Source organism: Halococcus qingdaonensis (assembly GCF_024508235.1).
Taxonomy (GTDB): domain Archaea; phylum Halobacteriota; class Halobacteria; order Halobacteriales; family Halococcaceae; genus Halococcus; species Halococcus qingdaonensis.
In genome coordinates this window covers 1,738,582-1,793,171 of sequence record NZ_CP101943.1, presented here as the reverse complement: position 1 = coordinate 1,793,171, position 54,590 = coordinate 1,738,582, and the positions used below count along the sequence as shown (strand labels likewise).

Annotated in this window: 60 protein-coding genes and 1 tRNA gene (2 of these 61 only partly in view); 22 read left to right on the top strand and 39 right to left on the bottom strand. The window is 65.7% G+C overall.

Annotation, left to right across the window (positions count from 1 at the left end; all coding sequences use genetic code 11):
* The 5 genes from NO363_RS09175 to NO363_RS09155 all read right to left on the bottom strand — a co-directional run.
* Positions 1-221 carry the beginning of a DUF58 domain-containing protein gene (locus tag NO363_RS09175; protein ID WP_256684584.1) on the bottom strand. The gene continues 1,075 nt to the left of window position 1, outside the view, so the window shows 221 of its 1,296 coding nt (coding positions 1-221); the start codon lies at positions 219-221; its stop codon lies beyond the left edge, outside the window.
* Positions 218-793: a DUF7269 family protein gene (locus NO363_RS09170; protein ID WP_256684583.1), complete on the bottom strand. Its 576-nt coding sequence runs from the start codon at positions 791-793 to the stop codon at positions 218-220. Before NO363_RS09170 ends, NO363_RS09175 begins: the two co-directional genes overlap by 4 nt.
* Positions 790-1,722 carry a DUF4129 domain-containing protein gene (locus tag NO363_RS09165; RefSeq protein ID WP_256684582.1) on the bottom strand — a complete coding sequence of 311 codons (933 nt, stop codon included), beginning with the start codon at positions 1,720-1,722 and terminating at the stop codon, positions 790-792. The genes NO363_RS09170 and NO363_RS09165 overlap by 4 nt, the downstream gene beginning before the upstream one ends.
* 96 nt (positions 1,723-1,818) lie before the next feature.
* A complete protein-coding gene (locus NO363_RS09160; protein WP_256684581.1) occupies positions 1,819-2,169 on the bottom strand; it encodes a DUF5789 family protein in 351 nt (116 codons plus the stop codon).
* A 99-nt stretch (positions 2,170-2,268) separates the two neighbouring features.
* Positions 2,269-2,342 (bottom strand) — tRNA-Tyr (locus NO363_RS09155).
* 195 nt (positions 2,343-2,537) lie between these two features.
* Here NO363_RS09155 and NO363_RS09150 point away from each other — a divergent pair.
* The 3 genes from NO363_RS09150 to ftsZ all read left to right on the top strand — a co-directional run bounded on the left by NO363_RS09150 (position 2,538) and on the right by ftsZ (position 4,554).
* Positions 2,538-3,041: a zinc ribbon domain-containing protein gene (locus NO363_RS09150; RefSeq protein WP_256684580.1), complete on the top strand. Its 504-nt coding sequence runs from the start codon at positions 2,538-2,540 to the stop codon at positions 3,039-3,041.
* A 198-nt stretch (positions 3,042-3,239) separates the two neighbouring features.
* On the top strand, positions 3,240-3,413 hold the full coding sequence (gene cdrS / locus NO363_RS09145) for a transcriptional regulator CdrS (protein ID WP_007739102.1): 174 nt from the start codon (positions 3,240-3,242) through the stop codon (positions 3,411-3,413).
* Between the two features lies 1 nt (position 3,414).
* Positions 3,415-4,554, top strand: coding sequence for a cell division protein FtsZ (ftsZ, locus tag NO363_RS09140; RefSeq protein ID WP_256684578.1), 1,140 nt, complete (start codon positions 3,415-3,417; stop codon positions 4,552-4,554).
* Positions 4,555-4,684: 130 nt separating this feature from the next.
* Here the strand turns inward: ftsZ and ncsA are convergent, their stop codons facing one another.
* The gene (gene ncsA, locus NO363_RS09135) at positions 4,685-5,647 is read right to left on the bottom strand and encodes a tRNA 2-thiolation protein NcsA (RefSeq protein WP_256684577.1); all 963 of its coding nucleotides are present in this window, start codon (positions 5,645-5,647) and stop codon (positions 4,685-4,687) included.
* Positions 5,648-6,064: 417 nt separating this feature from the next.
* On the bottom strand, positions 6,065-6,649 hold the full coding sequence (locus NO363_RS09130; RefSeq protein ID WP_256684576.1) for a riboflavin synthase: 585 nt from the start codon (positions 6,647-6,649) through the stop codon (positions 6,065-6,067).
* A gap of 82 nt (positions 6,650-6,731) precedes the next feature.
* On the opposite strand from NO363_RS09130, the gene NO363_RS09125 reads away from it, so the two are divergent.
* Complete coding sequence (locus tag NO363_RS09125; protein ID WP_256684574.1) at positions 6,732-8,558, top strand: UvrD-helicase domain-containing protein; 1,827 nt, start codon at positions 6,732-6,734, stop codon at positions 8,556-8,558.
* On the opposite strand, the gene NO363_RS09120 is transcribed toward NO363_RS09125, so the two are convergent.
* The 4 genes from NO363_RS09120 to NO363_RS09105 all read right to left on the bottom strand — a co-directional run bounded on the left by NO363_RS09120 (position 8,555) and on the right by NO363_RS09105 (position 11,756).
* Complete coding sequence (locus tag NO363_RS09120) at positions 8,555-8,785, bottom strand: DUF7533 family protein (RefSeq protein ID WP_256684573.1); 231 nt, start codon at positions 8,783-8,785, stop codon at positions 8,555-8,557. The two genes, NO363_RS09125 and NO363_RS09120, sit on opposite strands and share 4 nt — an antisense overlap.
* A 49-nt stretch (positions 8,786-8,834) precedes the next feature.
* A complete protein-coding gene (locus NO363_RS09115) occupies positions 8,835-9,014 on the bottom strand; it encodes an HVO_0416 family zinc finger protein (RefSeq protein ID WP_256684571.1) in 180 nt (59 codons plus the stop codon).
* Between the two features lie 92 nt (positions 9,015-9,106).
* Positions 9,107-10,612 (bottom strand): carboxypeptidase M32, encoded by a 1,506-nt coding sequence (locus tag NO363_RS09110; RefSeq protein WP_256684569.1) that lies wholly within the window; start codon positions 10,610-10,612, stop codon positions 9,107-9,109.
* Positions 10,613-10,637: 25 nt separating this feature from the next.
* Positions 10,638-11,756: a M20 family metallopeptidase gene (locus tag NO363_RS09105; RefSeq protein WP_256684567.1), complete on the bottom strand. Its 1,119-nt coding sequence runs from the start codon at positions 11,754-11,756 to the stop codon at positions 10,638-10,640.
* A gap of 81 nt (positions 11,757-11,837) precedes the next feature.
* Between NO363_RS09105 and NO363_RS09100 the strand changes: the two genes are divergently transcribed.
* The gene (locus NO363_RS09100) at positions 11,838-13,712 is read left to right on the top strand and encodes a PINc/VapC family ATPase (RefSeq protein ID WP_256684565.1); all 1,875 of its coding nucleotides are present in this window, start codon (positions 11,838-11,840) and stop codon (positions 13,710-13,712) included.
* Positions 13,713-14,003: 291 nt separating this feature from the next.
* On the opposite strand, the gene NO363_RS09095 is transcribed toward NO363_RS09100, so the two are convergent.
* The 8 genes from NO363_RS09095 to NO363_RS09060 form a co-directional block, all read right to left on the bottom strand.
* On the bottom strand, positions 14,004-15,566 hold the full coding sequence (locus NO363_RS09095) for a TrkH family potassium uptake protein (protein WP_256684563.1): 1,563 nt from the start codon (positions 15,564-15,566) through the stop codon (positions 14,004-14,006).
* 39 nt (positions 15,567-15,605) lie between these two features.
* Positions 15,606-17,096: a TrkH family potassium uptake protein gene (locus NO363_RS09090; RefSeq protein ID WP_256684561.1), complete on the bottom strand. Its 1,491-nt coding sequence runs from the start codon at positions 17,094-17,096 to the stop codon at positions 15,606-15,608.
* Complete coding sequence (gene trkA, locus NO363_RS09085) at positions 17,096-18,430, bottom strand: Trk system potassium transporter TrkA (RefSeq protein ID WP_256684559.1); 1,335 nt, start codon at positions 18,428-18,430, stop codon at positions 17,096-17,098. Before trkA ends, NO363_RS09090 begins: the two co-directional genes overlap by 1 nt.
* A 79-nt stretch (positions 18,431-18,509) precedes the next feature.
* A complete protein-coding gene (locus tag NO363_RS09080; protein WP_256684557.1) occupies positions 18,510-19,079 on the bottom strand; it encodes a plastocyanin/azurin family copper-binding protein in 570 nt (189 codons plus the stop codon).
* Positions 19,080-19,209: 130 nt separating this feature from the next.
* The gene (locus NO363_RS09075; RefSeq protein WP_256684555.1) at positions 19,210-20,079 is read right to left on the bottom strand and encodes a sulfurtransferase; all 870 of its coding nucleotides are present in this window, start codon (positions 20,077-20,079) and stop codon (positions 19,210-19,212) included.
* An 89-nt stretch (positions 20,080-20,168) separates the two neighbouring features.
* Entirely contained in the window at positions 20,169-20,906 is a 738-nt protein-coding gene (locus NO363_RS09070; RefSeq protein WP_256684553.1) for a helix-turn-helix domain-containing protein, read from the bottom strand.
* Positions 20,907-20,956: 50 nt separating this feature from the next.
* Positions 20,957-21,961 (bottom strand): YeiH family protein, encoded by a 1,005-nt coding sequence (locus tag NO363_RS09065; RefSeq protein WP_256684551.1) that lies wholly within the window; start codon positions 21,959-21,961, stop codon positions 20,957-20,959.
* The gene (locus NO363_RS09060; RefSeq protein WP_256684549.1) at positions 21,955-22,116 is read right to left on the bottom strand and encodes a hypothetical protein; all 162 of its coding nucleotides are present in this window, start codon (positions 22,114-22,116) and stop codon (positions 21,955-21,957) included. Before NO363_RS09060 ends, NO363_RS09065 begins: the two co-directional genes overlap by 7 nt.
* Positions 22,117-22,325: 209 nt before the next feature.
* Here NO363_RS09060 and NO363_RS09055 point away from each other — a divergent pair, with 209 nt between their 5' ends.
* The 4 genes from NO363_RS09055 to NO363_RS09040 all read left to right on the top strand — a co-directional run bounded on the left by NO363_RS09055 (position 22,326) and on the right by NO363_RS09040 (position 25,774).
* Positions 22,326-23,138 carry a helix-turn-helix transcriptional regulator gene (locus NO363_RS09055; protein WP_256684546.1) on the top strand — a complete coding sequence of 271 codons (813 nt, stop codon included), beginning with the start codon at positions 22,326-22,328 and terminating at the stop codon, positions 23,136-23,138.
* A gap of 135 nt (positions 23,139-23,273) precedes the next feature.
* Positions 23,274-23,414, top strand: coding sequence for a rubrerythrin-like domain-containing protein (locus NO363_RS09050; protein ID WP_256684545.1), 141 nt, complete (start codon positions 23,274-23,276; stop codon positions 23,412-23,414).
* Positions 23,415-23,464: 50 nt separating this feature from the next.
* Positions 23,465-23,635 (top strand): DUF7838 family putative zinc beta-ribbon protein, encoded by a 171-nt coding sequence (locus tag NO363_RS09045; protein ID WP_256684543.1) that lies wholly within the window; start codon positions 23,465-23,467, stop codon positions 23,633-23,635.
* 66 nt (positions 23,636-23,701) lie between these two features.
* Complete coding sequence (locus NO363_RS09040) at positions 23,702-25,774, top strand: hypothetical protein (protein ID WP_256684541.1); 2,073 nt, start codon at positions 23,702-23,704, stop codon at positions 25,772-25,774.
* A 1-nt stretch (position 25,775) separates the two neighbouring features.
* Here the strand turns inward: NO363_RS09040 and NO363_RS14200 are convergent, their stop codons facing one another.
* The 7 genes from NO363_RS14200 to gcvT all read right to left on the bottom strand — a co-directional run bounded on the left by NO363_RS14200 (position 25,776) and on the right by gcvT (position 31,334).
* The gene (locus NO363_RS14200; RefSeq protein WP_440939884.1) at positions 25,776-25,907 is read right to left on the bottom strand and encodes a DUF7503 family protein; all 132 of its coding nucleotides are present in this window, start codon (positions 25,905-25,907) and stop codon (positions 25,776-25,778) included.
* A 274-nt stretch (positions 25,908-26,181) separates the two neighbouring features.
* The gene (locus tag NO363_RS09035) at positions 26,182-26,373 is read right to left on the bottom strand and encodes a hypothetical protein (RefSeq protein ID WP_007739069.1); all 192 of its coding nucleotides are present in this window, start codon (positions 26,371-26,373) and stop codon (positions 26,182-26,184) included.
* Positions 26,374-26,458: 85 nt separating this feature from the next.
* Positions 26,459-26,890: a CopG family ribbon-helix-helix protein gene (locus NO363_RS09030; protein WP_007739071.1), complete on the bottom strand. Its 432-nt coding sequence runs from the start codon at positions 26,888-26,890 to the stop codon at positions 26,459-26,461.
* A 70-nt stretch (positions 26,891-26,960) separates the two neighbouring features.
* On the bottom strand, positions 26,961-28,388 hold the full coding sequence (gene gcvPB, locus NO363_RS09025) for an aminomethyl-transferring glycine dehydrogenase subunit GcvPB (RefSeq protein ID WP_256684536.1): 1,428 nt from the start codon (positions 28,386-28,388) through the stop codon (positions 26,961-26,963).
* A gap of 58 nt (positions 28,389-28,446) precedes the next feature.
* Positions 28,447-29,775 carry an aminomethyl-transferring glycine dehydrogenase subunit GcvPA gene (gene gcvPA / locus NO363_RS09020; protein ID WP_256684534.1) on the bottom strand — a complete coding sequence of 443 codons (1,329 nt, stop codon included), beginning with the start codon at positions 29,773-29,775 and terminating at the stop codon, positions 28,447-28,449.
* 84 nt (positions 29,776-29,859) lie between these two features.
* Positions 29,860-30,243 carry a glycine cleavage system protein GcvH gene (gene gcvH, locus NO363_RS09015; protein WP_256684533.1) on the bottom strand — a complete coding sequence of 128 codons (384 nt, stop codon included), beginning with the start codon at positions 30,241-30,243 and terminating at the stop codon, positions 29,860-29,862.
* Positions 30,240-31,334 carry a glycine cleavage system aminomethyltransferase GcvT gene (gene gcvT / locus NO363_RS09010; RefSeq protein ID WP_256684532.1) on the bottom strand — a complete coding sequence of 365 codons (1,095 nt, stop codon included), beginning with the start codon at positions 31,332-31,334 and terminating at the stop codon, positions 30,240-30,242. Before gcvT ends, gcvH begins: the two co-directional genes overlap by 4 nt.
* Positions 31,335-31,412: 78 nt before the next feature.
* Here gcvT and NO363_RS09005 point away from each other — a divergent pair, with 78 nt between their 5' ends.
* The gene (locus tag NO363_RS09005) at positions 31,413-32,192 is read left to right on the top strand and encodes an inositol monophosphatase family protein (RefSeq protein WP_256684530.1); all 780 of its coding nucleotides are present in this window, start codon (positions 31,413-31,415) and stop codon (positions 32,190-32,192) included.
* Between the two features lie 25 nt (positions 32,193-32,217).
* On the opposite strand, the gene NO363_RS09000 is transcribed toward NO363_RS09005, so the two are convergent.
* Positions 32,218-32,448, bottom strand: coding sequence for a hypothetical protein (locus NO363_RS09000; protein WP_256684528.1), 231 nt, complete (start codon positions 32,446-32,448; stop codon positions 32,218-32,220).
* 79 nt (positions 32,449-32,527) lie between these two features.
* Positions 32,528-34,093: a S8 family serine peptidase gene (locus tag NO363_RS08995; protein WP_256684526.1), complete on the bottom strand. Its 1,566-nt coding sequence runs from the start codon at positions 34,091-34,093 to the stop codon at positions 32,528-32,530.
* A 147-nt stretch (positions 34,094-34,240) separates the two neighbouring features.
* Between NO363_RS08995 and NO363_RS08990 the strand changes: the two genes are divergently transcribed.
* The 5 genes from NO363_RS08990 to NO363_RS08970 all read left to right on the top strand — a co-directional run bounded on the left by NO363_RS08990 (position 34,241) and on the right by NO363_RS08970 (position 40,154).
* A complete protein-coding gene (locus NO363_RS08990; RefSeq protein ID WP_256684524.1) occupies positions 34,241-34,687 on the top strand; it encodes an NYN domain-containing protein in 447 nt (148 codons plus the stop codon).
* 36 nt (positions 34,688-34,723) lie between these two features.
* The gene (locus NO363_RS08985) at positions 34,724-35,551 is read left to right on the top strand and encodes a TatD family hydrolase (protein ID WP_256684522.1); all 828 of its coding nucleotides are present in this window, start codon (positions 34,724-34,726) and stop codon (positions 35,549-35,551) included.
* Positions 35,552-35,589: 38 nt separating this feature from the next.
* Entirely contained in the window at positions 35,590-36,180 is a 591-nt protein-coding gene (locus NO363_RS08980; RefSeq protein WP_244704717.1) for a DUF2150 family protein, read from the top strand.
* A gap of 2 nt (positions 36,181-36,182) precedes the next feature.
* Positions 36,183-37,622, top strand: coding sequence for a galactose oxidase (locus NO363_RS08975; protein ID WP_256684517.1), 1,440 nt, complete (start codon positions 36,183-36,185; stop codon positions 37,620-37,622).
* 138 nt (positions 37,623-37,760) lie between these two features.
* Positions 37,761-40,154, top strand: coding sequence for an amino acid permease (locus NO363_RS08970; protein WP_256684515.1), 2,394 nt, complete (start codon positions 37,761-37,763; stop codon positions 40,152-40,154).
* 112 nt (positions 40,155-40,266) lie between these two features.
* Here NO363_RS08970 and gdhB read toward each other — a convergent pair whose 3' ends face one another.
* Entirely contained in the window at positions 40,267-41,565 is a 1,299-nt protein-coding gene (gene gdhB / locus NO363_RS08965; RefSeq protein WP_256684513.1) for a glutamate dehydrogenase GdhB, read from the bottom strand.
* Positions 41,566-41,966: 401 nt separating this feature from the next.
* Here gdhB and NO363_RS08960 point away from each other — a divergent pair, with 401 nt between their 5' ends.
* On the top strand, positions 41,967-42,995 hold the full coding sequence (locus tag NO363_RS08960) for an LLM class flavin-dependent oxidoreductase (protein WP_256684511.1): 1,029 nt from the start codon (positions 41,967-41,969) through the stop codon (positions 42,993-42,995).
* A 68-nt stretch (positions 42,996-43,063) separates the two neighbouring features.
* On the opposite strand, the gene NO363_RS08955 is transcribed toward NO363_RS08960, so the two are convergent.
* Positions 43,064-43,714, bottom strand: a complete 651-nt coding sequence (locus NO363_RS08955; RefSeq protein WP_256684509.1) for a helix-turn-helix domain-containing protein — start codon at positions 43,712-43,714, stop codon at positions 43,064-43,066.
* Between the two features lie 123 nt (positions 43,715-43,837).
* Between NO363_RS08955 and NO363_RS08950 the strand changes: the two genes are divergently transcribed.
* Positions 43,838-44,374, top strand: a complete 537-nt coding sequence (locus NO363_RS08950; RefSeq protein ID WP_256684507.1) for an SCP2 sterol-binding domain-containing protein — start codon at positions 43,838-43,840, stop codon at positions 44,372-44,374.
* Positions 44,375-44,384: 10 nt separating this feature from the next.
* On the opposite strand, the gene NO363_RS08945 is transcribed toward NO363_RS08950, so the two are convergent.
* A complete protein-coding gene (locus NO363_RS08945; protein ID WP_256684505.1) occupies positions 44,385-45,161 on the bottom strand; it encodes an SDR family NAD(P)-dependent oxidoreductase in 777 nt (258 codons plus the stop codon).
* A 112-nt stretch (positions 45,162-45,273) separates the two neighbouring features.
* On the opposite strand from NO363_RS08945, the gene NO363_RS08940 reads away from it, so the two are divergent.
* From NO363_RS08940 to NO363_RS08925, 4 genes are all read left to right on the top strand, one after another.
* The gene (locus tag NO363_RS08940) at positions 45,274-45,456 is read left to right on the top strand and encodes a DUF7576 family protein (RefSeq protein WP_256684503.1); all 183 of its coding nucleotides are present in this window, start codon (positions 45,274-45,276) and stop codon (positions 45,454-45,456) included.
* Positions 45,457-45,874: 418 nt separating this feature from the next.
* A complete protein-coding gene (locus NO363_RS08935) occupies positions 45,875-46,387 on the top strand; it encodes a helix-turn-helix domain-containing protein (protein ID WP_256684501.1) in 513 nt (170 codons plus the stop codon).
* A 55-nt stretch (positions 46,388-46,442) separates the two neighbouring features.
* Positions 46,443-47,570: an acyl-CoA dehydrogenase family protein gene (locus NO363_RS08930; protein WP_256684499.1), complete on the top strand. Its 1,128-nt coding sequence runs from the start codon at positions 46,443-46,445 to the stop codon at positions 47,568-47,570.
* Between the two features lie 37 nt (positions 47,571-47,607).
* Positions 47,608-48,159 carry an HAD family hydrolase gene (locus NO363_RS08925; RefSeq protein WP_256684497.1) on the top strand — a complete coding sequence of 184 codons (552 nt, stop codon included), beginning with the start codon at positions 47,608-47,610 and terminating at the stop codon, positions 48,157-48,159.
* Here NO363_RS08925 and NO363_RS08920 read toward each other — a convergent pair.
* The 3 genes from NO363_RS08920 to psmA all read right to left on the bottom strand — a co-directional run bounded on the left by NO363_RS08920 (position 48,153) and on the right by psmA (position 50,045).
* Positions 48,153-48,389 (bottom strand): DUF5822 domain-containing protein, encoded by a 237-nt coding sequence (locus NO363_RS08920; RefSeq protein WP_007741913.1) that lies wholly within the window; start codon positions 48,387-48,389, stop codon positions 48,153-48,155. The genes NO363_RS08925 and NO363_RS08920 overlap by 7 nt on opposite strands.
* 227 nt (positions 48,390-48,616) lie before the next feature.
* Entirely contained in the window at positions 48,617-49,315 is a 699-nt protein-coding gene (locus tag NO363_RS08915) for an Ntn hydrolase family protein (RefSeq protein ID WP_256684495.1), read from the bottom strand.
* Entirely contained in the window at positions 49,308-50,045 is a 738-nt protein-coding gene (gene psmA / locus NO363_RS08910) for an archaeal proteasome endopeptidase complex subunit alpha (protein ID WP_256684494.1), read from the bottom strand. The genes NO363_RS08915 and psmA overlap by 8 nt, the downstream gene beginning before the upstream one ends.
* A 154-nt stretch (positions 50,046-50,199) precedes the next feature.
* Here psmA and panB point away from each other — a divergent pair, with 154 nt between their 5' ends.
* Entirely contained in the window at positions 50,200-51,009 is an 810-nt protein-coding gene (gene panB, locus NO363_RS08905; protein WP_256684492.1) for a 3-methyl-2-oxobutanoate hydroxymethyltransferase, read from the top strand.
* Positions 51,010-51,320: 311 nt separating this feature from the next.
* Here the strand turns inward: panB and NO363_RS08900 are convergent, their stop codons facing one another.
* The 5 genes from NO363_RS08900 to NO363_RS08880 form a co-directional block, all read right to left on the bottom strand.
* Positions 51,321-52,292: a phosphoadenosine phosphosulfate reductase family protein gene (locus NO363_RS08900; RefSeq protein ID WP_256684491.1), complete on the bottom strand. Its 972-nt coding sequence runs from the start codon at positions 52,290-52,292 to the stop codon at positions 51,321-51,323.
* Between the two features lie 93 nt (positions 52,293-52,385).
* A complete protein-coding gene (locus tag NO363_RS08895) occupies positions 52,386-52,571 on the bottom strand; it encodes a DUF7333 family protein (protein WP_004055902.1) in 186 nt (61 codons plus the stop codon).
* Between the two features lie 68 nt (positions 52,572-52,639).
* Positions 52,640-53,470 (bottom strand): aldo/keto reductase, encoded by an 831-nt coding sequence (locus NO363_RS08890; RefSeq protein WP_370525548.1) that lies wholly within the window; start codon positions 53,468-53,470, stop codon positions 52,640-52,642.
* An 80-nt stretch (positions 53,471-53,550) separates the two neighbouring features.
* Entirely contained in the window at positions 53,551-54,195 is a 645-nt protein-coding gene (locus NO363_RS08885; RefSeq protein ID WP_256684489.1) for an SdpI family protein, read from the bottom strand.
* A gap of 88 nt (positions 54,196-54,283) precedes the next feature.
* A protein-coding gene (locus NO363_RS08880) for a PLP-dependent cysteine synthase family protein (RefSeq protein ID WP_256684487.1) crosses the window boundary here: on the bottom strand, positions 54,284-54,590 show its 3' portion. The gene runs 626 nt beyond the window's last position; 307 of the gene's 933 nt are visible here — the last part of the coding sequence; its start codon lies off the right edge, out of view — the gene reads right to left on this strand; the stop codon is at positions 54,284-54,286.

The window sequence follows — 54,590 nt, the reverse complement described above, 5'->3', positions numbered from 1 at the left end:
GATCGCTCGATGGAAAGATCGACGGTTGGCGGGCGCGCGGCCCGTGCGAAGCCCGCGAAAACGACGCCGACGACGCCGACGAGCACGAGGCCGGCGCTGTCGGCGGGGATGCCGACCGCGCCGGCGACCAGCGCGAGCGCGCTCACCCCTCGCCAGCGGCCCGTTCGACGCACCCGGCCATCGTCCGCGCTCGCCGCTCGACCTGCACCGGAACGGCTCACTGCTCGCGCTCCCGGCTCGCGATGGCGGCGAGTGCGTCAGCCGCGTGGCGCGCCCGCCGGCGCTCGCTCGGCTCGCCGCTGAACGCCGCTCGAAGACGCTCTTCGAGGGGCACGTCCGATGCACGTGCCTCGGCGAAAAACGCCGCTGCGTAGGGGTCGTCGGTCCACGTCCCTTCCGCGAGCTGTTCGCGGGCAGCCTGCTCGCTGATCCCCTGCCGAATCAATACCCTCAGAGCGAGTTCGTCCAACCGATCGCGTATCGCGCGGCGCTCGCTGGCTCCTCGCATCCGTCCGTTCGGTGCGAGTGCAGCGAGTTCCTCATCGAACTCCTCGCCCGGCGTCGAGAACTCGTCTGCGGACTCGGGCGTCGCCAGGTTGCGCTCCGCCCTATCTGACTGGAGCCGTGAGCGGACGGCCACAGCACCGCCGGCGAGCGCGACGACCGCGACCGCGCCGAGCAGTTCGGTCGTCAGTGTGACGCCGCCGGCGAACTCCGGCACGCTCGCGACGGCCAGCCCCCAGAGGACGAGCGCGACGCCGACCGCGACGGCCAGCGATCGTCCGCGACTCATCGCTCCTCCGCGTCGTCCTCGATGCGCCGCAATGCGGCCACCGCCCGCGCTTCGCGTTCGTCAGTGGCGTCGGTCCCGCCGTAGCGCACGGCTCTGAAGACGTCGGTGAGTTCGGTGACGTTTTCGCGAGCCATGCCGGCGTCGGTCGCGGCGCGGGCGAACTCCTCCGGCGTCCGCGAGCGCGGGTTTCCCATGTTCAACTGCTCGATCATCTCCCGCCACGCGCGGTAGATCTCGTTGTCAGTGCTCGTGTCGTCGGCGATGCGATCGGCCGCGTTTCCGGCCGCACGTCCGAGTTCGGCCACACTGGGGGACGACGAGTTCGACGCCGCAGGTGTTGGTTCTCCATTATTTTTGTCCTCGTCGGTCGTCCACCCGGAACGAACCAAGAGCCCGATCCCGACGAGGAACACGGTGGCGACGGCGAGCACGAGCAGCGGATCGGTCGAAACGGTCTGGGCCACGCTGTCGGCCGCCCCGTCGCTGCCACCGCCCGGAAACACGGGTGTTCGCCTGCTGGCGACACCACTCCCGTTCGCCGCGTCGTTGTTACCGAGGAGACCGAGGAGGCGGTATAGCCCGAACAGCAGGCCAGCCAGAACGACCGATCCGAGCGCGACGACGCCGAGATCGCGGAGACCGAGTTCGTCGCGCAGGACGTACAGGCCGAGGAGAAATCCACCGACGAGCACGATGACGAGCAGCTGGAGAAGAGCCTCGATCACTCCCGAGCCGCCTGACGAATCGATCTGAGCCTGCTGACCGAGATCGAAAATCTGCCCCTCGCCGAAGAAGCCGCCGCTCCCGCCACCGCTCCCAGTGGCGCTCCCGGCCGTCTGCGTCGGCGCGTCGATGGCGGCGGCCCCGACGGCGATGGCGAGGATCGCCAGTGCGGCGAGCACCACGACGCCGAGCGCGTCGCGATTCACGACCTACCTGCGGGCCGGAGCCGTCATGAGTGTTGCCCCACGGGCGGCGAACCGATGGCTACTGGCTGTTTCGAATCGAGTTTCGGTATCGATCAACTATGCTCGATCCGACTCCGCAGCCTCGTCGAGCGCCTCCAGATCGCGCTCCTCGTTGTACTCGTTCGGCTCGCCCGCTTCGCCAGTGAGTTCGCCGTAGAATGCTTCGCGAACCTCTTCGGGCGTGTCGTACTCGTCGTCGAGCCGATCGAAGACGCTGCCCATCGACTCGGTTTCGTTCGGCATGTCGATCGGCTGATCGGCGTATTCGGTGGCGAGCTCCTCGCTTCTGACGGGGTACTGTCGATCGCTGACGTCGGCTTCGACGTCGTCGAGGATGTTCTCGACGTGATCGGCGCGGTCGCGCTGGCGCTCCCGTGCACGGTCGGTGTTCCGTCCCTCGTCGGGCATACGCGGCGTACGACGCCCAGCGGAAAAAGTATGTCACCGGCAACTGCAACCCACACACGTCGGTCGTCCGACTCGGCTCCGATTCGTTCGGCGAGGAAATCCGCCCTCCCCGAATTGAACGGGGGACAAGCCGATCTACAGTCGGCTGCTCTACCAGGCTGAGCTAAGGGCGGACAGTACGAACAATCGGACTATCGAACTTAACGGTTGCCATTCGATCGCCGACCCTCGACTGGTGTGATGGCTGTCCGATAATGTACCCTGTCGAACAGTCGATCGATCCTGGATCGCCGATTGGACGGCGTTCTCGGCCCGTGAGCGACGACCCGACAGTATGAAGTGTTGTGATCACGTCGCCCCGAGCGAGGATGAGCAAGATCACGTTCCGTGCCGACGACGAGCTCATCGAGGAGCTCGAAACCCTGGAGCTCTCCAAGAGCGAGGCGATGCGGGAAGCGCTCCGATCGTATCTCGCACGGAACGAGTCGGCGACGACCGACAGCCTCGATGCCGTCGTCGCCGACCGCGTCGATGCGCTCATCGACGAGCGACTGGACGCGTTTACGCCGTCAGAGCCACAGGACGTGAACGTAAACATCACGCTCGACGGCGTTTCCGAGCGGACGACCGCGGACGACGCGACCCAGCGTAAGACGAACGACGCGACGGCGCAAACGCCGTCGGACGCGCGTAAAACGTGTGCGCAGTGTGGCGAAGAAATCGACGACGAGAACGTCTACTGCCCGAACTGCGGCGAAAAGGCATCCCATCGCGTGTTCTGCGACTGCGGCGACGAACTCCGTTCGGACTGGGGGTTCTGTCCGAGCTGTGGTCGGCGCACGCCCGCAGCCGACGTCCTGGATCGACCGTAGAAGAACGCTCCCCGTTGCATACGCGGGCATCCGGCGTCTCACGTCGTGTGTCTTACGCGAGCCGGTAGTTTTATTACAAATGCAGTAATTGCATACTTTGCGTAAGACGACCGTCTTACAGACGTCGTGGGCGGGAGCGATATGGCTCCCGTCGTGCGATTTTGGTGTGTAAGACGCGTCGCAAAAGGGAGCAACAACATGGAGCGTGTGACACTGCGAATTCCGAAACAGCAGATCGAGGAGGTCGAACGGATGGTCGAACTCGGCGACTATCCGAACCGGAGCGAGGCGATCCGGGCGGCGGTCAGGGAGATGGTCGCCGAGGAACGGTCGGACGATCGTCCGACGGAACGACCGTTCGCGAGGGCCTGAGATGCAGGACATCGTCGAGTCGGCGCTCGAAAACGCCGAACTCGAGAAACAGCGGCGCGACGAGGCCGAACTGGAGGAGTTCGGCGATCCGCGCATCGTCGTCGTCGGCTGTGGCGGTGCCGGCAACAACACCGTCAACAGGCTCTACAACATCGGCGTCGAGGGTGCCGAGACCATCGCCATCAACACCGACAAACAGCATCTCCAGATGATCGAGGCCGACACGCGCGTGCTCGTCGGCAAGTCCCTCACGCAGGGGCTCGGCGCGGGCGGCGATCCGGAGATGGGTCAGCGTGCGACCGAGATGGCCCAGAGCACCATCAAGGAGGTGCTCACCGGGGCCGATCTCGTGTTCGTCACCGCGGGGATGGGTGGCGGAACGGGCACGGGGGCAGCACCGGTCGTCTCGGAGATCGCCAGCGACGAGGGCGCGATCGTCGTCGGGATGGTCTCCACACCGTTCAACGTCGAGCGCGCCAGAACTGTCAAGGCCGAGGAGGGGCTCGAAGAGCTTCGCAACGCGGCCGACTCGATCATCGTCCTCGACAACAACCGCCTGCTCGACTACGTCCCCAACCTCCCCGTCGGCAAGGCGTTCTCGGTGATGGATCAACTCATCGCCGAGACGGTCAAGGGGATCTCGGAGACGATCACCCAGCCGTCGCTCATCAACCTCGACTACGCCGACATGACCTCCATCATGAACCAGGGCGGCGTCGCGGTGATGCTCGTCGGCGAAACCCAGGACAAGAACAAGACCGAGGAGGTCGTCAAGGACGCGATGACCCACCCCCTGCTCGACGTCGATTACCGGGGTGCCTCGGGCGGACTGGTCCACATCACCGGCGGTCCGGATCTCACGCTGAAGGAGGCCGAGGAGATCGCCGAGCGGATCACCGACCGGCTCGACCCGAGCGCGAACGTCATCTGGGGCTCGCGCATCCGCGAGGAGTACAAGGGGAAGGTCCGCGTGATGGCGATCATGACCGGTGTCCAGAGCGCGCAGGTGCTCGGTCCCGACGCCCAACAGCAGGCCGACCGCTCGCGCGCGGCACTCGACGAGGAGTTCGAAGTCCCGACCCAGAGCGACGGCGGTCACGACGAACCCGACCGACAGAACGATCTCGACGTCATCCGATAGGTCCCGCTTTCGGCCCTCCACATCGCTTCTCGAACGATCCTATCCCTCTCCCATTCGCCTGACGACCGCAGCAATCGTCATATCTCCGATCCGACAGCGCAGGCCATGGATCCCGCCGGGTTTCCCGTTGTCAGACCGCGTGAACCGCCTCGGTGAGCTGGCACGTCCGGCAGACGTCGCGCGTGGTGGCGTTGCCACAGCGCTCGCATTCCCCGAGATCGGCACCGTCCTCGCCGTAGGCACTGGCGGCCAGTTTTGCCAGCTCCTCGTAGCCGGCCATGATCGAGTGGCGCGTACCGGGGTGGCGCTCCTCCATGTCGAGCAGGAGCTCTTGGATTTCACCACGATAGGCCTCCGTCGAGTGCGGACATTCGGCCATGTGAACGGGGAGATCGGCGAGATGGGCGTAGAGTGCGACCTCCTTTTCGGGGACATCTCGCAGCGGCTTCGCACGCGGGACGAACTCGTCGGTCTCCGTGCGCTCGTCGAACGGCCCGAGGCTCGCGTCGAAGTGTTTGGCCATCTGGGCGACGTCACCCTCAAAGAAGTTCATCAGCGCGGTCTGGGCCTCGTCGTCGAGGTTGTGGCCCGTCAGGAGTTTGTCCGCGCCGAACTCGTGGGCATAATCGGCGAGCAGATTGCGCCGGAAGACCCCGCAGTACGCACACGCGGCCATCCCCTCGGGATCCTTCTCGACGACGTCGTCCATCTCCAGATCGAACTCGTCAGTGTAGCTCACGACCTCGTGGTGGATGTCCAGCCCGTCGGCGAGCCCGCTCGCGGCGTCGAGGCTCTCGTCACGATAGCCCTCGATCCCCTCGTGGATGGTGAGCGCGACCAGCTCGATGCGTGGGTCATCGGCGAACGTCTCTTCGAGAATCGAGGTGAGCACGACGCTATCCTTCCCACCCGAGAGCCCGATGAGCCACGTTTCGGGGTTCTCGGGGGTCGCATCGTCGCCGATGAGTCCGTCCTGTCTGATCCGCCGACGAACGCGCTTTTCGACCGATGCTCGGAGATGCTGCTCACAGAGATGCGCCCCGGAGTACGCCGCGTGAACCACCGCGTCGCGGTCGCACTTGGTGCAGTTCATGGGGAGATCTACTCACGGCCCACTTTTTTACTCGTCGGGTAGCCTCCCTGCGGTCGGCTACCACTCTCTGCTCGCGGGCGTGCGAGGCGGCTTCGCCGCCTCGAACTCGCGGCGCGTAGCGCCGCGCATGGCCCGCTCGCATGGTACGAGGGACCGACGGTCCCTCGCTACTCGCAAAAACCTGGACTAAAAAGGACCGCTCGCTCACTGCGTTCGCTCGCGGCGAACCGCGCTCGTTCCACTCGCGCGGATGCCTGACGCTTACCACAACCACCGCACAGCACAACAACAGCCCACACGCCTCCCCAACCGATTCGCTCGTTCGTTTCACTCACTCGCTCATCCCTCGCACGCCGATCCGCGCTCGGTGCTCGCTATTGCTCGCACACGAGCGCGAGCGCGCGCCGTCCGCCATTCTCAGCGGTGGCCGTCGAGCAATCGGTCGACGTATTTCGCGATCACGTCGACTTCGATGTTCACGCCGTCGCCGGGTGCCAGCTCGTTCATCGTCGTCAGTTCGTAAGTCGTCGGGATCACGGCCACCGAGAAGCGGTCCTCGTCGAGTTCCGCCACGGTGAGGCTGATCCCGTCGACGGTGATCGACCCCTTTTCGACGACGTAGTGTGCGATGTCGTCGGGCAGCGAGAACGTGAACTCCCAGTCCTCGCCGACCTGCTCGATGTCGACGAGTTCGGTGGTCGCATCGACGTGGCCCTGGACGAAGTGACCGTCGAGCCGGCCGTCGGCGGCGAGCGGGCGTTCGAGATTGAGCGCGTCGCCCGGCTCGACCGCCGAGAGCGTCGTCCGCGCGAGCGTCTCGGCCGAGCAGAACAGCTCGATGGTTTCGCCCGTCTCCTCGACGGTCAGACAGGTGCCGTCGACGGCGATCGAGTCGCCGTGTTCGAGCCCCGAGAGATCGGTCGCGACCCGGATGCGCCGCCCGCTCTCCTCCTCGCGCACGTCCTGCACCTCGCCCGTCGTCTCGACGATGCCGGTGAACATGACGCTCCTACTGCCCGTCGTGGCATGAGTGTGGCGTTCGGGAGCCACGCCGCTTATAGTGGGCGAGTTCCTGTTGTGGCCAATGTCCACCGATTCGCATGTCACCCGACTGTTCGGCGGGCCGGGCAGCGGGAAGACGACGGCGCTGCTCGATCGCGTCGAGGAGATCCTCGATCAACCCGGCGTGACCGTCGACGACATCCTCGTGGTATCGTACACCCGGGCGGCCGCCACCGAGATCCGCGAGCGCCTCGCCGAGCGCCTCGACGTGAGCCCGCGCTCGCTCAAGGGCAACGTCTCGACGATGCACGCGAAGGCGTACAGTCTTCTCAACCTTTCGAGCGGTGATGTCGTCGGCGAGAACGACAAAAAGGAGTTCTGCGAGTCCTACGGGCTGGAGTTCGAGGACGAGTACGAGGGCTCGCGCCGCCGGAGCGCGCGCTCGACCACCATCGGTAACAAGGTCATCGCCACGAGCCAGTGGCTCCAGCGCACCACGAGGGACGTCGCCGACTGGTACGACGTCCCCTTCCAGTGGAACGACGAGGAAGTGCGTCTCCCGCCCGACATCGACGAGAACGCACAGCAGGGCAACAAGTACACGCCGACCTGGCCGAGCGACGACGACCGCATCGACGTCCCCGAGGCGGTCCGTGCGTGGCGAACGCACAAGGGCGAGGCGGGCAAGGTCGGCTTCGCGGACATGCTCGAACGGGTCGAGCAGCGCTCGCTGCTGCCGAGCGTCGACTACCTCGTCATCGACGAGTTTCAGGACATCACCACGCTCCAGTATTCGGTCTACGAGGAGTGGAAACCACACGTCGAGCGCGCGCTCATCGCCGGCGACGACGATCAGGTCGTCTACGCCTGGCAGGGCGCTGACCCACAGCTCCTGCTCGAAGAGGGTGGCGAGGACGTTATCCTCGACACCTCTTATCGTCTCCCGTCGCGCGTGCTCAACGTGGTCAATCGGGAGATCCGCCACATCGAGAACCGTCAAGAGAAAAACCTCAGACCGCGGATCGAGGGCGGGAGCGTCGAGGCCGTCGAGACACCGTCGATGCTCGATCTCGTCCGCAATGTCCGTTCGACGGTCGAGAACACCGACGAGACGGCGATGATACTCTTCCGTGCGCGCTACCAGCTTTTCCAGTTCATGGACGAATTCATCGGCGAGGGAATCCCCTTCCGCGCGCTCACCGACCAGCGGATGTGGACCGATCGACTGGCCGACTACGTCAACGCCGTCGAGAAATCCGCCGCTGGCGAGTCGATCACGGGCCTCGAAGCCCGCCGACTCGCCGACATGCTCGCCGACACGGCCTTCGGGACGAACAACCGCGACGCGCTCTACGACGCGATCGACGAGCGACAGGAGGAAGCGGGTGTCGAGGACCTCACCGATCTCGTCATCGATCCCGATCTCGTCAAAGAGCACGCGCCGTTCATGCCCGGCCCGGCGTCGGCCGAGGACATGCTCAGAAAGACCTCGCAGTTCCAGAAGAAGTCGGTAAAGGCCTACTTCGCGGGCGATTATCAGGACGTCGAGCGCGATCGCGTTCGCGTCGGAACCATCCACTCGGCGAAGGGCCGCGAGGCCGACCACGTCTTCGTCGCGACGGATCTCACCGAGAAGGTCGTCGAGCAGATGGCCGCCTCGGTCGACGACACGGCGGGCGTGCCGGGCGGGGAGTTCAACAAGGGCACCGACCCGGTGCCGATGCTCACCGACAACGAGCGCCGCGTGTTCTACGTCGGGATGAGCCGCGCGCGCGAGCGACTCGTCCTCCTCGAAGACCTCGTGAGCGGCGCGCCGACGCTCCCGGTCGACGTGCTGCTCGACAACGAACCGAGCGGCGTCACGATCGAGGACGTGCTCGCCGAGACCGAAGCGCCCGCCGCCGACTAGTTCTCCTCGTCCTTCACGACCGCGCTCACGGTCTTTTCGGCCGCGGCTGTCGGCACGTCGTCGGGCGTCGTGACGTACTGTTTCAGCGCGACCATCAGGACGGCGACGACACAGAGCGCGATGCCGGTTACTGTTCGTCCCGAGACGACGAGGTTCACGCCGAGCAGTGCGACCGGGAGCGCGAAGGCGAGCGTCAGGACGAGGCCGACCGTGTTGAGGATGCCCACGTGCGCGCTCGGCAGGGACGACACTTACCGGCTTCGCCCCGGTCGAGCTTTAGTCGGCCCGCGGCGACCAGCCACAGACCGAACACGTGCTCGCGTCCGTCTCGTGAAGGCCGCCGCAGTCGGGACACTGCTTTTTGTTGTAGCTCTCCTCCCACCCCGGCGAGTCGGTCTCGTGACCACGTCCCGAGAGAAAATCGTCGATGTCGTTCTCGTTCGATGCGGTTGCCATGCGTGTTACGTCATGGCACACCACTCATATAGCTCTGGTGGTTGACCCACACCTCTGCCGGGACCGAACCGAGACGATTTGATTGACTCGTCTCAGAGATCGTACAGCGCGCCGTATTTTTCGCTCGCGTAGTCGAGAAAGTAGTCGGCAGTGAACGCTTCGCCGGTGGCTTCTTCGATGAGATCGGGCGTCGTATAGCGTTTACCGTGCTGATGGACGTTCTCGGTGAGCCACTCGTGGAGCGGGCCGAACTCGCCCGCCTCGATCTGTCCGTCGAGATCGTCGATTTCCTCGTCGGCGCTCGCGTACAACTGGGCCGCGAGCACGCTGCCGAGCGAGTACGTCGGGAAATAGCCGAACGAGCCGTGCGACCAGTGGATGTCCTGGAGACAGCCCTCGGCGTCGGTGTCGGGCCGGACCCCGAGATACTCCTCCATCCTGTCGTTCCAGACTTTGGGGACCTCGCTCACGTCGAGATCACCCTCGATGAGCTCGCGCTCGATCTCGAATCGGAGGACGATATGCATGTGGTAGGTCAGTTCGTCGGCCTCGATCCGGATGGGGTTGTCATCGTAGACGCGATTGGCGGCCTCGTAGGCGTCGCGGGGCGTCACGCCGTCGAGTTCCGGGAACTGCTCGCGGACGTGGGGCAGAAACAGCGACCAGAACGACTCCGAGCGACCGACGTGGTTCTCCCAGAATCGCGACTGGGATTCGTGGACCGAGAGGTTCCGGTTCTCGCCGAGCGGACTCCCGTACTCCTCGTCGGGCAGCCCCTGTGTGTAGGTCGCGTGGCCGAACTCGTGGATCGTGCTCGTGAGCGCGCCGAGCATGTCGTCGTCCTCGTAGCGCGTCGTCACGCGCGCGTCGAAGGTGGTGCCCATCGAGAACGGATGCGGAGCGGTGTCGAGGCGACCCCGGTCCCAGTCGTAGCCCAACGTATCGAGCGCGTCGCGCGTGAGTGCTTCCTGCGTGTCGGGATCGAACTGACCCGCGAACGGACTAGCGAGTTCGACATCGCTCTCACCTACAGCGTCGATGAGCGGAACGAGCTCCTCGCGCAGGCGCTCCAGGATCCGCTCGGCGGTGTCGAGCCCGAGGTAGGGTTCGTAGTCCTCGAACAGCACCTCGTAGGCCGGCCGGTCGGGGTCGATCTGCTCGGCGTAGTCGCGCTTGAGATCGATTAGTTCCTCCAGGACGGGCGCGAACTTCGAGAAATCGTCCTCGGCTTTGGCCTCCTTCCAGACCGGCAGCGCCTCGCTCGTGGTTCGCGAGATCTCCTCGACGAGCTCGGTGGGAACGCGCGTCGCGCGCTCGTACTGGCGGCGGATCTCGCGGACGGCGGCGTCCTCCTCGTCCGTGAGCTCCGCGCTCTCGGCCGCATCGAGCGCCTCGCCCATCGCCTCCTCGGTGAGGAGTTCGTGGCTCGTCGCCGACAGCGCCGAGAGCTGCGCTGAGCGCGCGGGCGTGCCGCCCTCGGGCATCATCACCTCCTGATCCCAGTTGAGGATCCCCGCAGCGCCCTCGATGTTCGAGATGCGTTCGTAGCGATCGAGGAGTTCCTCGTGGGCAGCGGTCTGCGTGGCGTCGGTTGCCATACCCGAATCCCGGGGCGGTGGCCTATCAATTCTCGCCTCCCGACGCCACGCCCCGGTAGATGTCGTAACACCGATCCAGCACGTCGAGCGAGACGCTCTCCGCGCTCGTGTGCGCCTCGCCCGGTTCCGCGGGGCCACAGACTACACAGGTGACTCCCGCCTCGGCGAGCCAGCCTGCATCGGTCGCGTGTGGCTTCGTCACCAGTTCGGGGTCACCGCTCTGTGCGCCGTCAGCGGCCGAGAGAACCTGCCGGGCGAACGTCTGGTCGTCGCAGGCCATCGGCGGGAGGTCCTGATCGACGACCCACCCGACGCCTTCGCTCTCGACTCGCGAGAGCGGTGCGCGCTCGCCCGGCACCGTGCGCTCGTCGACCGTCACCGAGCAGGATTCGGGAAGTACGTTCCACGCCGACCCGCCCTCGATTTCGGTGACGACGACACTTCCCTCCACGTCCTCGCCGAACACCTCGGCGCTTGGCCCATCCAACCCTCGGATCGTATCGACCGCCTCGCCCGCCCGGTAGATGGCGTTCTCGCCGGCCTCGGGTTCGCTCGCGTGTGCGGCGGTCCCACGGGCGGTGATGGTGCTGGCGCGACGGCCCTTGTGCGCGATCGCGACGTCCGTCACGCCGGCTGCCGAATACCCCGTCGAGCCTTCGCCGACGATGGCGCAGTCGGGTGCAAATCCTTGATCGATCGCGTGGCGTGCGCCTTCGCCGCCGATCTCCTCGCCGACGAAACTGGCGAAGACGAGTTCGATAGCGGGATTCGCGCCGTCGGGCTGTGCCCGACTCTTCGAGGTGCGTGGCACCTCGCTATCACGAAAGGCGCACATCGCAGCTGCGACAGCACCTTTCATATCCGCCGTCCCGCGGCCGTGGAGTCGTCCGTCGCGCTCCTCGACGACGTACTCGTCTTCGTCGATCTGTTCGTCGTCGGGCGGCACCACGTCGTGATGGCCGACGAACGCGAGCGACTCCCCATCACTCCCACGTCTGGCGATGACGTTGCCGATCTCGTCGCGGGTGACGGCGGCGTCGGTCTCGCTGTGGAGCCAGCGCTCGATGAAACCGCCCGCTTCGGTCTCGTCGTCGTGACTCGGGATCGCAACGAGTTCGCGAGTGAGCTCCGTGACGGCGGACATAGCGGGCGATCGAGCAGCGGCGCATAAGCGCTTTCGCCCGCGCTTGAACATCCTTATGCCGCTCGCCGGCCCAGTGATGGTATGACTATCGTCCCGGACACGAGCGCGGTCATCGACGGTCGCGTGTCCGAACGAGCGGCGAGCGGTGGGCTCTCCGGCGAGACGGTCGCGATCCCCGAGGCGGTCGTCGCCGAACTCGAAGCCCAGGCCAACGACGGCCAAGAGACAGGCTGGGAGGGGCTCGACGAGCTCCAGCGACTCGCCGACCTCGCCGACGACGGCGAGATCGAGATCGAATACATCGGCCGACGACCCGAAGCGAGCGAGCGCCACAGCGCCAACGAGGGGAGCGTCGACGCGCTCATCCGCGACCTCGCGGCCGAGCACGAGGCGACGCTGCTCACGAGCGACGAGGTCCAGGGCGAGGTCGCCCGCGCCACCGGGCTCGCCGTCGAGTACGTCGAACCCGAGATCCGCGAGGTCGAGACGCTGTCGATCGAGGAGTTCTTCGACGACGAGACGATGAGCGTCCATCTCAAGACGGGCGTTCCGCCGATGGCCAAGCGCGGCACGGTCGGCGAGATGCGTTTCGAGGCAATCGGTGACGACGAACTCACCGAGGGCGAACTCCGCGAATGGATCGACGAGATCGAGAGCGCGACACACGCCTCCAGCGAGGGGTTCGTCGAGCTCCAGGGCGAGGGGATGACGATCGTTCAGTTCGGCGAGTACCGGATCGCGCTCGCGCGCCCACCGTTCGCCGACGGACTGGAGATCACGGCAGTCCGCCCGATCGCCGAAACCGAACTGTCGGACTACGACTACGCCGAGGACCTCCGCGAGCGCCTGCTCGACCACCAGCGCGGCGTGCTCGTCGCCGGCGCGCCCGGTGCGGGGAAATCGACGCTTGCGGCTGCGGTCGCCGAGTTCCTCGCCGATTCGGGCTTCTCGGTGAAGACGATGGAGAAGCCGCGCGACCTGCAGGTAAGTCCCGACGTGACCCAGTACACCGAACTCGACGGGCAGATGGAGAACACGGCCGATTCGCTGTTGATGGTCCGACCCGATTACACCATCTACGACGAAGTGAGGAAGACCGAGGACTTCTCGGTGTTTTCGGACATGCGCCTCGCGGGCGTCGGGATGGTCGGCGTCGTCCACGCGACACGGGCGATCGACGCGCTCGGACGACTGGTCGGTCGTGTCGAGCTGGGCATGATTCCCCAAGTCGTCGACACTGTAGTGTTCGTCGAGGCCGGCAACGTTGCCACCGTCTACGACGTCCAGACTGAGGTCAAAGTCCCCGAGGGGCTGATGGAGGAGGACCTCGCGCGACCCGTCATCCAGGTCCGTGACTTCGAGACGGGTCGTCCGGAGTACGAGATCTACAGCTTCAACCGGCAGGTCGTTACTGTCCCTGTGGGCGACGCCGAGAGCGAGGACAGCGGCGTGGACAAGATCGCAAAGCAGGAGATCGAGCGGGAGATCCGATCGGTCGCGCGCGGGAGCTGCGAGGTCGATCTCAAGAACCAGAACACCGCCGTCGTCTACGTCGAGGAAGCCGACATCTCGACGGTGATCGGCAAGGGCGGCGGGCGCATCACCGACATCGAGAACAGGCTCGGCATCGACATCGACGTGCGAACGTTCGACGAGCGTCCGGGCGGCCGATCCGGCGGCGGTGGATCGAGCGGCGGCGCGAGCGGTGCTGGTGGCAGCAATGGCGGCAGCGGTGCGGGCGATATCGTCACGCCCGAGATCACCGCCCGGCACGTCGTCATTCCGATGGAGGGTCACGCGGGCGAGACGGTCGAAGTCCAGGCCGATGGCGAGTATCTGTTCACGGCGACGGTCTCGCGCGGCGGTGAGGTGCAGGTTTCTCGCGGGAGCGCCATCGCTGAGGAGCTGGAGCAGGCGATCGATCGCGGGCGGCAGGTCACGGTCGCGCCGTCGTAGACGACCACGATCGGCTGATTTTCTGCGATTCGCGTTGTGCAGCAGCCGCGGTGCGGCTGGCGGTCCCTGGTGGATGAAGGGCGAGCGCGACCGGAGGAAGCGCGAGGGCTTCGGCGGTGCGGTGCTGTGCGATTGCGGAGCGTCAGTATCCGCGAGAGTGGAACGAGCGCGGTTCGCCGCGAGCGAGGCCGGAGGCCGAGCGAGCGGACGTTTTTAGTCCAGGTTTTTGCGACGAGTGGTGCGTGAGCGAGTGAAACGAGCGATCGCACCCGAGGAGTAAAAAAGTGGGTGTTAGGTACGCCAGTAGGACGGTGTGAGCAGCACGAGCACGGGCAGGATTTCGAGCCGACCGATCCACATCAGGAACGTCATGAGCAGTTTCGAGCTGGCCGGGAAGGCGAGGTAGTTGTTCATCGGGCCGACAGCGCCGAAGCCGGGGCCGACGTTGCCGAGGGTCGAGGCGATGGCGCTCGTGGCTTCGAGTGTGGAGATGGTGTAGCCGACGCGCCAGGAGTCGATGACGATCAAGAGACTGGCGAGGGCGAAGAGGCCGATGTAGAGCAGCGTGAAGGCGTAGATGCCACGGATGGCGCGCTCGTCGATGACGCGGCCGGCGAGTCGGACGGGCGACACCGCTTCGGGGTGCACGGTCGTAAACAGTTCGCGCCGGAGGGATTTGACGATGACCACCCAGCGGATGATCTTGATCGCACTGCCGGTCGAGCCGGCCGAGCCGCCGATGAACATCGCGAAGAGGAGGATCGTCTTCGCTGGTGCGCTCCACGTGGTGAAGTCCATGTTGGCGTAGCCGGTGGTCGTGATGATGGAGACGATGTTGAACAGGGCATGACGCAGCGCGTCCTCGATCTGTCCGATGATGGGTGGGACGGCGTCGGTGACGGTTTCGATGCCGGCACCGGTGAAGAGGAGGCCCGCGATGACGGCCGTCAGCACTCCGATGACGCCGACGTACGACCGGAACTCGGTGTCCTCTGTCAGTTTCTCCGGGTTGCCGGTGAGCGCGTGCCAGAACAGCGCGAAGTTGGCACCGGCGGCGATCATGAACGGGATGATGAGCCACTGGACGGCCGCCGAGAACGCTTCGATCGAGCGGGCTTCCGGCGAGAACCCGCCCGTGGGAAGCGTCGTCAGCGCGTGCGAGACGGCGTTGAACAGCTCCATGTTCGGCGCGAGACCGCCGAGATGGAGCCCGTAGAGCAGCACCATTTCGAGGACGGTGAAGCCGAGATAGACCAGCCAGAGCACGCGTGCGGTCTCGGCGATGCGCGGGGTGAGTTTCTCGATGCCGGGGCCGGGCGCTTCGGCGTCCATCAGCTGTGCGCCACCGACCGAGAGTTCGGGGAGGATCGCGACCGCGAGCACGACGATCCCCATGCCGCCGAGCCACTGGGTGAGCTGTCGCCAGAGCAGGAGGGCGTGTGAGTGCTGAGTAAACGATATCTCGCCCATCATCGTCGCGCCGGTCGTCGTGAACCCGCTCATCGACTCGAAGAGGGCGTTGATCGGGTGGGCGAGCGTCGATCCGGTGCCCATCCCCGCGAGGAGATAGGGGACGGTACCGACGAGCGCGACGACGAGCCACGTGAGCGCGACCATCAGGAACCCCTCGCGCGTGCCGAGATCGGGCTCGGGTTCGACGCGTTCGAGCGCCAGTCCGACGATCACGGTGATGACGAACGCGACGGCGAACGTCAGCACGTCACGGCCGTAGAAAAGCGCCACCGCGAGCGGAATGAGCAGGGTCGCCGAGAGATACTTCACGACCGTGCCGACGAGACCGATGCTCGTTCGCCAATCGACGCGCAGCCGACTCGACGACCACTTCGAAGCCACGTTCGCGTTGGCGGCTGTCGCCGGGATCAATCTATCGCTCTACGATCGCCAGAACGCGCGCGTAAAGAGCACGAGCACGGGGACGATCTCGATGCGCCCGATCCACATCAGTATCGTCATGACGAGCTTCGTCGCGACGGGAAAGCCCGCGTAGCTACCGTAGGGGCCGGCGAAGCCGAAGGCCGGGCCGATATTGAGAAACGTCGAGGCTGCCGCACCCATCGCCTCGAACTCGCTGAGAGCGGCAGCCGACCACGTGGTGTCGACGACGACGAACACCGTCAGCAGCGCGAAGATCACGACGCTCACGAGCGTGTAGGTGTAGATATCGCGGATGGTGCTCTCCTCGACCGGCGATCCGGTCAGGCGTACCGGCCGGATCGCCTCCGGATGGATGGCGGTGAAGAGGTCGCGTCGGAACGCCTTCAGGACGACCAGCCAGCGCACGGTCTTGATCGAGCAGGTCGTCGAGCCGGCCATCCCGCCGACGAACATCCCGACGAAGAGGACGTGGCGCGACAGCGGCGACCACAGGTCGAAATCGACCGTCGCGTAGCCCGTCGTCGTGACGATCGAGACCACCTGAAAGAGCGCGTGGCGCAGCGTCATCTCGACGGTCCCGAAGCGATCGTTGACGAACAGCGAGATCGCCACCAGCGCGGTCGCGCCGAGGACGATCGCGAGATAGAACCGGAACTCCTCGCTCGCTCGCAGGCGACTCGGATCGCCCTGCAGGAGATAGTAGAGCAGGACGAAGTTGGTCGCGCCGACGAACATGAAGGGGATCGTCGCCCACTGGACGGCCGGCGAGAACGCGCCGATGCTCGCGGCCTCCGGCGAGAAGCCGGCCGTCGAGACGGCGGTGAGTGCGTGTGCGACCGCGTCGTACAGCGACAGCGCCGGTGCGAGACCACCGAACGCCAGCACGAGCAGGACGACGACCATCAGCCCGGTGAGTCCGGTGTAGATGCCGCCGAGCAGGCGTGCGGTCTCGGCGATCTTCGGTGCGAGCTTGGTGACGTCCTGTGTCTGGGTTTCGGTCTCCATCAGCTGTGCGCCGCTGACCGACAGCTCCGAGAGCAGCCCGACGGCGAGCACCAGAATGCCGAGACCGCCGAGCCACTGGAGGACGCTGCGCCAGAGCAGGATCGATCGCGAGTGCAGACCGAAATCGGTGATGACGGTTGCACCAGTGGTCGTGATGCCGCTCATCGACTCGAAGAGGGCGTTCACCGGGCTGGCGAACACGCCCGCACCGGTGAGAACGAAGGGAACGGTGCCGACGAGTGCGACCGCGAGCCACGCGAGCGCGACCAGGAGGAACGCCTCGCGCGGGCCGGGAGCCGTGCGCTCGAAGCGTTGCAGACCGGTGCCGACCGTAAGGGTGAGTGCTGTTGGCACGAGAAACGGGAGCAGCGAGTCGCCGTAGAGGGCGGCCACGCCGACGAGCACGGCAAGCGGGACGGCAAGCGCCTGGAGCACGGTGCCGAGAAGGCTCGCGCTCGTGCGGACGTCGACCCGAACCGCCATCAAAGCCGGCTCGCGACCGCGTCGACGGCCTCGGTTTCGACGAAGACGACGACGTGGTCGCCGACTTCGACGACCGTATCGCCCCGGGGTGTAATGAACTCGCCGTCACGCGTGATCGCGCCGATCGTCACGCGGGCGGGGAGATCGTCGGTGGCGTCGGTGATCGGTCGCCCGGCGAGCGTGCTGTCGTCGTCGATCTGGATCTCGAGTACTTCGGCGCGGTCGTGGTCGATGATGGCGACGTTCTCCATGCGGCCGTCGAGCGTGAACCGGATGATCTCCTCGGCGGTCGCATCGCGCGGGTTGATCGCCGCGTCGACGCCGACCGCCTCGAAGAGATCGGTGTATTCGGCGCTCTCGACGACGGCGATCGTCCGATCGACGCCGACGCGGTCGGCGAGCAGCGAGGCCAGTAAGTTCTTCTCGTCGGAACCGAGCGCGGCGATCGCCACGTCCGCGTCGCCGACGTGTTCGCGCGTGAGGAACTCCCGGTCGGTCGCGTCGCTCGACATCACCGTCGTCTCCGGGAGGCGTTCGGCGAGCTCGCGAGCACGCTCGGGGTCGCGTTCGATGAGGCGCGGCTGCAGTCCCCGTTCCCCGAGCAGTTCGGCCGTCTGGACGGCGATCTCGCTGCCGCCGATGATGACGACGTCACGGTTCTCGTCGCGGTCGGTCGCGAGATCGGCGGCGAACGCGCGCGTGCTTTCGGCGCTGCCGATGACGACGATTTCGTCGCCGGTCGCCAGTTTCGTCTCGCCGTCGGGGACGATCAGTCCGTCCTCGTGGAGCACGGCCGCGACGGTGAGCTCGTTGAACTGGTCGTCGGCCTCGGCGACCGTCTGGCCCGCGATCGGGCTGTTCGGGGGGATACAGAACTCCGCCAACAGGACGCTCCCCTCGGCGAAGACGTCGACGTTCTGGGCGGCCGGCAGCCCGATGACGCGGGTGACGGTCTCGGCGGCCAGCAGGTTCGTCGAGACCATGAAATCGACGCCGAACGCGCCGCCGGACTCCTCCCACGTCTGGAGGTAGTTCGTCGATCTGACGCGGGCGATGGTGAACGCGTCGCTGGCGGTTTTGGCCGTCGCGCAGGTGACGATGTTCGTCTCGTCGTCGTCGGTGCTCGCGATGAACAGATCGGCCGCGCCGACGTCAGCCTCCCGCAGCGTCGCGAGCGACGTGCCGTCGCCCTCGATAGCGAGCACGTCGAGCGAGTAGGTGAGCGATTCGACGCGGCTATCGTCGGTGTCGATCACGACGACCTCGTGGTCGTCGTCGAGGCTCTCGGCGATCGAGGAGCCGACCTGTCCGGCCCCGACGATGATCACGCGCACGGGGATCGCCCTCTGACCATACCGACAGTTCGTAGCGGCGAGTAAGTGGATTTCCCTTTCAGCGTCGGTTCACCGAGCCTCACTCCGAGACCGTGACCGTGCCGACCATCCCCGAACTCACGTGTGGGATGCAGACGTAGGTGTACTCGCCGGCCGTCTCGAAGGTGTGTTCGTAAGTTTTGCCCTCCTCGACCACGGCGTAGGGGTCGCCGTCGTACGACGAGAACGGCTCCGCGCCATCGGGAAGACTCACCTCCTCGCTGTCCTTCGGTACGGCACCGACGTTGTGACCGGCGCTCTCGAACTCCCACGATACCGTATCGCCGGCCGACACTTCGACCGCCTCCGGTTCGAAGACGAGCCGTCCGTCCGGGCCGGCTGCGACCGTGGTCGTCTCGCCGCCGCCCGCGCTACTGTTGCCGCTCGCACCGCCCGTTCCGTTTCCGCCGGCCGTCGCGTCGCCACTCGTCGAACCGCCGCTCTCGCTCGTGGCGTTCCCACCGGAGTCGTTGCCACCACCGCTCCCGCCGCTCGTCCCGTTGCTGCCATCGCCGCCGTCACCGGCGGAACCGCTGCTACAGCCCGCCGCGAGCACGGTACCGGTCGTGGCGATGCCGGCGAGGAACCGCCGCCGATTCGTTCGTTGCATTCGCCGAAAGCTTCGGCGAGGACGGACAAAAGCCGTTGGATATCGTCGTGTTCGGCGGTCTGCGCTACCGATGAGCACGATCCTGCAGTACGATTCCATGCGTGGCGTCGTCGTGTCGAGAGAGGGAGAACTACTCGCCGCGGATGCCCGCCCGCCGGCCGCGCTCGATCGGCGCGCCGACGGTGTTGCCCCACTCGACCCACGAGCCGTAGTAGTTGCGCACGCTCTCGTAGCCGAGCAGTTCGTGGAGGACGAACCAGGTCAGCGCCGAGCGCTCGCCGATGCGACAGTAGACGACCACCTCCTCGTCGATGCCCGCCTCGCGGTAGATCTCCCGGATGGTTTCCTCGGACTTGAACCGGCCGTCGGCGTCGACGACCTGGCTCCAGGGAACGTTCACCGCGCCGGGGATGTGGCCGCCGCGCTGGACGCCCTCGTTCCAGCCCGGCGGCGCGAGCACCTCGCCGCGGTACTCCTCGGGAGTTCTGACGTCGACCAGCGACGTGCCGCGTTCCATCGCCGTCTCGACCTCCGCGCGATCGACTCGGATCGATTCGTTCGGGCTCGCGCCGGTGTACGACCGTGGACTGAACTCCGGAACTTCGTCGGTGAGGTCGTAGTCGTCGGCGAGCCAGCCGTCGCGGCCGCCGTCGAGCAGGCGGACGTCGGCGTGGCCGTAGTAGCTGAGCAGCCAGTAGCCGTAGCCGGCGAACCAGTTCATCATGTCGCCGTAGACGACGACGGTCGACTCGGGAGTAACGGCGATATCGCCGAGCAGCGCCTCGAAGTCGGCGACCGACGGGATGTCGAACGCCGTCGAATCCTGGAGATCCTCTTTCCAGTCGAGCTTCGTCGCCCCCGGGATGTGGCCCGTCTCGTAGCTGCTCGGATCGAGGTCGACTTCGAGCAGGCGGGCGGCGGGGTCGTTGGCCACGAACTCGTCGAGGCGCGCCGCGACCCACTCCGGCGGGACGAGCACGTCCGTCGCGTGGTCGGTCATCGCTTACCGTCCGCTAGGTCGCAGTGGGTATTAAACCCGTGCTGTCGGCCATCGATGACGTGCCGCTGCGGCGCTCTGACAAACACGAGCTATCGAAGCCACCGATCGCGCTCGTCGTCGGCGACGTAGCGCCGGGCGAGCTGGCTCTCGGCCTGTCGGAGACGATAGGAAAGCGTCGAGCGAGGGACATCGAGCTCGTCGGCGAGCTCGTCGAGCGTCGTCTCTCGTGGGGTTTCGTAGTAGCCGTCCTCGACGGCCGCCTGAAGCGCCGCGCGCTGTTCGGCCGCTACCGAGACCGACGCCAGCGAGTCGCGCTGCCAGCCGTCGGCGTCGCGGAGATGGCCCATCCGGAAGGAGAGCCCGTCGCGCAGCCGGGCGGCGAGTTCGTCGTAGAGCACGCCCACCTTCGCGTCCGAGCGCATCAGCACGCGCCAGGAGTGGCGGTTCTCGCTTCGGAGGGTTTCGAAGACGAGCCCGGGCGGGAGGTGTTTTCCCGAGAGAGTGTGGACGGACTCGCAGGCGCTGATCCCGTCGAGATAGGTGTAGACGACGAGCCGGTTCTCGCCGCGTTCGAGCACGTCGTGATAGCGCGTCGCCTCGCAGTCGCGTTCGGTGAGCGACTCGCCGCAGGTGTCGTCGTCGAAGCGGATCTCCTCGATGCGGTCGAGCGTCGCCGGCGAGCCGGCGATACGCTCGATGCGCCAGAACCGCTCCTCGGTCACGAAGCCGTCGAGCGAGCGCGCCACCGCGTCGGGATCGTCGATGAAGGCGTCCATGATGGGGTCGGTCCCGCGCTCGTACTCGATGGTGAACGTGAACTCCCGCATCCATCCGTCCGTTCGGCGCGCGCGAAAAGAACATGCCGTTTCCGGAGCCGTCAGAACAGCGTCGTGAGGACGAACAGACAGACCGTGCTCACGCAGATGAGGCTCACGAGCACGACGAGAACGGGCTTGATCCCCGTCGAGCGGAGTTCGTCGAGGCGGATGTCGAGCCCGAGGCCGGCGAAGGCGAACAGGAACAGCCAGTCGGCGGCGTGTTCGAGCGAGGCGAGCTGGGCCCCGCCGAGCACGCCGGTGTTCGCGACCAGCATCAGCCCCAGAAAACCGAGCACGAACTTGGGAAACGAGTGCCAGAGGTAGCCGATGCCACCGGGAACGGCGTCGTTGCGCTCCCCGCCGGAGCGGCGGATGTAGTAGAGCGCGTAGGCGATGGCCGCGAGGCCGATGAGCGCGTTGCGCGTGAGCTTGACCAGCAGTGCCCACTGGCCGGCCGCCTGCGAGAAGGCGAAGCCGGCGGCGGTCACGGGGCCGGTGCTGAACATCGTCAGCCCTGCCCAGATGCCGAAGACCTTGTCCGTGAGCCCGAAGAGATGGCCGAGCGCCGGATAGGCGAGCAGCGTCACGGCATCGAACAACAACACTGTGGCGGCCGCGTAGGCGATCTGGTCCTCGTCGGCCTCGATGCTGCCGGCCGTCGCGACGACCGCCGAGACGCCACAGATGCTCGACCCAGCGGCGAGCAGCGAGCCGATCTTCCCGCGGATGCCGAACGCGCCGCGTGCGAGCGCCTCGACGGTGAGGATCGTCGTCATCACCGTGGCGATCACGAGAATTAGGATCGTCGGGCCGGCGTCGACCACGCGATCGAGAGCGACGCTCGCGCCCATCAGGACGATCCCGCCTTCGAGCCAGAGTTTGTTCGTCCCGATGCCGGCGCTCGCCCAGTCGGGGACGCCGTAGAGGTTGCCGACGATCAGCCCGATGACGATGGCGAGGATCAGGTGGCTCGTCGGAACGACCGTTGCGAGCGCCCGCGCGGCCAGCCCGATGACGACGAGCACGCCGATGCCCGGCAGCACCGACTCGCGGACGTTCACCACGGGATCTGCACACCGCTGGCGACGATCACCAGGACGAGCGCGCCGAGCACCACCGCCTGCCAGTCGTGCGGGAGCTCCGTCCAGTAGCTGGCCAGCGTCCTCGCCGCGCTCGATTCGCCACCCACCGTGCCGCCGCTCTGCTGTTCGTTGCTCATCGGCTTCCCCGTTCGTCGCGGTCGATCCCGTTTCGACGCGTTCGATCGATACGTCGCATCTTGCTTGTCCGTCCGGCGATGGCAATCATAGCCCTTCGTTTGGCGCACGCCAAATCTTCCTTTCGCGTCGGCAGTCTGGGGAGAGCGGTTCGATCGGCCCACTTCCGGAGATACGTTTATTACCCATGTCGAACAATGACATATGAACGATGGACACCGAGCGCCTCGTCGAACTGATCAGGCGTGCGCCGGTGCTCGCGGCGTTGCAGGACGCCGAATCGATGGATCGGCGCGACCTCGAAGCGGAGCTCGAGGTCTCGAAATCGACGGTCCACCGTCTCACGCGCTCGCTCCGCGAGCACGGTCTCATCGAGCGCGAGGCGGGTGCGTTCGTGCTCACGCCGCTGGGACGGGCGTGCGCCCGCGAGGTCGCGTCGTTCACGGCAACCGTCGAGACGGCGTGGGAGCTCGCGCCAGTGCTGGCCGCCGCCGACGCCCACGACGTCGCCTTCGACGCGGCGGCGTTCGCCGACGCGACCGTGACGACCGCCGCGCCCGGCAACCCGTACCGGCCGGTCGAGCGGTTCATGACGCTCGTCGACGCGACCGACGAACTCCGCGGGCTCGATCCGGCGATCATCAACCCGCTGCATATCGACGCTCTCCACGAGCGCATCGTCGGCGGGATGACGACCGAAGTCGTCTTCCCGACGAGCGTCGTCGCGGAGCTGCTCGAAACGAACCCCGAGCGCGCCGAGCGGACGTTCGCCAGCGGCAACTTCTCGATCCTTGTCCACGACGATCTGCCGTTCGGACTGACGCTCTGTGCCGAGCGCGTCGGTGTGGGTAGCTACGACGACGACACCGGGCTGTTGCGAACGTACGCCGATACCGACGCGCCCGCTGCCCGCGAGTGGGCCGAGGCGGTCTACGACGACTACCGCGATGCCGCGATCCCACTGGGCGAACACCCTGATCTCGCCCGGCTCCACCCGGGCATGACCGTCGGTGAGAACGAGTAATCCTCCATCGGCCGCTCACCGGTGGGCGTCCAGTCTGTGGCATACATACGAACCCTTATCGCGTCCGCATGGGGCCTAGTGGTTATATACCATAGTTGCATAAGTATTATTAATACTGACTGTCTACGGCTGTATATGTACGATGTCGTCGAGGAGTCCACACGCGAGTCGACATACGAGTGCCTCCAGTGTGGGAAGATCGTCGAGCGAACGACACATCCGGGCGCGTGTTCCTGTGGCGGCAGTTTCCAGAACCGAGCGATGTCGCTCGAATAGGGCGATCACGAAACCAGTAGATTGAGGGCCGCCGACCGTGATGCGACGGTATGAGCCTCGAACGCGAACAGTACTGTCCGGTGTGTGACGACGAACGGGTGTTCTACCGCGCGGCGAGCACGATGATGCATCTCGGCGAGAAGACGAAATGGCGCTGTCCCGACTGTGACTACGGGTTCGTCACCATCGGCGAGGACGTCGACTCCAGCGCGTCGGCGTAGCCGATCGACGCCCACACGCTTTTGCTGTCGCGACGACTGCCCATAGCCACGGGATGAACCGATAAGATGACGGATCGATCGGGCGCGGCGACGCGGCCCACGTTCGAGCGGACGGAGGACGGATTGGCGGTCGTCGACCCGATAGAACGCCATCGATACGTGCTCTCGACGGGCCCCACACGGCCGACGGCAGTCGAGCCATCGCGATTTCTGTTTCCGGTCGAGAGCGCGGTGTCGATCCGGACCGACGGGATCGGACTGCCGAGCGTCGTCTCGATCCACGTCCGTGACGAGCGGGGCACGGTCGTCGCCCGCGCCGAGCATCACGCGGAGGAGCAACTCCCGAGCGAAGCGTACATTATCGAAGTGAGCGCACCGGTGAAGCTCTATTTCCGCGTGGAAGCCGCGCTCGATATTACCGCCGATACCGAGGGAATGGCGATCGAGTTCGGCGGCGAGCGCGAGGTGCTGGTCGGCGCACGTTCACACCACGAGCAGCCGGCGGCGACGGTGCGGACGCCCGCTGAGCCCGAGGCGATGATGGAGGCGATCTCGACGCTCGGGTCGGCACTGAAGACGACGACGCCCGAGCGGTCGTATCCGACCCTTCGTGGTCATCCGCCAACAATCGAGTTGGCAGACTCCTTGGAGCTGGCGGGGCTGGAACCGCCCGAGACGGGTGTGACCATCGAGGTGCCGCCGGAGTACGAATCGATATACGTGGCCGCGCCGCTTTCGTACTATCTGGGTGCGACGATCGAGCCAGGTATCGAACCGCTGTTACGGACTGATCGCGGGTTCGAGCAGTCGCTCGCCGGCCCGCAGGGGTTCGAGCGAACGGTCGCACGGACGCTCAAACAAGCGTTCTTCATGGACTGTCTCACTCGGACCGAGGGGCTGTATCCGGTCGATCTTCACGAACGACGGGTGCTGGAGGGCAAGCTAGGACTCGATTTCCCGACGCTCTACGAGCAACCGCTGGCGGCCCAGCTCGAAACGTATCTCTCGATCCCCTACCGGACGATCGCCGAGCACGTGCCGACCTGGAAGCTCACCGCGAACGTCGCGGCGACGGCCGACAGCATCGAGCACCTGTCGTTCGTCGTCGCCGACCTCGCCGTCGTTCGGTCGCTGACTCCGGCGACCGGCCCGGGGGAGATGGCGTCCGCTGTCGAGAGAGCGACCGACGAGGGCGGTCAGTTCCTCGACGAGCCGGCCGACATCGATATCGAGGAGCCGTTCGTGCGACCCGAGCCGGCCGATTCGCTGGAGCAGACGTGGATCGGTGAGGGGACGCCACTGGGGGCGAGCAAGGCGTCGCTGGCGGCCTATCACAATCGGTTGGAGCGCACACCCGCCGAGGGTGACATCGAGATCACGGTCGTCTGCAACGATGCGGCGATGGCTGACGAACGCGCCGTCGAGGCGAGCTACGGCGAGCGCGCGGACCTGCCCTTCGACGTGACCGTCGCCCACGATCTCACCACCGACGAGCTGGCGGACGTGCTCGCCGCCCGGACGGATTTCCTGCACTACATCGGCCACGTCGACGACGAGGGGTTCGCGTGTGCGGACGGCCGTCTCGACGCCCGGCAGCTCGACTCGGTCGGTGTGGACGCCTTCCTGCTCAATGCTTGCCAGTCATATCGTCAGGGGATGGCGCTGATCGAGGGCGGGGCCATCGGCGGGATCGTCACCCTCTCGGACATTTTGAACAGCGAGGGTGTTAAGATGGGTACGGCGCTCGCGCGCCTGCTCAACACCGGGTTTCCACTTGGTTCTGCGCTCGAAATCGCACGTAGCGAGAGCATCATGGGTGGCGAATATCTCGTTGTAGGGGATGGCGAGATAGCGATCGCGCAGGCTGCTCATCTACAGCCCAATCTGTGTGAAATCGAGCGAGATGATGACTCATTCGAGGCAACATACAAGACGTTTCTCACATCCTGGGACGGTATTGGAACCGCTGTCCGACCGGAAATCGGTGACAACACGGATCATTATATTTCGTCCGGTGACGTGGGGTCTTTCGACGTTTCCGAAGAAGAACTCGTCGAATTTCTGTCGCTCGAAGACATTCCTGTGATAGTACGAGAGAAACTGAACTGGAGCCGGAGCATTGACGTCGAATCCGTGTAACTTAGGGACCAACTATTCCAGTATGATTGGCGGCCACAGCCCCCATCTGTGACAGCAGCACGGTCAGGCTGAACAGCGCGGCGAGCGTTTTCGGGTGGCGGTACAGGTACGTCCGCAGTGGGTCATCGGACATGACAGTTACACCCACGCATGCCGAGAATATGAATATTTTCAAATATATCCTACAGAAATTATAAAAATCTTATCTCATCGGACAACCCTTAAATCCAATCACATTTTTCGATTCGGTGGTTCATGATGCTTAGCAGTCATGGTACCGGCTTTTAGGGGAAGTCGTATTATCGTTGTTGCCAGTTGCTAGCGCATTCGGTGCCGGACCATCGAGAAACGCGTCTCGGTGCTCGCACGCAGCTGTCGAGGGCGCGGATCGATGTCGAAAAGAACGGCTACGAGAGTTTCGTGCGCAGATCGTCCCAGCAGTCGGGACAGACCTGCCGATCGACGCAGTAGCGTTTGATATCGGCTTCGTCGCCCATGAACTGCTTCGTCGACCGCGTCGTGTCCTCGATTTCGAGGGTGACGCAGTGGCGGGGTCGTTCCTCGGAGACGCCCGCGCCACAGAGTGGACACGCTGCCATACAGTATCCCTTTGTGATACGAGCACATAAATCTATCTAGCTATCACCGAAGATATCGTTCCGCCGGACGAACGCCCGATCGTTCTTATCCGCTATCGGCGAGCGGACCGGCGAAGTCGTCGACCGGCATCACCGAATAGTCGACGGTGAGGGTGTTCTTCGTCGCCCGGATCTGCCCGACGAACGCCGAAATCGACTCCAGCGAGCCGTCGAGGATGAACAGTTCCATGCAGTAGCGGTTGCCGACGTGGCTGTGGAAGTTCGCGGCGACGAGCCCCTCGTGTTCGTGGCGCAACCCCATCAACCGCTCCTCGACGCTCGTGGTCTCGTAGTTGAACAACACCGTGACGACGCCCATGAGTTCGCGATCCTCCAGCCGGGCGTCCTCGAACTCGCCGAGGAGGTCGCGTGCGGCGTCACGAACCACCTCGCTGCGCCCGGTGTAGCCGTGATCGTCGGCGAACTCGTCGATCCGGTTCAGTAACTCCTCGGGCATCGAAACGCTGACGACGGTCATATGTCAACCCACGTCGGCTGCACTACTAAACCTTAGCAACGCGGTGCGATAACGGTGGTCGTGTTGTGAATCAGTCGTCGAGCGTCTGCCAGGACAGCCGCGGGTTCCGTGCGGCATCGGCCTGATCGATGCGCCCCGCTGCGGTCCGTTCGGGCGCGGTTTCGAGTGCTTCGTCGCCATCGTCGGCCGCGTTGTTGAACGCGCGCGCGAGCTGATCGAGCGCCGCTTTGGTCTCGGCCTCGGTCGGTTCGGTCATCAGCGCCTCGTCGACGATCTCGGGCCACTTCGTCGTCGGCGGATGGACGCCGTAATCGAGCATTCGTTTGGCGACGTCAGCCGCGTCGCGGTCGGCGCTCGCGACGAACTCGTGGTGGAACGGCGAGAACGGGATCTCGTACTCGATCTGACTGGCGAGGTAGTTCGCGTTCAGCACCGCTTTCGCGCTCGTATCTTCGAGCCCGCTGTCGCCGAGTCTGGCGATGTAGGCGTAGGTCTTGAGCAGCACGAGCCAGTTGCCCGCGAACCCGTGGACCTTGCCGATCGAGTGCTCCGGCTCGACCTGTTCGTACTCGCCGTCGCGCTCCTCGATCTGCGGTGACGGGAGATAGGGTGCGAGCTCCTCGACGACGCCGACCGGTCCAGCGCCGGGGCCGCCGCCACCGTGAGGCGTCGCGAACGTCTTGTGGACGTTGTAGTGCATCACGTCGAAGCCCATGTCGCCGGGTCGTGCACGACCCAAGAGCGCGTTGAGGTTCGCGCCGTCGTAGTAGAGCAGCCCGCCCGCCCCGTGGACGATCTCGGCGATCTCCTCGATGTCGCGCTCGAACAGGCCGAGCGTGTTGGGGTTGGTGAGCATCAGCGCCGCCGTGTCGTCACTCACTGCCGCTTCGAGCGCGTCGACGTCGACGCGGCCGTCCTCGGCGCTCGGCAGCGAGACGACGTCGTAGCCCGCGAGCGCCGCGCTGGCGAAGTTCGTCCCGTGAGCGCTCTCGGGAACGATGATCTCGTTTCGATCGTTGCCGTGTTCTTCGTGGTAGGTCTTCGCGACCAGGATCCCCGTGAACTCGCCGGCGGCCCCGGCGGGCGGCTGGAGGGTGACACTGTCCATCCCGCCGATGCGCGCGAGATACGTCTGGAGGTGATGACGGAGTTCGAGCGTCCCTTGCGTGCTCGCCGCCGAGCGCGCGGGGTGGGTTCCGGCCCCCGGCAGCGCCGCCACGTCCTCGGTGAACTTCGGGTTGTACTTCATCGTACAGCTGCCGAGCGGGAACGGCCCGCTCTCGACGCCGTAGTTCATCTGCGAGAGGCGCGTGTAGTGGCGGGCGAGCTCCGGCTCCGCGGGGTCCGGCAGCTCGACCGTCTCCCGAGTGAGATCGTCGGGCAACGGCGAGTCGTCGACCGCGACCGCCGTCGAGCGCTTCTCGGCGAGCAGCGGTTCGTAGGTGTCCGGGGTCTCGTCGCCGTCCTCGCGCGTCCACGTGGCCTGATCGTATCTCATGCGAACCTCCTCCGTGGTGAGCATGAGGCAGGGAGGACGCGGAGCGTCCGACCGTGTTTCATGCGACCACCTCGACGGCCGCGACGAGATCCTCGATCTCCCCGGCGTTCGTCTCCGTGACACAGAACTGCAGGAGGTCGTCGTCGATCGCGTGCACGGCGAACCCCTCGTTTTCGAGCGCCTCGCGCGCGTCTTCTGCCGGCCGGTCGGTCCGAACGGCGAACTCACGGAAGTGGTGGCGATCGTGGGCCGGCGCTTCGACGCCGTCGACGTCGTCGAGCCGGTCGGCGAGATCGCGCGCGTTCGTCACGCAGTCCTCGGCGAGCCCGACGAGCCCGTCGGCACCGAGCCACGCGGCGTGCATCGCGGCTCTGAGCGCGACCCACGCCTGGTTCGTACAGATGTTGGACGTCGCGCGCTCGCGGCGGATGTGCTGTTCCCTGGTCTGGAGAGTGAGCGTGTACGCCCGGTTCCCGTCGCTGTCCTCGCCCACGCCGACAAGTCGCCCCGGCACCTGCCGGAGGAAATCCTCGTGTGTCGCGAACAGGCCGAGCCCGAGCCCGCCGCTCGCACCGAGTCCGAGCGCCGCGTCGCCGACCACCACGTCGGCCCCGACGCTCGCGGGCTCTTCGAGTAGCGACAGCGCGATCCCGTCCGTCCCGAGACAGAACAGCGCGCCGTGCTCGTCTGCGAGCTCGCCGATCTCGCTCAGCCCTTCCTCGATGGTGCCTCTCACGGTGGGGTTCTCGGCGTACACCATCGCACAGTCGTCGTCGAGCGCGTCGGCCAGCGCCTCGCGGTCGGCGTTGCCGTCCTCCATCGGATAGCGTTCGATCGTCGCCTCGGTGCCGGCGAGGTAGTTCTCGAGCACCGCGCGCCGCCCATCGGCGAGCAGTTCGGGGATCAGCACGCGCGTCCCGTCGACCGAGCGCGCCCGGAGCGCGAGGGTCGCGGCCTCGCCGAGCGCGCTCGCGGCGTCGTACATCGAGCAGTTCGCGATCTCCAACCCCGTGAGTTCGACCAGCATCGACTGGTACTCGAACAGCGCCTGGAGGAACCCCTGTGCGACCTCGGGCTGGTACTGCGTGTACGAGGAGAGGAACTCCGACCGATCCGCGAGGTGGTCGACCATCGACGGGACGTAGTGGTCGTAGTGACCGCGCCCGAGAAACGCCGTGAGGTCGTCGTCGCGATCGAGGTGGAGCTGTACCTCGCGGCGGATCTCGCGCTCGCTGCGCGGCGCGATGCCGAACTCACCGTCGAAGCGAACTTCCTCCGGAATGTCGAACAGCTCCTCCTCGCTCTCGACGCCGATCGCGTCCAACATCGCTGCCGTCTCGGCGTCGGTATGGGGCGCGAACGGGCTTCCGCGGCCGGTATCGCTCATCGCCGCCCTCCCGTGTCATGTGGGGACATTCGATACCGGGCGTCGGGTCGCGGTCCATATCAGACCGTCGGTCTCGGTGACGCGTTACTCGATCTGGTCGCGGTACTCGTCCGCGCTCAGCAGTTCGTCGAGACCGCTCTCGTCGGCGAGATCGACCTCGACGAGCCAGCCCTCACCGTAGGGGTCGTCGTTGAGCAGTTCGGGCGCGTCGAGCAGTTCGTCGTTCGTCGCCGTCACGGTACCCGTCACCGGCGAGTAGAGATCGGAGACGGCCTTGATCGATTCGACGACGCCGAGCTGTTCGTCGTGGGCGATCTCTGCACCTTCGTCGGGGAACTCGACGAAGACGATGTCGCCGAGCTCGTCCTGGGCGAAGTCGGAGATCCCCACCCGTGCGGTGCCGCCGTCCTCGCTGGCCCATTCGTGGCTCTCCATGTAGCCGCGGTCGTCGGGAACGTCGAAGCTCATCGTTCGTAGAACGGGAGCGCCGTGATATGTGCATCTTTCGCCTCGCCGCGGACGACGATGCCGATGTCAGTTCCCGGCTCGGTGTGGTCGGCGGGGACGTAGCCGAGTCCGATCGGCACCCCGAGGGTAGGGGCCATCGTCCCGCTCGTCACCGTGCCGATCGCCTCCCCGTCGCTGCTTTGAATATCGTAGCCGTGGCGGGGCACCGCGCGCTCGTCGAGTTCGAAGCCGACGAGTCGTTCGTCGGGCCCCGATTCCTCGACCGCGGCGAGCGCGTCCCGACCGACGAACTCGGTGTCGGTGTCGACCGCGAACCCGATGCCCGCCTCGTAGGGGTTCCGGGGGTTCTCCTCGCTATCGAAGTCCTGGCCGGCGAGCAGGAGGCCGGCCTCCATGCGCAGCGTGTCGCGCGCGCCGAGCCCACAGGGCTGGCAGTCGAACGCCTCCCAGACCGCCTCGGCGTCCGCCGACGGGAAGATCACCTCGAAGCCGTCCTCGCCGGTGTAGCCCGTGCGCGCGAGCAATCCCTCGCTCCCGGCGATCGTCGTATCGATCGCCGCAAAGTTCGGGAGTTCCGCGAGCGCGTCGTCGCCGGTCGCCTCGGCAACGAGATCGGCGGAGTCGGGTCCCTGAACCGCGATCATCGCGTACTCCTCGGTGCGGTTCTCGACCGTGGCGTCGAGATTCCACTCGTCGCGGTGGGACTCCCAGCGCTCCTCCATCGCGACGTCGTTGCCCGCGTTCGGCACGAACAGGAACTCCTCGTCGCGACTTTCGGGCAATCGGTACAGCATCGTGTCGTCGAGGATCACTCCCTCGGAATCGGTGATCGCCGCGTACTGTGCCGTGCCGGCGTCGACCGTGCGGACGTCGTTGCTGGTGAGTCGGTTCATCAGTTCGTCGGCGTCGGGGCCCGAAACGACGATCTCACCCATATGCGAGACGTCGAACTTGCCGACCCCCTCGCGGACGCTCTCGTGTTCGGTGCGGATCGAGTCGAACTCGACGGGCATCTCCCAGCCGCCGAACTCGGTGACTTTCGCGTCGCGGCTCTCGTGGGCCGCACCCAGTGGTGGTGTACGAAGCGCCATACCGCCACCTCACGCCGCGGGGTCTAATGGCTTGCTTCCGGCGACCGATTTTTACACCCCGGCGTCGTCGCGTTCGTCATGACAGAGACCCGGGCCGAGCGCGCAGCACGAGCGGCCGACGTCGGTGCGAGCGTTGCGCTCGACTCGTTCCGCGGCGAACTCGCCGTCGAGACCAAATCGACCAAGACCGATCTCGTCACCGAGACCGATCGCGCCGCCCAACGCCGCACGATCGAGTGCATCCACGAGGCGTTCCCCGACGACGCCATCGTCGGCGAGGAGGCGGACACCAGAAAGACCGTGCCAGAGACGGGCGCGGCCTGGATCATCGACCCGATCGACGGGACGAACAACTTCGTGCGCGGGCTCGGCATCTGGGGGACGGTCGTCGCCGCCGTCGAGAACGGCGAGTCGGTCGCCGCGGCCACGGTATTACCCGTTCTCGGCGATAGCTATCTCGCCGACGAGGAGGTGGCGACGCTCAACGGCGAGCCGATCGGCGTGAGCGCGCGCGAGGATCCGGAGACGTTCGCGGTCACGCCGATCCTCCTCGGCGGCGAGTTCGGGGCCACGGTGGGCGCGCTCGCCGAGCGCTTCGGCGATATCCGCCGGTTCGGTTGCTCACAGGCGACGCTCGCGGCGGTCGCCGGCGGCTCGCTCGACGCCGCCGTCGCCACCGCGCGCTTGAGCCCGTGGGATACGGTCGCGGGCGCGCACATGATCCGGTGTGCCGGCGGGACGGTGACCGATCTCGCTGGCGAACCCTGGCACCACGACAGCGACGAACTGATCGCCTCGAACGGCGAAGCACACGAGGAACTCCTCGACACGCTGCGTGACGTCGCCGAAAAATCGTAGCAACCGTTGCCGCCGGTCCGGACCGTTAGCTGCTGTGCGGCGGTTCGTCGCGGTGGTTGTCCGGGTTTTCGGCCTCACGGGCGGCCGCCTCGCGTTGTTCCGACTCGACGTCGACCTCGCCTTCGGCAGCCTCCTCACGGGCCTGCTCCGCTTCCTCCTCGCGTTTCTGCTTAGCTTCCTCGCTCGCCTCGTCCTCGTCGTCTTCCTTCTCCTTTGCGAGCGTGACGTCGCGTTCGTGGGGATTGTCCTCGCTCATATCGAATGATCGTCGCCCGTGAACTTCAGTGCCAACCTTGCTAACGATGGCCGCCCGAATGGGAGTCGACGTCGGTCGATCAGGCGGTTTCAGTGATCGTCAGCGTGTAGCTCCCGTTGCCCGAATACGAATCCACGAGCACGTACAACGCGCTCGATGTATCCGGACTGTCGATGGTGATCGTCTCCTGACTGTCCGGCGTCCACGAACGGTAGTCTGAACTGTTCGTCGTCGGACACGAACCGGTTCCGTCGTTCGCGTAGAGATCGAAGTCCGCATTCGTTGGCCCGTCGATCTCGACGACAACCTGTGAAGGGGCACTGTACTCGAAGCCGTACGACCAGCATTTCGAGTCGTACCAACTCGCCAGCGAACCATCGATCGAAGTCGTTGTCGAGTTACCGCCACCACCGCCACCACCGCCGCTACTAGGATCGGTCGAGACCGCATTGGCGGCATCGACCCGCCCGGACCCCTGTTCGTCAGCCGACAGCCCCACGTTGACCGCTGTGTTCTTCAGGTGGCTCCGGAGCTCGCTGTTGGTGAGGTTCCATCGGGCGAGCGTCAGCCCTGCGACCCCGGCGACGGCAGGTGTCGCCATCGACGTCCCCGAGAGTTTCTCGTAGCTGCCACGGGTTTCGGTCGTCGTCGAGAGCACGTCCGAGCCGGGCGCGGCGAGTTCGATCTCGCTGCCGTACTGCGAGTACGACGCGAGGTTCTCGTTGGAATCGAGCGCCGAAACCGCGAGACATTCGTTGTACGCCGCCGGATACGACACGCTACTCGTTCCGTTGTTCCCTGCCGCCGCGACGACCAGCGAGCCATTGGACTGGGCGTACGAGACGGCGTTTTTCATTGTGTTCGTGTAGCCACCCCCGCCGAGCGACATGTTGATGACATCAGCACCCTGATCTGCAGCCCATTCGATGGCATCGGCGATGTCGGCTGTCGAACCCGAACCGCTCTCGTCAAGCGCCCGTCCGGAGATGAGAGTGGAGTTGCCCATGCCCGCGACGCCGGTCCCGTTGTCGGTGGCTGAGGCGACGATGCCGGCGACGTGCGTGCCGTGGTACTCGTCCGCCGGTACGTCCGGATACGGATCTCCGTCGTTGTCGGCGAAATCCTTGCCCATCGTGGAATCGAAGTTCCCCGACAGGTCTGGATGGTCGTACTGCACACCGGTGTCGATGACGGCGACTTTTACTCCGGAATCGCCGAGCGTCGTGTCCCACGCCGCCGGTGCGTTGACCTGCTGTGGTGCGTACTGGTCGGCAAATCGTGGGTCGCTCGGCGTAGCGAACGACTGGTGGGTCGCGTTCGGCTCGGCGTATTTCACCCCGTCTTTCTTCGTTATCGCGTCGATGAAGTTCTCCCGTGCGTGGTTTGGGGCCTGGCTCGGGAACTGTACCGCGACGTAGCTCAGCGTCTCGTTTCTGTGGATGATGTTCGCATTGCCTGGCACGGCCCGTTTCACAGTTGTATCCATATCGCTCGTCGATGCCGAAACGCCGACGAGGATTTCGTCTTTCTTCGGACCGGGCTGCCGGCCGGGAGACGCCGACGCGACGCCTACTCCGGAAAACAGCGTTCCGGCACCGAGTGCTTTCAGTACCGTTCGTCGATCGAGCGAGGGTTTCTCAACCATAACGCAGCCACACGACCATCTTCTATCGTCTTAAATCTTACTAAATAAATAATGAACAATATTTGGGCGCGACCTCGCCGATAGTTTGCGTCCCTCGGTCCGAACGTACACCGCCACGGCTTTGTCCGTCCTCACGGAAGTCGGTGCATGCGCGAGCGGCTTCGTGAGGCGGTGTCGGGATCGAGCGACGAGCCAGCGGTCGGCCTGTTCGTCGACGGTCCGAACGTCCTCAGAAACGAGTTCGACGTCGATCTCGACGACGTCCGCGCGCTCGCCGCCGAGCGCGGTCGCCTCTCGGTCGCCCGGCTCTATCTCGACGAGCACGCCACGCCGGGGCTGATCCAGGCCGCCGAGGCGCGCGGATTCGAGGTCTGCATCACCAGCGGCGACGTCGACGTCAAACTCGCCGTCGACGCGACCGCCGCGATCGATGACCTCTCGCTGCTGACGATCGCCTCGCGCGATACGGACTTCAAACCGGTGCTCGAACACGCCGCCCGCCGGGGCGTCGAGACGTTCGCCATCGCACCCGGCGAGCACGGCCGCTCGGACGCGCTGCGCAACGCTGCCCACGACGACGTAACGCTCGAATGAGCAACCGCTTTGGGCCGGCACGCGCGTAGGGTGGGCATGGAGTTCGACACGCCGGTCCTCGACAACCATCTCCATCTCGACCCCGCGAACGGACGGGGGATGGATGCGGTGCAGGACTTCGCCCGATCGGGCGGGACGCATCTGCTCGTCGTCAACAAGCCCTCCTGGACGCTCGGTGTCGATGTCGAGGAACCTGCGGACTTTCGAGCGGCCTTCGAGACGACCATCGATATCGTTCGGGAGGCGAGTGAACTGCTCGACGGCCGGGCGTGGCCCGTTTTGGGTGTGCATCCGGGACTCGTCAGTCACCTCACCGAGCGTGGCTATACACCCGACGAAGCCAGCGAGCTGATGCAAGCTGGGCTCGACATTGCCGCCGAATACGTCCCTTCGGACGCGCTCGCGCTGAAATCCGGCCGTCCGCACTACGACGTTTCGGCGGACGTTTGGGACGCGTCGAATCGTGTCCTGCAACACGCGCTCGCACTCGGGGCCGAGAACGACTGTGCCGTCCAGCTTCACACTGAAGCGAGCGAGGATCTCACCGAGATCGCCGACTGGGCCGTCGAACGTGATCTGCCAGCTCACCGCGTCGTCAAACACTACGCCGGCGGGCGACTCGCCGGACCGATGCCGAGCGTGATGAGCGAGAAGGATCGGCTCGAAGAGGCCGCAGAGCGGGGCGAGCCCTTCCTGATGGAGACCGATTTCATCGACGATCCCGAACGCCCGGGAGCCGTGCTGGGGCCGAAGACGGTGCCGCGGCGCATCCGGTGGCTGCTCGACGAAGGGTTCGACGACGCCGTGCGAACCGCCCATGTCGAGACGCCTCGTCGAGTGTACGGGATCGAGACGCTCGGCTAACGAAAAGGCCTATCAACAGCAAAGCGCTCGAAGCGGGTATGAGCAGCAGTACACCCCCCGACGAGTTCTACACGGAGGAGCGCTGGCAGAACTGGCTCGATCGCCTGCGCGAGACCGATCTCGATCCCGACGACGAGGACGCCGCCCGACTGCTCTGGAACCTCCAGGAGGACGCCGCCATCGCCGTCACGAAGATCATCACCGCCTTCGACGACGAGGAGCTCAACGAGGAGATGGCGCTCAAGGAACTCGCCGACGCCCGCGAGATCGTCCTCGCCGACGTCGATATCGAGGACGAGGAGACCCTGCTGCTGGTCGACGGCGTGCAGACGTCGCTGGTCTGTGTCTTCTACACCGCCGAACTGTACGTCGTCGAAGGCCCCGACGACGGAGATATCGAAACGCATCTCGACGCCGCGAGCGATGCCGAGGCCGACGAGGAGTTCGACGACGCGCTCGACCACTGTGCACGCGCCGGCACGCGCATCGTCGACGGCGCGACGATCGATCCGGCACTCGTCGAGGACGTCGGCTACGGCCCCGTCGCCGAGTGGATCAACGGCCTCGGCAGCCTCGAAAGTGCGCTGAGCGACCCCGAACTCATCGAAGAGGACGAGGACGTCGCCTGAGCATGGTCGACCGGGACGACCAGCGCCGCTCTCGTCGGGCGGCGCTGCGTGCACTCGGCGCTGGCGCGCTCGTGGCGAGCGCCGGCTGCGCGTTCGACGGTGGATCGAACGGTTCCGACACCGAGAACGACTCCGAAACAGTCCCCGAGACGACTGCGGACGGCGAGCGAACGCGCCGCCCGACGCAGGAGCAGTCGATCATCACGACCGCACCGGCGGCGACACCGCCGAAAACCGACGCGTCTGAGCGGATGACGGATGGGCGGACGACGGACGAACGGACGACGAACGAGCGAGCGACGAATCGCACCGCAACCGGTGCGGCGGCCGATCGAACGGCGAACACGACGCGGACCGAATCGGCAAGCACGAACCGAACGTCGGAGTCGGCAGAAACCACCGCGGAAGCAGCGGATCTCGACGCCGGCTGGACCGAGCGCGCTCCGCTGCCAGTCGTGGGAAGCGACGCGGGCGGCGGCGTGCTCGACGGCAAACTCCATTTCTTCGGCGGCATCGAGACCGGCGTTCGTCTCGAAGCGGTCGCACGGACCTTCGCGTACGACCCGAGCGCGGGATCGGGGGGCGACTGGGAGCGCCTGCCCGATCTCCCGCGAGAACTGTGGGGGCTCTGTGGCGTCGCGACCGACGACGCGCTGTACAGTTTCGGCGGCGCGCCCACCAACGCGCCCTACGAGGGCGGCCCGTCGTCGGACGCGATCTTCCGCTATCGGCCCGGCGACGGCTGGACGGAGCTCGCGGCCAGCTGTCCGTACCCGAACTGGGTGATGGGCGGGCTCTACAACCCACAGGACGGATTGATCTACTGCGTGGGCGGCGGCACCGGCGATCACGACGCCCCCACGGCGACCGACCACGGCTTCGACGGCGAGGGCGTTCCGGGAACCTACGACGAGCGACGGCTCTGGACGTTCGATCCCGAGGCGGATCGGGTGGCCAACCCGGATCTCGCCCGAATGCCGAACGCCAAGCGCTGGCCGACGGTCGCGTTGTTCTCGGTCGATGGCGATCAGTATCTCCACGCCATCGGCGGGCTGTCGGGGACGACCGGGCCGACCGACTCGAACTTCAGATACGACGTCGCGGCCGGCGAGTTCGAGCGTGCGCAGCCGTTACCGCGAGCGGGCACCTACGCGACCCACTCGAACCCGGTCATCGACGGCCAGGCCTACCTCACCCACGGCATGTTCTGGGAGGGCGAATCGACGATCGATCGTTACAAGCCGATCGCCCATCGCTACGATCCCGCCGCCGATCGCTTCACGACGGAGCTCTCGAAGCCGACCCATCTCCGCGGCGGGGCGACCTCCGGCGTCGTCGACGGCACGCTCTACGTCGTCGGCGGCCACATCAAGCGCTTCGACGAGAACGACCTCCACGACTGCGTCGATTACAACGAGGCGTACACGCCGGCCCGCGAGTAGCGATTGTCGCAGCGATACCGACCTCCACCGACGTTTCGATTGATCGGGCCGATCGACGAAACGGGCTGTTATTTCGTTCGCTCCCCAGTGGAATCGTGATCGCATGACTTAGGAGGTGGGACTCTGTACGAACGGCGAATGGCTAATTCACCGTCCGGAGCCGAGGGAGACGCCAGCGGCGGCGTCAGCACGGAACTCTCTCGAAATCTCGGTCTGCTCGAAGTCACGATGATCGGCATCGGTGCGATGATCGGTGCCGGCGTGTTCGCGCTGACGGGCTTTGCGGCCGGACTCGCCGGGCCCGCGCTTCTGATCGCCTTCCTGCTCAACGGGATCATCGCGGCCTTCACCGCTGCGTCCTACGCCGAGCTCGGGGCGGCGTTTCCCGAGGCCGGTGGCGCGTACAGTTGGGTGCGGGAGGCGTTGCCGAGCCCGTATGGCTTCTACACTGGCTGGGCGAACTGGTTCGCGCAGGCGGTGACGTGTGCGCTGTACGCGGCGACGTTTGGGAGTTTCTTCGTGACGCTCGTCACCGAATACTCCGATATCGGCCTCGAATTCGCCCTGCTTGGCTTTCTGACGCCGGAGAAGATCATCACCGCGCTCGTCGTGGTTCTCTTCGGCTACATCAACTACCGTGGAGCCGAGGAGACGGGTTCGATCGGCGTGATCGTGACCTCGATCAAGATCGTGATCCTCGCCGTCTTCGTGATCTTCGGCGTGATTGCGACGCTCGGCCACGCCGACTGGGCATCGAACTACACGTCGGTTTCGGAGTTCGCGCCGAACGGCGTCACCGGCATTCTCGGTGCGATGGGGTTCGTCTACGTGGCCTTCGAGGGCTACGACATCATCGTCCAGTCCGGCGAGGAGATCAAGAATCCGGGGCACAACATCCCGCGAGCGATCTTCTACTCGCTGCTCGTCGCCGTCCCGATCTATCTGTTCGTCTCCTTTGCGGCCATCGGCGGGATCGACGTCACCCCACGGCTGCTCGAGTTCGCCGGGATGGAGGGTGCGTCGACCTCGATCGAGACGTGGAAACTCCTCGGGGATCTCGGCGAGCTGGGCATCATTCGGGCGGCGGCGCAGTTCGTCCCCTTCGGCTTTTTCCTCCTCATCATCGCGGGGCTGGCCGCGACCGTGAGCGCGCTCAACGCGACGCTGTTCGCCTCAAGCCGGATCGCCTTCTCGATGAGTCGGGATCGACTCCTCCCGACGCAGCTTTCCGAACTCAGCGAGAAGACGCGCTCGCCCTATCTGTCGATCATCGCCTCGACGACGATCGTCGGGATCATGGCGATCGCACTGCCCATCGAGATCGTCGCCTCCTCCTCGGCCGTTATGTTCCTCCTGCTGTTCTCGATGGTCAACGTCGCGGCGATCGCGATGCGGCGGAATCGGCCGGACCTCGAACGGCCGTTCAAGATCCCGTATATGCCGGTGATTCCGATCCTCGGGATCGTCTTTCAGCTGATCCTCGCGCCGTTCTTGCTCGAATCGCAGGGGCTCGCGATCGGTTTCGGCGAGGAGTCGAAGGGGTTCGTCGCGCTGGTGACGATCGTGCTGTGGTTCGCGCTCGGCGTCGTCGTCTATCTCGGCTATTCGAGCGAGCGTGAAGCGGAAGTGCGCGAGGAGGAAACACCTACCGTGGTCGCCGAGCGAGCGACCGAATCACGCGACTCACAGCTGCTCGTGCCGATCGCCGATCCCGAGAGCGCCGACCAGCTCATGCGGGCCGCCGTGGACGTCGCCCGCGAGCGGGACGCGGAGATCCACGTCATCAGCGTCGTCACCGTCGCGCCTCAGACGCCCTTGGCGGAGGGTCGCCAACACGTCGGCGAACGCCGCGAGCTACTCTCGCGGGCGATGGCGATCGGGGAGGAGGCCGGCGTCCCAACGCAGGGGACGGTGCGGCTCGGTCACGATCCCGCCGCGGCGATCATCAACACCGTCGAGCAGTACGACAGCGATACCGTGCTGATGGGCTGGCACGGTCAGGGTCGCCGTCGTCGGGATATCGTGCTCGGCAGCAACGTCGACGACGTCGTCAGGGACGCACGCTGTGACGTCCTCGTCGAACGCATCGGCGAACCCGGCGACGTCGAATCGATCCTCGTGCCGACGGCAGGTGGCCCCCACGCGGAGTACGCCGCCGAGATCGCCGGCTCGATCGCACGGGCGAACGACGCGCACGTCGAAATCGCCTACGTCGTCGGGAGCGATGCCGACAGCGACGCCCGTGCTGAGGCCGAGGAGCTGCTTGCACAGACGGCGGAGTCGGTCGGCGAGCACGACTCGATCTCCTCGCAGTTGCTCGATGGCGACGACGTCGTCGAGGAGATCGTCGACCGCTCGGGCGGGCACGACCTGACGATCGTCGGCGCGACGCGGGAGAGCTTGCTCCAGCAGCTCGTCTTCGGTGCGATCCCCGAGGAGGTCGCCCGTCGCGCGGACGGAACGATCATCATGGCCAAGCGAAACCTCGGGATCACCGGCTGGCTCCGTCGATATCTCGGTTTCGGTGACTGAGAATCAGGATACTGCTGGCGGTACTGTCGTCCGGCGAATCGAGGGCGGACCATCGTTCGCGGAACGGCCCGCGAGAGCTACTCTCCGTGGCTCACAACAGCGATCGATCGAGTTACGGCCACAGTCCGCGCGCATCGTACGCGGCACCGATGCGCGAGAGCGCGACGATGTAGGCGGCGTCACGCCACGAGACGGGTCGCTGTTCGAACTCCGTTCGGACGTCGTCCCACGCCGCGAGCATCTCCTGATCGAGTTCGTTGTTGACGCGCTCGCTCGACCACGCCCGACGGTTGATGTCCTGTAGCCACTCGAAGTAGCTCACCGTCACCCCGCCGGCGTTCGCCAGAATATCCGGGAGTACGGGGATATCGCGCTCTTCGAGGATCGCGTCGGCCGCGTGGGTCGTTGGCCCGTTTGCCCCCTCGACGATGAGGTTCGCCTGGATGTCGTAGACGTTCTGCTTCGTGATGACGTTCCCGATCGCTGCCGGAACGAGCATGTCGACATCGAGTTCGAACAGCTGCTCGGGTGCCAGCACCTCGTCGGCATCGTCGGTGACGGCCTCCGGCTCCTCCTCGAACGACGGGACCGCCATGGTGTCGATCCCGTCGGGTTCGTACCGCACGCCTTTCACATCGCTGACCGCGACGATGTCAGCACCCCAGTCGTCGAGCAACCGGGCCGCTTTGGCTCCGACGCTGCCGTACCCCTGCACGGCGATCGTGGTGTCGTCGAGCGACCAGTCGTAGTATTCGGCGGCCTTTCGAGCGATCAGCGCGACGCTGCGTCCCGGTGCACCCTCACGCCCTTCGCTGCCACCGATCGACATCGGCTTGCCGGTCACGACACCCGGCTTGGTTTCGCCGACGTTGGTACTGTACGCGTCCATGATCCACGCCATCGTCTGGGCATCGGTTCCCATGTCCGGTGCGGGGATGTCCGTCATCGGCCCGATAATGTCGCCGATTTCGTGGGTAAACCGTCGGGTGAGCCGTTCGTGTTCGCGCTCGCTCAGATCCTTCGGGTTCGCCTGCACGCCACCTTTCGCCCCGCCGAACGGGATGTCCATGACTGCGCATTTCCACGTCATCGCCATCGAGAGGGCCACGCATTCGTCCCTCGTGATCGACGGGTTGTAGCGCACCCCGCCCTTGTACGGACCGCGAACGCTGTCGTGTTGTGCCCGATAGCCGGTGAACACCTCGATCGAGCCGTCGTCTCGCTCGATCGGAACCGTGACCTCGTAGACGCTGTTCGGGTGTGACAGTCGCTCGACGACGTTCGGATCGAGATCGATCTGCTCTGCCACCTCCGAAAGCTGATCGACGACCGTCTGCAGGGCCGATTCGGCGTCGTCGGACTGGTCTCTCGATTCGGTGCGATCGGCCTGGGGTGTTGTGTCTGAAGACATTGACTGATGCGATGTGCTGAGGGGCGTATACTGGTGGGCGGTTCTCCCGACGGCGGTGTCGGTCGAAGCCGACTGCGAACGACGACACCGACCACGGTCGCCGTGACCCGTGTCATCCGTTCGCGTTCACTCACCAGTCATACGACCGAACACGTCTCCGTCTCCGCTTTCAGTATTAATAATGCTTATGTTGGATTGCTGTATTACCACATACTACGTCTCGGTGGCCACATCCCGCCATCCCTTCTTTCCACATCCTGCTCTCGACTCGATGGGTATCTCACGTCTTCGTCGGTACATGATCGGCGCTGCAAGCGCTGATGGCCGCGATTTCGTGGTCTCGGTCGTTGTCCTGGATCGAGAGCCGAACGGCTATTCAGTCGTGAGGAGGTAACCATTGCATGGAGCTGTCGATCGTTAGCCTCGGGACGGTCCCCGAGGGTGGTACGGCGACGGATGCGTACGACAACACCATCGAACTGGCTCAGCGGGCCGAAGAGCTCGGCTACTCACGCTTCTGGGTGGCCGAGCACCACGGCGGCGGTGACTCGACGGCGAGCACGACCCCGGAGGTGCTGATCGCCCATCTCGCGGCCAAGACGTCCGACATTCGCCTCGGCTCGGGGACGGTGCTGCTCAACCACTACAGCCCGTACAAGGTGGCCGAGACGTTCAGCGCGCTCGACGCACTCGCGCCCGGGCGGATCGATATGGGGCTCGGGCGAGCGTCGGGACAACCGGCCGCCGATCACGCGCTCCAGTACAATCAAAACCAGCAGCAGGACGACCACGCCGACAAGATCGAGGAGGCCGTCAAACATCTCTACAATGGCTTTCCGGACGACCATCCCTACAGCCAACTGCAGCTCGCTCGTTCGGGCGAGGCCGTTCCCCAGACGTGGGTGCTCGGCTCCAGCCCGAACAGCGCCGCGATCGCCGGCCGGTTGGGACTCCCGTACTGCTTTGCGGCGTTCATCCGGCCCGGCGTCGCCCCACAAGCGTTCGAGGCCTACCGGGAGCACTTCGAGCCCGCCCCGTTCGCGGCCGCCCCGGACGAACCGGCGGGGATGATCGGGGTGAACGTCTCCTGTGGCGAGACCGACGAGGAAGCCGCGCGTCTCCGCGCCTCGGTCGAAGCGTACTACCAGCGACTCGAGCGTGGCGAGGTCGGCACACCTCCGGCCGTCGACGACGCGATCGACGAACTCGGTGGCGTTCCCGATCCGACACCACAGTCGATCGAACCGGGCGACTGGCCACAGCAGATCTCCGGCAGCCCCGCGACAGTACGAGATCTCCTTGAACAGATGACCGAGCAGGTCGGCGTCGACGAGGTCGTCGTTCAGAACATGATTCCGGATCCCGACGACCGGGTTCGATCGTACGAACTGATCGCCGACGGTGTCGGGCTCGCCGCCGGAGGCTCGTGATTCACCGCCAGCTGCCCGACAGTCGACGATCGCTCACAGGCCCGTCGACGCAGACGGTCGATCGGTGATCAGGGGACGATCGCGGTGAGCACCGCCGCCTCGATCTTGCGGAGATGTTCGCCGACGGTGCCGCCGGTCCGATCGAGGCGCTCGGCGATGTCGGCGTGTGTCGCCCGGCGGGGAACCTCGTAGTAGCCCGCCTCGATGGCCGCCTTGAGCGTTTCCTGCTGGCGAGTGGTGAGTCTGGCGAACAGCCGCTGGGCGCTCGGTTCGTACTCGCCGGTCTCTTCGAGCTTGAGACCGATCCCGTCGGGGACGGTGCCGATCGTCTCGCGGATCGTCGCCTCCTCGCCGACGACGGTCATCCGGAGCCCGCCACGAGGGGTGAACTCGATCGGTGTGTCCAGGATGATCCCGTGGGCGTGAGGCACCGCGAGCAGCCCCGCGACGACATCGTTGGTCTCGAAGTGGACGTAGGCGTGGACGCTGTCGCCGGTCGCCGAGACGTTGTGCGCGAGGACGCCTGCGCAGTCGTCGAGGATTTCCTCGACGCGTTCGACAGTACCGTCGAGTCGGTAGAGCGTGACGGCGGTGCCGTCGTCGAGGCGGTTGATGTCGTGTAGCGCCGTGCGCGTCACGTCCGAATCCTCGGCCAGTCGCCGGTCGGAGGGGTGGAGGCCGCCGTCGGGCGGGATGAGAACGAAGGTGACGTACCGCATAGCCGGGATGGGCGGAGCGGGCGCATATACTTTTCCCGCACCGCGACGCAGCGTATAAATGACCGCGGATACGCCGATGAACGTTCATTGGTGTGGCTGCGAACCGTTAGTCGGTGTCACACAATGACTGACGTCGATTACGAGCCGGACCCGCTGCTCTTCCCGAGTCAGGCGTGGTTCGCCGCGTATGAAGAAGAGATCAACGGCGACGAGGAGTACGCCGACGTGAGCGAGGGCTGGGGCGTCGATTTCAACGGCCACTTCGTCTTCGAGATGACCGAGATGCCCGTCGACGAGCTCGACGTCGAGGCGATGCCCGACTACCTCCAGGAGGAGCTCGATACGTATCTCGAGGAGACGAGCGATCGGGGCTACGTCGGCCACGCGTTCTGCGGGCTCGAAGACGGGAAGTGTACCGGTGCGTATCTCATCGAGAGCCCAGAGGAAGTCGACGAGGGCTTTCTGCTCTCGGCGACCACCGAGAACTGGAAGGCGCTGCTGGAACAAGAGATGGGCGTCATCGACGGGCTGATGGGCGGCGACTTCGAGCTCGACGGTGACATGCAGAAGATCCTCCAGTACTCCGACGCCGCCGTCAGGCTGACCGAACTCGCTGGCGAGCCGGATCACGAGTTCGCCGACGAGAAGTACGCGAACTGACCCCCGATTTTTAGAACGAGAAGAGATCGATGCCGCCGGTGACGCCGACGACCTGGCCGGTGATGTAGCTCGACTGTTCGCTCGCGAGATAGGTGACGAGGTTGGCGACGTCCTCCTCGCGGCCGAGCTGTCGCATCGGCGTGGCCTTGGCGATGCGCGCGAAGTGTTCGTCGACTTCTTCTAACTGTTCGGGCGGGAGATCGGCGAGCGCGCCGACGACGATGCTCGGTGCGACGACGTTCGAGGTGACGCCGGACTGTGCGCCCTCCAGTGCGAGCGTCTTGCCGAAGCCGATGAGCGCGGCCTTGGTCGCCGAGTAGGAAATCTGGCCGAAGCCGCCCTGCCAGCCGGCCATCGAGGACATGGTGACGATCCGTCCCCAGCCGCGTTCGCACATCGCGGGGAACACCTCGCGGGTGACATTATAGGATCCGGTGAGATTCACCGCCAGATCGCGCTCCCAGATGTCGTCCTCGAAGTTCTCGACCCGTGCGCGCGCGTCGACCATCCCGGCGTTGTTCACGAGTACGTCGATCCCGCCCGTCTCCTCGCGGATGGCTTCGATCGTCGTGGCGACGTCCTCGCGGTCGGTCAGATCGCACTCGACGGCGTGGGCCGTGCCGCCATCGTCCTCGATCCCGTCGGCGACGGTCTCCGCGCCGTCCTGGTCCACGTCCAGGACGACGATCTCCGCGCCCTCCGCGGCGAGCGTCTCGCAGTCCTCACTGCCGATGCGTCCGCCGCCGCCGGTGACGAGTGCCGTCTTGTCGCCGAGTCCCAGATCCATGGCAGTATGATCGCCCGCCGCTGCCAAATCCTTTCGTCCCCGGATACGTGGCCGTTTATCAGCGAGCGCGATGGCCGATGGACTGGAGTACGTCGAGGCCCACCCATGACCGATGGACGAGCCAAGTGACACGACGCCGAACCCCGGTCGCGAGACCGAGAGCGCGACCTGTGAGAACTGCGGCGCGCGCCTCGATCCGCTCGAATGGGAGACCCTCAGCGATGAGCCGGAAGCCAACGAGGACCTGCATTTCTGTGACGAGGAATGCATCGAGGAATGGCGAGACGAGCAGTGATTCGGTAGTCGGACGAGTCGGTAGCGGTTGGCGCGCGCTCGCGCTCGTGTGCGAACAGCGCGAGACACGAACGTAGTGAGTGCCTCGATGCGAACGGGGAGGAACGACCCGTGAGTGTAGTGAGCACCGAGCGCGGATCGGCGTGCGAGGGATGAGCGAACGAGCAACGCGAGTGAGCGAATCGGTTGGGGAGGAGTGTGGGCTGTTGTGGTGCTGTGCGGTGGTTGTGGTAAGCGTCAGCGTCCGCGCGAGTGGAACGAGCGCGGTTCACTGCGAACGAGCGGAGCGAGTGAGCAGGAGTTTTTAGTCCAGGTTTTTGGTCGGGGTTCGAGGCGAGCGAACGGAGTGAGCGAGTCGAGGACCCCGTCTAAAAAAGTGGAGGCGTAGCATTATACCGTCCACGCGCGAAAGATCGGGTATGCCCAAATACTCCACCGGCGACTCGTCCGGGGGTGGCGGGAGCTGCGAGCTCTGCGGGACGGCGAGCGACGACCTGACGACGGCGATGGTCTCCGGGGCCGAGCTCGATCTCTGTCCCGACTGCGTCCCCCATGGCGAGCAGGATCGACGGTCGAATCGCGATACCGGGAGTCGTGACGGCGGCTCCAGCGGTCGTGGTGATCGCCAGCGAGCGGCCAGCAACGTCACGAAATTCGGGGACGCCAGCACGGGTGATTCGAGCCATTGGGAGCGCGAGGGAACGAACTACGACCGCGACCAGCTGCCGTATCTCGTCTCCGAGTACGGCGATCGAGCACGGAGCGCACGTGAGGAGGCAAACCTCGATATCGCGGCGCTGGCCGACGAACTCGACGCCGATCCCAAAAGCCTCACCGCGATCGAGGAGGGGCGTGCCGCCCGTGCCGGCGTCGGGGGCTCGCTCGTCGAAGCGCTCGAAGACCGGCTGGATGTGACGCTCGTCGACGACTGAGCGAAGTAGTCTCCGGAACGGGTGATTTTTGCGCGCCCGGAGCTAGTGGAGTGGTATGGACCTCACTGCCGAACAGCGCGCCATCCGCGACACCGTCCGCGAGTTCGCCCGCGAGGAGATCAGGCCCGAGGCCGAGCGGGCCGATCGCGAGGAACGCTTCCCGGAGGACGTCTGGGACGGTCTCGCCGACCTCGACATGACGGGGTTGACGACGCCCGAAGAGTACGGCGGGTTTGACGCCGATTCGCTCACCTATAGTTTGGTGAACGAGGAGCTCGCCGGCGGAATGTTGGCGGTGGCGACGGCACTGTCGGTCCACTGTCTCGCCACCTCCTGCATCGCCGAGTTCGGCGACGAGCGCCACCGCGAGCGTTGGCTGCCCGAGATGGTCGATGGTCGCCCCGTGGGTGCGTTCGCGCTCTCGGAGCCCCATGCCGGCTCGAACCCCGCCGCGATGAGCACCGAGGCACGGCGCGAGGGGGACGAATACGTCATCAACGGTGACAAGCAGTGGATCACCAACGGCGAGCGCTCCGGGGTCATTATCCTCTTCGCGAAGACCGACCGCGAGGACGACCGGAGCATCACGCAGTTCCTCGTGCCGAAGGACACCGAGGGTCTAGAGGTCGGTCCCACAGAGGACAAACTCGGCCTGCGCGCGAGCGACACGACGAGTCTGACGTTCGACGACGCGCGGATTCCGGCCGCAAACCGATTGACTGAGGAGGGCCGAGGGCTGTCGGCGGCGCTGTCGATCCTCACCGGGGGACGCATCGCCATCGCCTCGCAGGCGGTGGGGCTCGCCCAGCATGCCCTCGACGAGTCGCTCGCCTACGCCCAGGAGCGCGAGCAGTTCGGCGACGCCATCGGCGAGATCCAGACGATCCGTCACAAACTCGCCGAGATGCGGACGAAGGTGCAGGCCGGGCGGCTGCTGACGCGGGATGCGGCCCGGCGTGCCGACCGTGGCGAAGAACACCGCGAGGCCGCGAGCATGGCGAAATACGTCGCCAGCGAGAACGCCGTCGACGTGGCCAGCGAGGCGGTCCAGATCCACGGTGGCTACGGCTACACCACCGAGGGCGGCGTCGAGCGCCTCTATCGCGACGCGAAGATCACCACCATCTACGAGGGGACGAGCAACATCCAGAAGAACGTCATCGCCCGCGAGCTGCTCGACTGATCGAAGCCGACTTCCCCCGTCCTGTTCTTGCCCCGGTATGACCGTTACCGTCCCCGACGACGTCGACGCCGTCGTCTACGACCTCGACGGCACGCTCGTGCGCCTCACCGTCGACTGGCGGGCCGTCGAGAGCGAGATCGCCACGGTGCTCCGCGATGCGGACCTCGATCCGGCGGGGCTCGACGCCTGGGCGATGCTCGATGCCGCCGAGGACGCGGGCGTCGAGAGCGATGTCGAGTCGCTCATCGCCGCGGCCGAACGCGATGGCGCACGCGACGCGCGCCGACTCCCGTTCGCCGACGAGATCGAGACTGAACTCCCGATCGGGATCTGTTCACTCAACTGCGAAGAATCCTGTCACATCGCGCTCGAAAAACACGAGCTCGCCGAGCGGATGGGGAGCGTTATCGGTCGCGATTCGGTTCCCGAGCGCAAGCCCGCGCCCGAACCGCTGCTGGCCGCCGCCGAGGAACTCGGTGCGAGCCCCGAGCGGACGCTGTTCGTGGGTGATTCGGCGGGTGACGAGGAGGCCGCAGAGCGGGCCGGTACGCAGTTTGCGTACGTCGGCGACGGGCCGACGAGCTACTGATCGTTCGTCCGGCGCGCGTAGCCGTAGACGCCGAGCGCGACGACGATCCAGACGACCGCGCCGACCCGGACGGCGAAGGAGACGCGCGCGTTCCAGGAGTCGAGCGGGGTGCCCGCCGAGAGCAGTGCGACGATCGGCGCGCCGACGACGATCGTGAGGACGAACGTGACCTGCATCACCCAGCCGTAGTCGACACCCTCGGGATCGCTCGTCTCGACGGGTTCGGGCACGGTGAGAGTTCTCGCGTACGGCGATAAGCCTTTCTCGCCGGCGCGCTGCCCTTGACGAGTTCGCCGAGCGTTTCCGTTGGAACACTGTCGTGTGGCGGTTGAGGTCCGGATCGACCGATGAACGATCGTCGAGGAGGCCACGATCTCGTCGATTTCCCCGGTACAGTCGTCGTTCCGGTACTGTTGATCCGCTGTTCTTCCAACGCAGCTATCGAGAGAGGTGGCGGTTAGAGGGCCTGTGCGACACGCTCGTAGGTGTCGATATCGACGCCGTCCCCGGTGATCGTCGCGAGCGAGAGGCCGTTGCCGCTGGCGGTGTCGCGCTCGGTCGCGCTTTGGACCGCTCGGGCCGCGGTGGTCCGGGTCTCGTCGATGCTCGCCTCCTCGTCGTACTCCCCTTCCAGGACGCCGAGTGCGAACGGCGAGCCCGACCCACTCGTGGCGTACGCCTCCTCCATGACGCTTCCGCCGGGGCCGATACTGTAGATGTGAGCACCCTCGTCGTCGACGCCGCCGAGCACCGGCTGGACGATCCGGAAGTTCCCGCTTCGCAGGCGGTTCGCGGTGACGTTCGCGAGCGCGTTCAGGCTCATCGTCGTGTCGCGGCGGGTCTCGTAGAGGCGGACCTCCGCGCGCAGCGATTCCACCAGCGATTGGGCCGCGCTCACGCTCCCGGAGATGGTGAGTGCGGCCGACGAGTGGATCTGGAGTATCTTTCGAGCATTCTTGCTCGCCACCATGTTCCCCGCGCTCGCGCGCATGTCGGCGGCGAGCACGACGCCCTCAGCGGTCGTGAGACCGACGGTCGTCGTTCCCGTCTTCAGTTCCGTCTTTCCGTCGCCTCCCTGCGACGTGCCACCGAACTCGGGTGTGGTGGCGTGCGCTTCGCTGTCGAGCCCGATCGTATGGTGACGGTCCTTATTCATCGTTGTCCTCGAAATCGATCTCGTCGAGGTGTGTTTCGATCTCGTCCGCATCGAGCGTCCGGTACTGTTCGGTCTCGGTGTCGATCGTCGATATCGCCACCTCGCTCGGCTCGAACGCGTCCCGCACGGATGCGAGCGCTTGGAGCGCGGTGTGGATGCCACCGTCGAGATCCGCGTCCGGCCGGTAGTTCGCTTCGAGATTGTCGAGGATCGCGTCGCGGTCGGCACCGACGGCGCTCGCCGACCAGCCGGTCGCGGTGCCCGAGGGGTCGGTCTCGAACAGTCGCGGCTCGCCGTCCTCGATACCGGCGACGAGTAGCGCGACGCCGAACGGTCGCGCACCGCCGGTCTGGGTGTACTCCTGGATGTGGTCGGTGAGGGCCCCGGCGAGCGTTTCGATGCCGATCGGTTCGCTGTAGCGCAGTCGCTCGACCTGTGCCTGCTCGCGGGCGAAGTCGACCAGCTGGCGGGCGTCGGCGACGTGGCCGGCCGAGCCGACGGCGATGTGGTCGTCGACCTTGTGGAGTTTCTCGATGCTCGATCCCTCCATCAGCGGCGACCGGACCTGTTGTTCGGCGACGAGAACGACGCCCTCCTCGGTCCGGACGCCGAGACTCGTGCTTCCGCGCTCGACCGCCTCGCGGGCGTACTCCACCTGATAGAGTCGGCCGTCGGGCGAGAAGATAGTGGTACCGCGATCGTAGGCTTGCTGTTGGTTTTGTCCTTGCATAGCGTGAGACGTCTCCGTTCGAATTCACCCGAAGTTAGGACTTCTCCTATATATGGGGTTTGGTTCTTCCGTGTGGCTGGCGACGCGATCTCGCGCTGTGTGGTCGTCGTACGGAGTCGGAGCCGTTTACTCCCGTCGCGTGTGAGTGTCGCCCATGCCAACGACGGTCGGTGAGTTCCGTGCCGACGGCGAGACGCCGCTGACGATGTTGACCGCCTACGACGCGCCGACGGCGGCAGCCTGCGAGCGGGCGGGGATCGACGCGATCCTCGTCGGCGACAGCATGGGCAACGCGGCACTGGGTTACGATTCGACGCTTCCGGTGACGGTCGACGAGGTCGCCAGCCGGACCGGTGCGGTCGCGCGCGCGACCGACGAGACGCTCGTGATCGCCGACATGCCATTCCTCAGTTTCGGCGTCGACGAGACGGAGAGCCTCCACAACGCCGGCCGCATGCTCAAGGAGGCGGGCGCACACGCCGTAAAGCTCGAAAGTGGATCGCACACGATCGAGCTCACCGAACGCCTCGCCGAACTCGGGATCCCGGTGATGGCCCATCTCGGGCTCACGCCACAGAAGGTCAATCAACTGGGCTACGCGCGACAGGGGACCAGCCGGGAGGCCGCCAGCGAGATCGTCGACCTCGCCGTCGCCCACGAGGACGCGGGCGCGTTCGCGCTCGTGCTCGAACACGTACCGGCGAACCTCGCCGCCCAGATCACCGATGAGCTCTCGATCCCCTCTATCGGGATCGGCGCAGGGAAAAACTGTGACGGCCAGGTGCTCGTCGCCAACGACGTGCTCGGCCTCGGCGAGCGCATCCCGCCGTTTGCCGCATCGTTTGGCGATCTCCGCGGCGAGATGGAGACCGCGATCGCGGACTACGTCGATGCCGTTGAGGACGACGAATTTCCGGCCGACGAGCACAGCCACGTCGAATCGGATCTCGACGATCTCTACTGAGGCGGCTGGCGAAGCGGCGGAGCAGCCGCTGGGTGGCGGGGCGGTTGCGGTGGCGGCGCGGTCCTGGTGTCTGCGGTCGCGGAGCGACCGCAGGCTCAGGAGAGGAAACTCTCCTGGTGGATGAAGGGCGAACGAGCGAAGCGAGTGAGGGCTTCTGCGGTGCTGTGCGGGTGCGGGAAGCGGAGAACGATGGTGTCCGCGCGAACGAAGTGAGCGCGGTTCACCGCGAGCGCCGAAGGCGCGAGCGGTCTTTTTTGGTGGAGATTTTTGGCCGAGTGGTCCGCTTCGCGGACCCGAGGTCAAAAAAGGTCCTACATGTAGCCGAGATCGCGCAGGCGCTCCATCAGGTCTTCTTTGTCCTGGGCGCGGCCCGCGCGCTCGGTCGTGCCTTCGAGGTCCTGGAGCCAGGCGGGCTCCTCGTCTGCCTTTTCGGTACTGACTTCGCTGCCGAGTGAGCGGAAGCCGGCGAAGTATTTCGGGCTGATCGGGATGTCCCCGTTGGTGAGGCCGTTCGGCAGGTCGTCGGCGCTCTGGGGGACGTAGCCCTCGTCGGGGTACTCGGCGACCGTTTCGGGCACCGCGAAGTTCCAGAAGGCGTCCCAGACGTCGCGCTCCTCGAACTGGAGGATCGGCTGGATGCGGTCGTGGGGCGGGTAGATCTCGGGGTCGTGACGCGGGCTGAAGAAGGTCTCGTCGGCACGGGCCTCCTGTTCGTCCCAGCGCACGCCCGAGATGACGCCGTCGACGTCGTACTCTTCGAGGGCGTCGTTGAGCGCGACCGTCTTGAGCAGGTGGTTGCCGACGTAGGTGTCGAGCAGGAAGTCGAACGTGTCCTCCTCGTATTCGAGGATCTCGCGGACGTGATGGCGGTTGTGCTCGGAGAGCTCCGCGATCTCGATGTCGTCACCGGGTTCGAGCCCGTGCTCGTCGACGTAGTTGCCGACGTCCTCGTTGCGCGCGTAGCGGACGTCGAGATCCCACTCGTCGGCCCATTTGTCGACGAAGTCGTGGATCTCGTCGAAGTGCTGGTAGTGGTCGATGAAGATCGCGGGCGGGACGTCGAGATCGAAGCGCTCGGCGACCTCCTTGATGAAGTAGAGCGTGAGCGTCGAGTCCTTGCCGCCGGTCCACATCACCGCGGGGTTGTCGTACTGTTCGAGCCCCGTCTTCGTAACCTGGATCGCCTTCTCGATCTTGTCCTCGATGCTCGGGTAGTCCTCGGGGTCTTCGCCCTCGCCGTCGGTGTAGTCGACGTCGAGGTAGTCGGGAAAGTCCTGTGGCATCTCGTAATGAGATATAATTAGGACCGTAAAAGGGTTTGTGGCTTCGCGCCGGGGTGGTGTGCTATCACATACGACTCGCGTCGATCGACGGTATCAGCGCAGCGCGCGGTACTCGCCGTGCTGGATGCCGATGAACAGCGTCAGTACGCCGAAGACGAGCAGGCCGCCGAGCACCATCATCACGGTGCTCGTCGCCATCGGACTCATGAACGTGCCGATGGCGATGATGGCGAACAGCACCACGAACGCCCCGACCGTCTTTCCGAGGTCGAACTCCATATCGATCCTCGGAGTGCTGTGAGAATAAGTGTTGGTAAACCGGCCTCAGAGATCGTGACGTTCGTCCCTCACCACGGAGCGAAGTCGGGATCGACCTGCCGCTCGCGTTCGTCGATGGCATCGATTTTCGCGATGTCTTCGTCGTCGAGGTCGACGCCGAGCGACGCCCAGTTGTCCTCGATGTGGTCGGCGCTCGTCGCCTTCGGGATCACGGTCACGTCCTTCTCGCGGAGCCACGCGAGGCTGATCTGTGCCTCGCTGGCGTCGTGTTTGTCGGCGATCTCACCGAGTTCGTCGATCTCGAAGACCTTCCCGCGCGCGAGCGGCGAGTAGGCGACGAACTCGATGTCGTGCTCGTCACAGTAGTCTCGGAGCTCCGTCTGCGGCAGGAGGGGATGGCACTCGGCCTGTTCGGCGAAGATCGGCTCGTCGAGCACCTCACGGGCGGTGTCGAGATGTTCGGGTTCGAAGTTGGAGACCCCGATGCGATCGATCGCACCGCGGTCCTTCAGTTCGGCGAACGCCGACAGCGTATCCTCAGGATCGTACTCGCCGGACGGCCAGTGGGTGTAGAGCAGGTCGACCGAATTCACGCCGAGATCGTCGAGGCTCTGGGTCGTGCTGTGGATCACGTCGTCGTAGCCCAGATTCGAGATCCAGACCTTGGTGGCGAGAAAGACGTCCTCACGGGGGACGTCGGCCCGTTCGATCCCCTCGCCGACGCTCTTCTCGTTGCCGTACGCCTGTGCGGTGTCGACGTGTCGGTAGCCCGTGTCGAGCGCCGTGCGGACGCTCTCGGTACACTGCTCGGGGTCCTCGTTCTCCCAGGTTCCGAACCCGAGCATCGGCATCTCCTTCGCACACTCGACGCTGTCGGGACTGAACTGCTCTTGAGACATACACCGAATCGAAGGGCTGACGACCGAAAAGCCGTTTGGAAAGCGGCGAAACGGACGATCCCACGCCGGAGCGCGAACGATCACGTCGTTCCGCGGCGTCGATACGCGACGTAGGAGTAGACGGTGACGTACGCGACGGCGAGCAGCGCGGGGACGATAACGAACGCGATGGCGGCGTCGGGGACGAGGAGGCCGCCGAACGCGGCGATCCCGGCGAGTTTCAGCGCGAGCGCCGCCCGGCGGTTCGTTCGCTCCCACACCACGTCGTCGTCCAGCGTCCACGGCGTCCGGATCCCGGCGATCCAGTTCGGTTCGGCACGCTCGACGAGTAGCCCGGCCCCGTAGAAGACGGCCCCGATCGCCGGCGCGAGCGCGGCCCCGATCGGCGGTCGAACGCCGAGGTTCCAGAGGAGTACGAGCGCGTGAACGTAGCCCAGAAACCACGTCATCCCGGCGGCAAACCACTCGTAGATGCCGCGGAACGCCTCGATGTTCCGCTTTCGCGGGTCGAACCGTGGCGAGACAAGCACGAAGAGATAGACGCCAGCGGCGAGCCCCGGTAGGAAGAACGCGCCCAGAGGACGGGTCATCGTCCCATTGACACCGCCGTCGAGACCCCAGTTGGTCGCCAGCCGGGTCGGCAGATCCGGGTAGACGACGGCGCTGGCGATCCCAGCGAGCGCGATGGCCGCGATACCCAGTGCGCGCGGACGACGGTATCGCATGACGTATTCTACGAGCGAACGCGACGTAAGTTTTGGGACCGCTTCGATGACGATCGTCCAGCGGTCGCGGTGCGTCTGTCGCCGTGGCTCAATCGAACATGCCGGTCGACATGTATCGCTCGCCGCTGTCCCAGAAGACGGTGACGACGAGCGGGTCATCGGTGGCGTCTGTGTCGTCGGTCGCGCTGCTGTCGTCTTCATCGGCGAGGCGCTCGGCGACCCGGTGGGCGGCGAGGTTCGACGCGCCGCTCGACTGGCCCACCAGAATCCCCTCCTCGCGAGCGAGCCGTCGGCATTCGTCCTCGGCGTCGTCGAGGGCGACCGTCTCGACCGAACTCAGGAGATCGGTGTCGAGAACGTCGCTCACGAACCCCGGCCCCATTCCTTCGAAATCG

Coding starts and splice junctions, on each gene's coding strand:
- NO363_RS08945 (WP_256684505.1), bottom strand. CDS start 45,161: ATGGATCTGGGACTCGGCGACAAGACGGCACTCGTCACCGGCGGCGGC.
- NO363_RS09100 (WP_256684565.1), top strand. CDS start 11,838: ATGACTATCGTCCCGGACACGAGCGCGGTCATCGACGGTCGCGTGTCC.
- NO363_RS09005 (WP_256684530.1), top strand. CDS start 31,413: ATGACAGAGACCCGGGCCGAGCGCGCAGCACGAGCGGCCGACGTCGGT.
- NO363_RS08990 (WP_256684524.1), top strand. CDS start 34,241: ATGCGCGAGCGGCTTCGTGAGGCGGTGTCGGGATCGAGCGACGAGCCA.
- NO363_RS08985 (WP_256684522.1), top strand. CDS start 34,724: ATGGAGTTCGACACGCCGGTCCTCGACAACCATCTCCATCTCGACCCC.
- gcvH (WP_256684533.1), bottom strand. CDS start 30,243: ATGAGCTTCGACGTTCCCGACGACCGCGGCTACATGGAGAGCCACGAA.
- ncsA (WP_256684577.1), bottom strand. CDS start 5,647: ATGAACTGCACCAAGTGCGACCGCGACGCGGTGGTTCACGCGGCGTAC.
- ftsZ (WP_256684578.1), top strand. CDS start 3,415: ATGCAGGACATCGTCGAGTCGGCGCTCGAAAACGCCGAACTCGAGAAA.
- NO363_RS09060 (WP_256684549.1), bottom strand. CDS start 22,116: ATGAGCAACGAACAGCAGAGCGGCGGCACGGTGGGTGGCGAATCGAGC.
- NO363_RS08940 (WP_256684503.1), top strand. CDS start 45,274: ATGGACGAGCCAAGTGACACGACGCCGAACCCCGGTCGCGAGACCGAG.
- NO363_RS08925 (WP_256684497.1), top strand. CDS start 47,608: ATGACCGTTACCGTCCCCGACGACGTCGACGCCGTCGTCTACGACCTC.
- NO363_RS08960 (WP_256684511.1), top strand. CDS start 41,967: ATGGAGCTGTCGATCGTTAGCCTCGGGACGGTCCCCGAGGGTGGTACG.
- gcvPA (WP_256684534.1), bottom strand. CDS start 29,775: ATGAGCGATACCGGCCGCGGAAGCCCGTTCGCGCCCCATACCGACGCC.
- NO363_RS09170 (WP_256684583.1), bottom strand. CDS start 793: ATGAGTCGCGGACGATCGCTGGCCGTCGCGGTCGGCGTCGCGCTCGTC.
- NO363_RS08975 (WP_256684517.1), top strand. CDS start 36,183: ATGGTCGACCGGGACGACCAGCGCCGCTCTCGTCGGGCGGCGCTGCGT.
- gcvT (WP_256684532.1), bottom strand. CDS start 31,334: ATGGCGCTTCGTACACCACCACTGGGTGCGGCCCACGAGAGCCGCGAC.
- NO363_RS08900 (WP_256684491.1), bottom strand. CDS start 52,292: ATGCCACAGGACTTTCCCGACTACCTCGACGTCGACTACACCGACGGC.
- NO363_RS08895 (WP_004055902.1), bottom strand. CDS start 52,571: ATGGAGTTCGACCTCGGAAAGACGGTCGGGGCGTTCGTGGTGCTGTTC.
- NO363_RS09125 (WP_256684574.1), top strand. CDS start 6,732: ATGTCCACCGATTCGCATGTCACCCGACTGTTCGGCGGGCCGGGCAGC.
- NO363_RS09050 (WP_256684545.1), top strand. CDS start 23,274: ATGTACGATGTCGTCGAGGAGTCCACACGCGAGTCGACATACGAGTGC.
- NO363_RS08930 (WP_256684499.1), top strand. CDS start 46,443: ATGGACCTCACTGCCGAACAGCGCGCCATCCGCGACACCGTCCGCGAG.
- NO363_RS08995 (WP_256684526.1), bottom strand. CDS start 34,093: ATGGTTGAGAAACCCTCGCTCGATCGACGAACGGTACTGAAAGCACTC.
- NO363_RS08950 (WP_256684507.1), top strand. CDS start 43,838: ATGACTGACGTCGATTACGAGCCGGACCCGCTGCTCTTCCCGAGTCAG.
- NO363_RS09110 (WP_256684569.1), bottom strand. CDS start 10,612: ATGGCAACCGACGCCACGCAGACCGCTGCCCACGAGGAACTCCTCGAT.
- NO363_RS14200 (WP_440939884.1), bottom strand. CDS start 25,907: ATGTCCGATGACCCACTGCGGACGTACCTGTACCGCCACCCGAAAACG.
- NO363_RS08980 (WP_244704717.1), top strand. CDS start 35,590: ATGAGCAGCAGTACACCCCCCGACGAGTTCTACACGGAGGAGCGCTGG.
- psmA (WP_256684494.1), bottom strand. CDS start 50,045: ATGCAAGGACAAAACCAACAGCAAGCCTACGATCGCGGTACCACTATC.
- NO363_RS09160 (WP_256684581.1), bottom strand. CDS start 2,169: ATGCCCGACGAGGGACGGAACACCGACCGTGCACGGGAGCGCCAGCGC.
- NO363_RS09150 (WP_256684580.1), top strand. CDS start 2,538: ATGAGCAAGATCACGTTCCGTGCCGACGACGAGCTCATCGAGGAGCTC.
- NO363_RS08890 (WP_370525548.1), bottom strand. CDS start 53,470: ATGTCTCAAGAGCAGTTCAGTCCCGACAGCGTCGAGTGTGCGAAGGAG.
- NO363_RS09055 (WP_256684546.1), top strand. CDS start 22,326: ATGGACACCGAGCGCCTCGTCGAACTGATCAGGCGTGCGCCGGTGCTC.
- NO363_RS09070 (WP_256684553.1), bottom strand. CDS start 20,906: ATGCGGGAGTTCACGTTCACCATCGAGTACGAGCGCGGGACCGACCCC.
- NO363_RS08970 (WP_256684515.1), top strand. CDS start 37,761: ATGGCTAATTCACCGTCCGGAGCCGAGGGAGACGCCAGCGGCGGCGTC.
- NO363_RS08915 (WP_256684495.1), bottom strand. CDS start 49,315: ATGAATAAGGACCGTCACCATACGATCGGGCTCGACAGCGAAGCGCAC.
- NO363_RS08935 (WP_256684501.1), top strand. CDS start 45,875: ATGCCCAAATACTCCACCGGCGACTCGTCCGGGGGTGGCGGGAGCTGC.
- NO363_RS09080 (WP_256684557.1), bottom strand. CDS start 19,079: ATGCAACGAACGAATCGGCGGCGGTTCCTCGCCGGCATCGCCACGACC.
- cdrS (WP_007739102.1), top strand. CDS start 3,240: ATGGAGCGTGTGACACTGCGAATTCCGAAACAGCAGATCGAGGAGGTC.
- NO363_RS09090 (WP_256684561.1), bottom strand. CDS start 17,096: ATGGCGGTTCGGGTCGACGTCCGCACGAGCGCGAGCCTTCTCGGCACC.
- gcvPB (WP_256684536.1), bottom strand. CDS start 28,388: ATGAGATACGATCAGGCCACGTGGACGCGCGAGGACGGCGACGAGACC.
- NO363_RS09045 (WP_256684543.1), top strand. CDS start 23,465: ATGAGCCTCGAACGCGAACAGTACTGTCCGGTGTGTGACGACGAACGG.
- panB (WP_256684492.1), top strand. CDS start 50,200: ATGCCAACGACGGTCGGTGAGTTCCGTGCCGACGGCGAGACGCCGCTG.
- NO363_RS09075 (WP_256684555.1), bottom strand. CDS start 20,079: ATGACCGACCACGCGACGGACGTGCTCGTCCCGCCGGAGTGGGTCGCG.
- NO363_RS09030 (WP_007739071.1), bottom strand. CDS start 26,890: ATGACCGTCGTCAGCGTTTCGATGCCCGAGGAGTTACTGAACCGGATC.
- NO363_RS09035 (WP_007739069.1), bottom strand. CDS start 26,373: ATGGCAGCGTGTCCACTCTGTGGCGCGGGCGTCTCCGAGGAACGACCC.
- NO363_RS08885 (WP_256684489.1), bottom strand. CDS start 54,195: ATGCGATACCGTCGTCCGCGCGCACTGGGTATCGCGGCCATCGCGCTC.
- NO363_RS09040 (WP_256684541.1), top strand. CDS start 23,702: ATGACGGATCGATCGGGCGCGGCGACGCGGCCCACGTTCGAGCGGACG.
- NO363_RS09000 (WP_256684528.1), bottom strand. CDS start 32,448: ATGAGCGAGGACAATCCCCACGAACGCGACGTCACGCTCGCAAAGGAG.
- NO363_RS09105 (WP_256684567.1), bottom strand. CDS start 11,756: ATGTCCGCCGTCACGGAGCTCACTCGCGAACTCGTTGCGATCCCGAGT.
- gdhB (WP_256684513.1), bottom strand. CDS start 41,565: ATGTCTTCAGACACAACACCCCAGGCCGATCGCACCGAATCGAGAGAC.
- NO363_RS08955 (WP_256684509.1), bottom strand. CDS start 43,714: ATGCGGTACGTCACCTTCGTTCTCATCCCGCCCGACGGCGGCCTCCAC.
- NO363_RS09115 (WP_256684571.1), bottom strand. CDS start 9,014: ATGGCAACCGCATCGAACGAGAACGACATCGACGATTTTCTCTCGGGA.
- NO363_RS09130 (WP_256684576.1), bottom strand. CDS start 6,649: ATGTTCACCGGCATCGTCGAGACGACGGGCGAGGTGCAGGACGTGCGC.